Raw genomic sequence first — 57,671 nt, 5'->3', positions numbered from 1 at the left:
CCAGGTGGCGTAAACAAGGGCAATGAGGCCGATGTACCCCTGGGCGGCACCGTTTACGCCAGCACACCGATCACCTTCAACGAAGACCGCCCTGTCACCAAAGTCAAAGTGCGTAACACCGGTGACCGTCCTATCCAGATCGGTTCTCACTTTCATTTCTTCGAAGTCAACCGTGCCCTTGAGTTCGATCGTGCCGCAGCTTTTGGCAAGCGCCTGAATATTTCAGCCACCACCGCTATCCGCTTCGAGCCGGGTGACGAAATTGAGGTGCCGCTGATCCCTTACGGTGGCAAGCAAACCCTTTACGGCTTCAACAACCTGGTGGATGGCTGGGCACCGGACAAAATGACCAGCAACCATGAACGCCCGGAAAAACTCCAGGCCATTCAGCGCGCAGTCGATCACGGGTTCAAGTTCTCCAAGCCTGCCAAGCCCGTCAACGACAAGTAACCACAGCATTTTCATATTTTGCACACGCGCCGTTGAGTCATTGACGCCCGCGCGGCATTAGAAAAGGAGCCACCGATGCCAACCATTTCACGCAAAGAATATGCAGGCCTGTTCGGCCCTACCACGGGCGACAAAATCCGCCTGGGTGACACCAACCTGTTTGTCGAGATTGAAAAGGACTTACGTGGTTACGGCGAAGAATCCGTCTACGGCGGCGGCAAATCCCTGCGAGACGGCATGGGGGCCGACAACACCCTGACCCGCGACAACGGTGTGCTGGATCTGGTGATCACCAACGTCACCATCATCGACGCGATCCAGGGCGTGATCAAAGCCGACGTGGGCGTGCGTGACGGCAAGATTGTCGGTATCGGCAAAAGCGGCAACCCGGGCACCATGAGCGGAGTGACCCCCGGCCTGGTGGTGGGTGTGAGCACCGACGCCATTTCCGGTGAGCACCTGATCCTGACCGCCGCCGGGATCGACACCCACGTTCACCTGATCTCGCCACAACAGGCCTACCACGCGCTGTCCAACGGCGTGACCACCTTCTTCGGCGGCGGCATCGGCCCTACCGACGGCACCAACGGCACCACCGTGACCGCAGGCCCGTGGAACATCCGCCAGATGCTGCGCTCGCTCGAAGGGCTGCCGGTCAACGTCGGCATGCTCGGCAAGGGCAACTCCTTCGGCCGCGACCCGCTGGCCGAGCAAATCATCGCCGGTGTCGCCGGTCTGAAGGTTCACGAGGACTGGGGCGCAACCTCAAACGCCATACGCCATGCGCTGCGTACTGCCGATGAAATGGACGTCCAGGTGTCGGTGCACACCGACAGTCTCAACGAATGTGGCTACGTCGAAGACACCATTGATGCCTTCGAAGGTCGTACCATCCACACCTTCCACACTGAAGGCGCCGGTGGCGGTCACGCCCCCGACATCATCAGGGTGGCAAGCCAGAACAACGTGCTGCCGAGCTCGACCAACCCGACCCTGCCCTATGGTGTCAACAGCCAGGCCGAGTTGTTCGACATGATCATGGTCTGTCACAACCTCAACCCGAACGTGCCGGCCGACGTGTCGTTTGCCGAAAGTCGGGTACGCCCGGAAACCATCGCCGCCGAAAACGTGCTGCAGGACATGGGCGTTATCTCCATGTTCTCCAGTGACTCCCAGGCCATGGGCCGTGTCGGTGAAAACTGGTTGCGCGTGATGCAGACCGCCCATGCGATGAAGGCTTCGCGCGGCAAACTGCCGGAAGACAGTGCCGACAACGACAACTTCCGTGTACTGCGGTACGTGGCCAAGATCACCATCAACCCGGCCCTGGCCCAAGGTATCAGCCACGTGCTGGGCTCGGTCGAAGTCGGCAAGATGGCCGACCTGGTGCTCTGGGATCCGCGCTTCTTCGGTGCCAAGCCGAAGATGGTGATCAAGGGCGGCATGATCAACTGGGCCGCAATGGGTGACCCGAACGCCTCCCTGCCAACCCCGCAGCCGGTGTTCTACCGTCCGATGTTTGGCGCGTTCGGCAAAACCGTGCAGGACACCTGCGTGACCTTCGTGTCGCAAGCGGCCCTTGAAGACGGCGTGAAAGAAAAAGCCGGGCTGGAACGTCAGGTCGTGGCAGTACGGGGCTGTCGCACCGTCTCCAAGAAAGACCTGGTACGCAACGACCAGACGCCGCATATCGAAGTTGACCCTGAAACCTTCGCCGTAAAAGTCGACGGTGTGCACGCCACGTGCAAACCCATCGACGTGGCCACCATGAACCAGCGTTATTTCTTTGGCTAAAGTCTGAACGGGCAGCCGCCGGGGACGCATTCATCCCCGGCGGCAAACGCCCGGCAAATGATTCGGGGAAGGAGTTTGCGACGTGATTTTGATTGAACACATTCTGGGCAACGCCAAGAAAGACCCGCACTGGAAACAGAAACTGGAAAGCGCCAATGTCGACCTTCTGGTACTGGACCAGCGTGAAGCGCAAAAAAGCCGCTGCCGGCGCACCAGTCTCGGCGGGCTGGACCTGGGTATCTCACTGGAGCGCAACGTCGTGCTGTCCGACGGTGATGTGCTGATGTGGGATGACGCCACCAACACCGCCGTCGTGGTGCAACTGAATCTGCGCGACGTGATGGTGATTGATCTCAAGGAACTCAAACAGCAACCCCTGGACGTCCTGATCAAGACCAGCTTCGAACTGGGCCATGCCCTGGGCAACCAGCACTGGAAAGCCGTGACCAAACACAACGAGGTGTACATCCCACTCACAGTCGAAACCAAAATGATGGATTCGGTGATGCGCACCCACGGTTTTCAACACTTGCCGTATGCCTTTGTCGGCGGTGCTGAAGTCCTGCCACTGCTGACCACTTCAGAGGCACGCCTGCTGTTTGGCGGCGCCGAAGAAACCGACACCCACGTTCACGTGGCCAGCCCGCAAGACAAGCTGGACGCGGCAGCCCTCAAGATCCAGGGCCTGCACAGTCACGACTCGCACAGTCACAGCCACGACAATGGCCATACGTTTCACAGCCATAAGCACTGAATCCGGCAAGAAGGCGCTTTGATGAACGCATCAGATCTAATTCGCATCATGCAGTTTGGCGATTCCGTATTGCCAGTGGGTGCCTTTTCGTTCTCGAACGGCGTGGAATCCGCCATTCAGAAAGGCATCGTTCACGATGTCGCGACCCTCAAGGGCTTTGTCCTCACGGCGCTCAAACAAGCGGCCAGTTGTGACGGCATGGGCGTCGTCGCCGCGCACCGGGCCTGCGTCGCGGAAGACCGCGACGGGATCCTGCGCGCGGACTGGGCGGTCAATAACCGCAAGCTCAACGAAGAAAGCCGGTTGATGGCGACGCGCATGGGTAAAAAACTGGCCGAAATGTCGATCCATGTCGTCGAAAAACCCTTGGTCCGCTGGTGGCTGGAGCAGATCAAGGCCGGCAACGCGGCGGGCACCTACCCCGTCACCCAGGCCGTGGTGATGTCGACGCAGGGCATTGGCGCCAGGGAAGTGGTGGTGATGCACCAGTACGGTGTCGCCATGACCATCCTCAGCGCCGCCATGCGCCTCATGCGGGTCACGCACCTGGACACCCAGCACATTCTGTTCGAACTCAACCACGACATTGAAGCCTTCTGCGACATCGCTGAAATCGGTGATATCGAACAGATGTCGTCCTATGTACCCATCGTCGATGTGCTCGCCGCCGCTCACGTCAAAGCACACGTGCGGCTGTTCATGAACTGATACCCCAGGATTGCGTTGACGTGGTCGACGCTCAATCAGCTCCCCTATCTGGTAAGGAAATAACCGTGAAAAAGATTACTCGTATTGGTATTGGCGGCCCGGTCGGTTCAGGTAAAACCGCGATCATCGAAGTGATCACTCCGATTCTGATCAACCGTGGCTACAAGCCATTGATCATCACCAACGACATCGTCACCACCGAAGACGCCAAGCAGGTAAAGCGCACCCTCAAAGGGATCCTGGACGAAGACAAGATCCTGGGTGTCGAGACCGGTGCCTGCCCGCACACCGCAGTGCGTGAAGATCCGAGCATGAACATTGCAGCGGTCGAGGAAATGGAAGAGAAGTTCCCCGACAGCGACCTGATCATGATCGAGAGCGGCGGCGACAACCTGACCCTGACCTTCAGCCCCGCTCTGGCCGACTTTTACATCTACGTGATCGACGTGGCTGAAGGCGAAAAAATTCCGCGTAAAAATGGCCCGGGCCTGGTGCAGGCAGACATTCTGATCATCAACAAGATCGACCTTGCACCCTATGTCGGCGCCAGCCTGGATGTCATGGAGAGCGACACCAAGGTGGTGCGCGGCAACCGTCCGTACATCCTCACCAACTGCAAGACCGGCCACGGCATTGAAGAACTGGTGGACATGATCGAGCACATGTTCCTGTTCGCCCAAAAACCGGCGGTCAAGAGCGAGGTCACTGCATGACAGCGCAGAGCCAGATCGTGAACACTCCGTCACGGCTGCGCGCTCACGCACTGGGCAATGATGCGCCGGAGCTGTCGCAGTACCAGGACGAACCTCCACAAATGCAAAGCGGTGCCGTGGGAAAAAGCGGCTACCTGCGACTGGGTTTTGAAAAGCGCGGCAATCGCAGCGTGCTGGCGGACATGGAGCGGCGCGTGCCGTCGCTGGTGCAGCGGGCCCTGTATTGGGACGAGGTGATGCCCGAGCTGCCCTGTGTGACCATGATCTCGACTTCTGGCTGCGTGCTGCAGGGCGACCGTCTGGCCACTGACGTCAATGTAGGGGTGGGTGCCTGTGGGCACGTCACCACCCAGTCAGCGACCAAAGTGCATTCAATGGATGCCAACTACGCCACGCAAATCCAGCACTTGCGAATCGAGGAAGGCGGTTATCTGGAGTTTATGCCAGACCCGCTGATCCCCCATCGCAATGCGCGGTTTATCACCAGCACCCAGATCAAGATCCACCCCACGGCAACGGCGATCTACTGCGAAGTGTTGATGTCGGGGCGCAAATACCACCATGTCGATGAGCGTTTCGGTTTTGACGTTTACTCCTCGCGAGTGAGCGCTGAAAACCTTGAGGGCCGCGAACTGTTTGTCGAGAAATACATTCTTGAACCGAAAAAGGAGAGCCTGGACGCCATTGGTGTCATGCAGACCTTCGACGTGTTCGGCAACGTGGTGCTGCTCACGCCCAAGGAGCATCACGACCGGATTGTGGAGCGCATCCCGGCGCTCTTCGACATGAGCGCAGGGCTGGCCAGCGGCGTTACCCGCCTGCCGAACGACTGCGGGCTGATTTTCAAGGTACTGGGCAACGACAGCGGTGAGGTCAAGGCGCAAATTCGCGAGTTCTGGAAAGTCGCCCGCGAAGAGATCCTGGGCCTGACACTTCAGCCGCAGTTTTTGTGGAAGTAGCTGTGTAGCAGCTGTCGAAGGAACGAGGCTGCGTCCGACGGCGCAGCCATCGTAATCCCTGAGGACAGGGTTTGACTGGCACACCGCAGTGCCTGATTTTGCGACGGCTGCGCCGCCAGACGCAGCCTCGTTCCGACGGGAGCTGCTACGTAATATCCGGACATATCAGGACGGCTCTTGGCCGAATGCACAATTGGGAGAGTCAATATGGAAACTGCATCCAAGTGGTCAAAAGTGGCGGATGGTAACGTCGTCCTTGAGTTTATCGACGTCACTCTGCGCGGTTGCGCTCAAGTCATGTTCCAGAACAACCCCCTGACCGGCTTGCTGTTCTTTGCCGCGATCTTTGTCGGGGCTTTTGCCGAAGGCAATCCGGCAGTGGCCTACGGCAGTGTACTGGGTACCGTGGTGGCAACCCTCACCGGCATGCACCTCAAGGACCACACCTCCTGGAAAGCCGGCCTGTACGGCTATAACGGCTGCCTGGTGGGTGTCGCCCTGCCGACCTTTCTTGCCGTCACCCCCATCCTGTGGCTGTGCATCATCCTGGGCAGCGCGGTCTCGGTGATCGTCACGATCTGCATCGCCGACATCCTGAAAACCTGGAAAGTCGCTGCGCTGACCGCCCCCTTCGTACTGGTGACCTGGACCATGCTGCTGGCCAGCTATGCCTTTGGTGGCCTGGAAAACAGCTCCCTGCCCGTGCCCAACCTGCCCCATGATCTGGTCGCCTACAACACCAGTCTGTTCGACGGCATCGACCTGTTCAAAAGTACGTTCTACGGTGTTTCTGAAGTGTTCCTGATCAGCACGGTGATTGGCAGCGTGCTGTTTCTCGCAGGGCTGGCGGTGTCATCGTTGTGGGCCGCCGTGTTCGGCATTCTCGGATCGCTGCTGGCCGTCCTGACCGCCGTGGTCCTGCAGGCCGAACACAGCAGTATCAATAACGGCCTGTATGCATTCAGCGCCGTGCTGACGGCCATCGCCCTGGGTTCGACCTTCAACAAGCCAAGCTGGCGGGTACTGATCTACACCGTGATCGGGGTGATTTTCACTGTCTTTGTGCAGGGCGCCTTGAATACAGTATTGGGCCCGGCAGGCATCCCGACCCTGACCATGCCCTTTGTGCTGGCTTCCTGGTTGTTCCTGGTGCCCAACAAAGACGTCATGCCGGCCCACCGCCAATAATTTCCGATCCCTGCCGGAGCCTTCCCATGACCGTGATTGCCCAACCCCTGGTCAATGCCGAACCGTCGAACACCACGCGTCGTGCCATTTACCTGCTGGCCGGATTGATTCTGGCCAACCTCCTCGCCTGGGCCTGGGCCTTTATCGAGTTTGGCAACAACCCGGTACTGATGGGCACCGCATTACTGGCGTACGGCTTCGGCCTGCGCCACGCCGTGGATGCCGACCACATCGCAGCCATCGACAATGTCACCCGCAAACTGATGCAGCAGGGCAAACGACCGATTGCCGTAGGCACCTGGTTCTCCCTGGGGCATTCCACCATCGTGGTCCTGGCATCCTTTGCCATCGCCGTCACGGCGTTGGCTTTCAAGGACGACATGGAGTGGTTCCATGAAACCGGCGGATTGATCGGCACCCTGGTGTCATCGGTGTTCCTGCTGCTGTTCGGCGTGCTCAACCTGGTGATCCTGATCTCGGTGTACAAGAAGTTCAGGCTGGTCAAGGCCGGCCACAGCCTGCCACCCGAAGAGCTGGACCTGATCACCACCCACAAAGGTGGCCTGATGGCGCGCATCTTTGGCCGGGTGTTCAACCTGGTCAATAAAAGCTGGCACATGTACCCGGTGGGCTTTCTGTTCGGCCTGGGCTTTGACACCGCCACCGAAATCGGCCTGCTGGGCATCAGCGCCACCAGCGCATCCCACGGCATCAGCCTGTGGTCGATCATGGTCTTCCCGATACTGTTCGCCGTGGGCATGGCCCTGATCGATTCACTGGACAACTTCGTGATGATCGGTGCCTACGGCTGGGCGTTTTCCAAACCGGTGCGCAAGCTCTACTACAACATCACCATCACGGCCGCCTCGGTGGTGGTTGCGTTGTTCATTGGAGGCGTCGAGGCATTGGGACTGATTGCCGACAAACTTGAGCTAACCGGCGGGATATGGACGCCGATCAATGCCATCAGTGAAAACTTCGGCGAAATTGGCTACTGGATCATCGGCATGTTTGTGCTGTGCTGGTTGATCTCGGCTCTCAACTACTACCTGCGCGGTTATGACCAACTGGCAGCCAATACCTGAAAAAGCCCCAGCACCCGAGACCCCGTGTGGCAGCCAGGAAAACCTGGCCTACACTCCCTTCACCCCTTAACAGACGCGTCGTAGGTGCCATGACTTTATTACAGGACGTAAAAAATCGTATCTCCTTTGCCTATGGAGTCGCTTTGCTGGTGGCGATCAATGGCTTTCTATTATTTATGCCGGTGTTGCACCGTGGCATTGCTCACGCCAATACCGTCTCCGGCTCGTTTGACTCATGGAAGGAGGCCCTGAGCTTTTTAGCCTTGCTGGAAATCCCCGGTTTTGTAGTGGGTTTCGTACTGGTACTGATGTCACTGGGGCTGTTGATCAAGTCGCGTATCAGCTGGTTTTTTGCATTATTGCTGTTGGTAGCCACCGTCTGCGTTGATTTTTTCATCCTTAAAAAAACCGACGCAGTGACCTTTTTTTCACTCTTCACGATTGCGGTCCTGGTCTTCTACTGGCGCCGCTTTGACCACTACAGCCTGGCCACGGGCAGCTTCTTTGCAGTGGTCAGCATCGCCTCGCTGATCGTCTACAGCACCCTGGGCACACTCTACATCGGTGAAGGATTCGCTCCCCCCGTCACCGACCTGCCGTCAGCGTTCTACTTCGCCATTGTGGTGATGTCGACCGTTGGGTTTGGCGACATCGTGCCCCATACCACCGATGCGCGGTTTTTCACCCTGACGGTGATCATCCTGGGCATCACCATCTTCGCGATCTCGGTGGCGTCCATTGCCGGCCCGCTGATCAGCAACAACATCCAACGAATCGTTAAAGGCAGGATTACCCACATGGCCCGTAAAAATCACTACATCCTCGTCGGCGTCGGTTCACTGGCACAAAACGTCTACAAAGGCCTGACCGATCGCGGCGAGCACGTCACGGTCGTGTGCGCCACCGGCAGTCAGCACGACTTGCCCGAAAAGGCCGACATTATCGAAGGTGATCCATCGGCTGCTTCAACCCTGAAAATGGCCGGTGCCGAGGACGCCAAATACATCGTGACCCTGTGCGACAGCGACGCCGAAAACGTGTTCACCATTCTGGCGGCCAAGGAAGTTGCGGGGGATGACACCCAGATCATCGCGCTGGTCAACGAAACGCGGAACATGCCCAAGGTCAAACGCGTCAACCCGACCATGGTGCTGTCGCTGCCGTTGCTGGGCAGTGAGCTGCTGGTGCGCACATTGCAGGGTGATGAGATCAACAATGACCTGATCACCGAGATGTTCTTCGGCAAGTGTACATCACTGGCCTGAGCCTTTGGCCTGGATACAAAAAAAGCCCTCTGACGAGGGCTTTTTCATGGCCGTTGCAACCTTGGTTACGGGTTGTCTGATGCGGGTAGCGGCGTGACCTTTGCTCCGGCAACCAGGCCCAGCTCAACGGCGACAAAGCCGATTACCAGGCTGAGTACCAGATAGCAGAGGGAGACAAATACACCGCTTGGGTCTTTCATCATTTCGACGGCGCCGAACACGAAGCTGGAGAACGTGGACAACCCGCCCATGATCCCGGTGCCGACCATCACGTGTACGTATTGATTGATCCGGTTGCTCTTGAACAGCGACGTAGCCACTCCCAGCAGGAAGGCGGCGACGATATTGACGACAAAAATATCCATCGGAAAACCGTCGGCCAGGCGCGGCACCGACAGCATGACAAATTCGCGGCACATGGCGCCAAACGCGCCGCCGACGAAAATCAGAATAATCATGTTCAACATGGTGTTTGCTCCTGTGTCAGCGCGCCAGCCAGGCGCCGAATGCGGCGGCGGCCAGACCGACCAGTACCGAGATGATCAGATAACCTGCCGCCCATGCACGGTCCCTGGCCTTGGCCAGCTTGGAAGCATCGAGCTGCATGCTGCTGAACGTGGTGTAGCCGCCAAGAATACCGGTGAGCACGGCAGCACTCAGGAAGTCGCCATAGCGGTCACGCCAGTCCACGGTAAACAGGATGCTCAAGTAACCGATGACAAAGGCGCCGCTGACGTTGATCAAAAACGTGCCCAGGGGCAAGGAGCCCTTATACAACTGCCCCACCCGCAGTCCGATCCACCAGCGCAGCAACGACCCCAGCCCGCCCCCCAGCCCGACCCAAAAAACATCCAGCGCAGTCATGAAAGTCCCTCTCGTGTCTGTTGGTAAGTGAGGGGAACTCTAGTTCAGAAATACCAGGCGGCACGTGATTTGGAGCATGAGGGGCACCACACACTTTCTTGAACTTTGTGCCTGGCATTTACGGGAGTTGCTTGGTATTTGAATAGCCGCTTTGAAATGGAAGTCACTTGCTAAAGTCCCACCGGCAGAGTCGTTTTCAACATCAAAGGTAATGAGTATCGGCTCGTGGTCGCGGTGGCTTACCGCTTCAGCGCCCTTTACATCAAGTTCGTCGGCACCCATAAACAGTACGACGCCATTGATGCCGATACCGTTGAACTGGAGTAACCCATGAATATTCGCCCAATCCGTACTGAACAAGACTACCAGGACGCCCTGAAGGCTGTTTCCCCTCTGTTCGACAATGAGCCGGAACCAGGTACCCCGCAGGGCGACTACCTCGATGTCATTATTACCTTGATTGAAGCCTATGAAGCGAAGCACTTCCCGATGGACCTGCCCAACCCGATAGAGGCCATACGCTTCAGGATGGAGCAGTCCGGGCTGTCACCTGCCGACCTGGTGCCCGCTATCGGCAGGCAGAACCGGGTTTACGAGGTGCTCAATGGCAAGCGGGCGCTGACGCTGCCCATGATCTGGAAACTGCATGAGATGTTTGGCATCCCGGCAGAGAGTTTGATCAGGCCGGCAAAACCCTAGCCGCCAGGTATCCCGTCAGCCCGGTGGTTTAAATACAGGCGATTGCGATGAAAAGGAGTACCCTGCCCTCCGGCTTTATCCCCACGCTTATGGACCCCCTATGTTTCCCAACGCTGAACGCTACAACCACTCCACCGAATACGCCAACAAACTGGTAGACCGCATCGGCCAGACCCCGGCCTGGATTGCCCAGCGCATCGGCGTGACCGAAAAGCGCATGCGCTACATCCTCGCAGGCTCGCGCACGATCAAGGGTGATACCACAGAAATCATCATGAGCTACGCCGAGCAGTTCTGCCTGGAGTGCCTGGCCGCTGAAGCCAAGGCCGCCAAGGATCGCGCCAAATCCAAGGCCACCACACCCGCCAGCGACGCTTAAAACAACCCCATCTGCCCGCCCACCAGCGCGCTGAAGTCGTCGTCGACAAATACCAGAATCGCGTCCGCCACCGGTTGTAGCTGACGCGTCAGGTAGTGGTCGTAGTCCACCTGCGCGGTGCGGTTCTCCAACGGCTGGGGACCGGCCACGGTCATCACATAGCTGATGGTGCCGCCGTTCTGGTACTGCCGGGGCCGTCCCTGCTGGTCGTTGTACTCATCGGCCAGCCGCGCCGCCCGCACATGGGGCGGGACGTTGCGTTCGTAATCACTGAGTTGACGACGCAGGCGCTTGCGGTAAATCAGCAGCTCGTCATGCTCCCCAGCCAGGGTGCCGCGCACAAAATCCCGTACGTAGTCCTGATAGGGCTGGCGATTGAAGATACGCAGGTACAACGCCTGCTGAAACTGCTGGGCCAGCGGCGACCAGTCGCTGCGCACAGTCTCAAGCCCCTTGTAGACCATCTCCCGACGCCCGTCTGCATGGGCCACCAACCCTGCATAGCGCTTTTTACTGCCCTCTTCGGCGCCGCGGATCGTGGGCATCAGGAACCGGCTGTAATGGGTTTCGAACTGGAGTTCCAACGCACTGGTGAGCCCGTATTCGTCACGCACATGGGCCTGCCACCACTGGTTGACGTGCCGCACCAGGTCATGGCCGATACGGGCAGCGTCTTGTTCGCTGTGTTCACTGCGCAGCCAGACGAAGGTGGAGTCGGTGTCGCCATAGATCACGCTGTAACCCTTGGACTCGATCAATGCCCGGGTCTTGAGCATGATCTCGTGTCCCCGCAAGGTGATCGACGACGCCAGTCGCGTGTCGAAAAAACGGCAGCCACTGGAACCCAGTACCCCATAGAACGCATTCATGATGATCTTCAGGGCTTGGGACAAGGGTGCGTTTTTTTCCCGCTTGGCGACTTCGCGCCCATTGGCCACCCGCTCAATAATGGCAGGCAGACAATGCCGGGTTCGGGAAAAGCGCGCCCCGCGAAAGCCTGGCACCGAGGCCTCGTCACTCGGCTCGCGAAGCCCTTCCACCAGCCCCAGCGGATCGATCAGGAAGGTGCGGATAATCGACGGGTAAAGGCTTTTGTAATCGAGTACCAGCACCGACTCGTAAAGCCCCGGCTGGGACTCCATCACAAAGCCGCCGGGGCTGGCCTGGGGTGGCTTGTCGCCAAGATTGGGGGCGACAAAGCCCTGGCGGTGCATCAGTGGCATGTACAAATGGTAAAACGCTGCCACCGAACCACCGCTGCGGTCTGCCTCAAGGCCCGTGACCGAGGCCCGTTCCAGCAGAAAGGTCAGCAACTCGGTTTTCGCGAATATCCGCGTCACCAGCTCGCAGTCCTTGAGGTTGTAGCGCGCCAGCGCAGGCTTGTCATGGGCAAACATGCGGTTGATTTCGTCCATGCGCTGATACGGCGTGCTGATGTCCTTGCCTTCACCCAGCAGGGTCTGGGCGACGTTTTCCAGGCTGAAGGAGGGAAACGACCAGGTTGCCGAACGCAACGACTCAATGCCGTCGATGATCAGACGCCCCGCCGCGCTGGCGAAAAAATGGTTGTTTCGGGTGCCGTGCTCGCGCCACTGCATTTCACTACCACCACGTCCCAGCAGCAACGGGATACCCAGCCGGCGGGCATGCTCGTGCAATACCCGCAGGTCAAATTGCACAACGTTCCAGCCAATGATTGCATCGGGATCATGCAGCGCCAGCCACTGGTTCAGGCGCAGCAACAGGTCGCCCCGGGTCGCACAGAACTCAAGATCGAAATCGACCGCAGTGTCAGCCTCGGTGGCCTTGCCCAGCATATACACCTGACGCTGGCCACAGCCCTCCAGGGCAATGGAATACAGGTCACCCTGGGCGCTGGTCTCGATATCCAGCGAGACCAGTTTCAAGCGCGGCCGGTAATCGGGATGGGGCTTTAGCCGGGCATCCAGCAACGAACCATCGTCCTGGGCCCGGCCGCCGAAACTCACCGGGGCGGTGATAAAACGCTCCATCAGGAAACGCTCCGGCGGGCGCACATCAGCCTCATACACATCGACCCCGGCGCGCCGCAGACGCTGGGCAACGTCCATCAACTGGGTATGCTGGCGGCAGTAAAGGCCCGTGACCGGTCGCGATTGAAAATCGCAGAGTTGCAGCTCGCGAAACGCCACACCCCGTTCATCCTGCAACAGCGTCTGCGCCTGAGCGAGCTGCACCGTCGGGATGAACGCGGTCGAGGTCTGACAAGGCAGGCGCACGTGCTGCGGCCCGTCATCGGTCGCCAACCAGAAGTCGACTTCGATACCCGACGGCGTATCGCGCCAGTGCCGGGTCAGGACAAACCCCTGCCTCAATTCCACCGCCGCAGCCTCACGAATTTACAAGCATGTCGCCAGCATCGCCAAACGGCGCATGGCGCTAGCGTCGCCGGGTTGCTTGGCGTAATAGCTCACCGAAGTGCCCGTACCCTGGGGCACCAGATCGGCAAAGGACTCTGCGCCACGGGTATACACCGTCAGTGGGCCGGTCTTGTCGTTGTTGACATAGGCACTGGCATCCACCCCGAAGACGCTTTCGTCCTCCCAGGAAAACTTGATGCATTCGGCGACCAGCGCCGTGGCTTTATCCGAAGCCAGCACCCGGACCGGGGCTTTGCTACGGGCAGTGTCCATCGCAGGAGACACACAACCGGCCAGCAAGGCCAGGCTCAAAACGCCAATCAGCATTCGCATTGGAAATCCCCTTGATAAAGGCCAATACGATATCACGCAGCCAGCTCGAACAGGTGGCTAAATAACCAGTACTCAACCCCCAGGCCAGAGCCAGCAAAGTCTGCGGGGCAGATAACCGTTGGTCATTTAACAGTGACCCAGACCACAGAATCGGCAGTTTTAAGCAACCACGACAGCGAATCCCGGGGTTAGTGCTAGCGTCAATAAAAATAAATTCGCCGCGCATCGGACGATAGAGCGCCATGGGCTATTGAAGGAGCAATACGATGGGATCAAGCACCGCCCGCAAAGCCAGTGTCACGGCACTCACGCTGGCCCTGATGCCGCTGGCAAGCTGGGCCGACAATGCCCGCGACTGGCAAAACACGCCCACCGACCTGAACATGCTGTTCGGGTATTACAACCGCGTCGACAGCAACACCCCCATCGACACATCACTGCCCATCGACGGCCTGTCGCTCAATGCTGATGTCTACATCCTGCGCTATGCCCGATCGTTCTCCGTAGAAGGTCGCAACACCGCGATCCAGTTCCTGCAACCCTATGCCGACCTCTCGGCGTCTTTTGACAACGCCCGCTTTTTCACCGGCACCAAGCACAACGGCGGCATGGGCGACGCCCAAGTGGTGCTGGCGCATAACATCTTCGGCGGCCCGGCCCTGAGCAAGGAGGAATTTGCCACATGGACCCCGGAAACCTTTCTCACCGGCGCCCTGTGGGTAACGACGCCCACCGGTGACTACGACAAAAACCGGGTGATCAATATCGGTGCCAACCGCTGGGTCTTCAAACCGGAAATCGGCTTTGGCACGCCCATCGGCCCTACCTGGCTTGAACTCAACACCTGGGTTTCGCTGTTCGGTGACAACGACGAATACCAGGGCGACAGCAAGCTTGAGCAAAAGCCGCTGTATGCCATTGAAGGCCATTACAGCTACACCATCAATCGCGCCCTCTGGGCCTCGCTGGACGCCACTTACACCCGAGGCGGCGAGACCAAGATCGACGGCGACTGGCAGGACAACAAACAGGAGAGCACCCTGGCAGGCGCCAGTCTGGGCTTTATGCTCACGCCCCAGTTCGGCGGCCTGCTGGCTTACTCCGACACCGTGACCGAACGCAAAGGTTCGCCGGATATCACCACCTGGACCCTACGCATGCAGTACGTCTGGTAGAGCCGCCAATCTGTAGCGGGGGGTGATCCCGCACCCTGGGCCATCGTACTCAAGCAAGGAATGCTTTATGACCGCGCTCAATGATCTGAACGCCCTGCAAGCCAGCATCGCCGAAGCGGTACTGGGCCAGGACGAGGTTATCCGCCAAATCATCGTCGGCCTGTTGGCCAATGGTCACCTGCTGCTCGAAAGCCTGCCGGGGCTGGCCAAGACCCGCACCGTCAAGGCGCTGGCCAGGCACCTGGATGCAAGGATGAGCCGTATCCAGTTCACCCCTGACCTGCTGCCCTCGGACATCACCGGCGCCGAAGTACTGCATCAGGTCGATGGGCAAAATCAGATCATGTTTCAGCCAGGCCCCCTCTTCGGCAACCTGATCCTGGCCGACGAGATCAACCGTGCGCCTGCCAAAGTCCAGGCCGCCTTGCTCGAAGCCATGGAAGAACGCCAGATCACCGTTGCCGGCAACAGCCATCAATTGCCCGGGCTGTTTATTGTTCTGGCCACCCAGAACCCTATCGAACAAGAAGGCACCTACCCGCTGCCCGAGGCGCAGATGGACCGCTTTCTGATGAAAGTGCTGCTCGACTACCCCAGCCCTGCAAACGAGTCTCAAGTGCTGCGCATGCTGCGCGCCGAAGAACAGACGCAACACGCAGCGATCGACAGCGAACCGGGGTTTGCCCTGGGTCAGGAGGCGATTTTTGCGGCCCGCGCAGAAGTCAGCGCGGTCACCGTCGCCCCCGCCATTGACCGCTACCTGATCGACCTGATCAACGCCACCCGGCATCCAGCCGACTACGACCCCGACCTGGCCCGCTGGATAACCATTGGCGCCAGCCCCCGGGGCGGTATCGGCCTGGACCGTTGCGCCCGCGCCGATGCCTGGCTGCGCGGTCAGGCATTCGTTTCACCCGATAATGTGCGCGCCATGGTCCATCCGGTACTGCGCCATCGACTGCAACTCAGCTACGACGCCGTGGCCGATGGCATCAATGCCGATCAGGTGCTCGACAGACTGCTCGACAAAGTCGCTTTCCCTGCCTGAGGAACTGGCCGATGCATGCTCCACAGCAGACCCCCGATGGGCGGGTGTACGTGTCTCTGGCGCAATTGATGGCGCTGGAGTTCAAGGCGCGGGCGTTGAGTTTTGTCGCGCGCCAGCCTCAGGGCAGCATCCTCTCGGGCAACCACGCGTCGCGCTTGCGCGGCCGTGGTCTGAATTTTGACGAGTTGCGCCGCTATCAGCCCGGTGACGACCTGCGCCACCTCGACTGGCGGGCCTCGTTGCGCACCGGCAAACCGGTGGTGCGCACATTTACCGAAGAGCGCGACCGCCCGGCATTAATCGTGGTCGATCAGCGCATGTCGATGTTTTTTGGTTCTAGCCGCAGTTTCAAATCCGCCACCGCCGCCGAGCTGGGCGCACTGGCAGCGTGGATGGTGTTCAACGCCGGCGACCGGGTCGGCGCCCTGGTGTTCAACGACCAGCGCATCGACAGCATCGCCCCGCTGCGCAGCCGCAAGCGGGTCGAAGCGCTGTGCAGCAAGATCGTGGGGCAAAACCATGAACTCAATGCCACGCAACCCGACTGCGAAGAGGCCACCCAGCTGGACAAGGTCCTGAAGCACTGCCTCGCCGTAGCCGGGCACGACCACCTGATTTGCCTGATCAGCGATTTCGCCGGGGCCGGAGCGCACACCCTGCAGTTGATGCGCCAACTGGCTGTCCACAACGATGTCATCGCGATGCAGGTCTACGATCCCCTGGCGCTCAACCTGCCAAAAGCCGGACGCCTGCTGGTTACCCAAGGCCAGTTACAGGTTGAGTTGGCGGTACAGCACGCGTACGTGCGCCAACCCCTGGGCGACTTCTTCAGCGGGCGCTTCAAGGACATCGCCAGCCTGCTGCGCCGCAGCCAGGTGCCGCTGATGATGTTCAGCACCGCGCTGGATGCCCACAGCCAGCTGCGTACCGAACTGGGCAAACTGGGTGGGGGGCGTCGATGACCACCCCTATCCCCAGCATTGACCAACTGCAAACCCTGGCCCTGCCTGCGCCCGTCAGCTACATGCCGCAGACCTGGGGCTGGTGGGCCTTGCTCGGGGTTGTGCTGACCGGCCTGGCGGCCTGGGGCGTACGCGCCGTCTGGCAGTGGCAACGCAACCGCTACCGGCGCGAGGCCTTGCAACGCCTGGCGCAACTGCGCGCGGCCAACGACTCGTTGGGCACCTTGCGCGAGCTGCCCACGCTGCTTAAACGGGTGGCCCTGTCCATGCCCGGCCCGCAGGTCGCAGGCCCGTTGCAGGGTGACGCCTGGCAGGATTTTTTGCGCAGCCACAGCCCCCGGCCCGTGCCCGAGGATTTCAGTCAGCAACTGGCGTTTCTGGCCTACGCCCCGGATGAACAACTGCTCGCCCTGCCCGACACACAACGCCAGCAGTTGGTCGAGACCTGCACTCGCTGGGTGGAGCAACACCATGTGGCAGTTTGATTACCCCTGGCTGCTGCTGTTGCTGCCCTTGCCGTGGTTCGGCTACCGCTGGTTGCCCGCCTATCGCGAAGCCCGCAGTGCCGTGCGCGTACCGTTTTTCAACGCCATGAGCCGCGCCGTCGACCAGACACCCCAGGTGTCAGGCGCGCAGAACAACCGCTGGCAATTGCTGCTCAACCTGTTGGTGTGGGCATTACTGGTGGTGGCCGTGGCCAGGCCGGTCTGGATCGAAAAACCCATCGAACGCCAGCAACCGGTGCGCGACCTGATGCTCGCCATCGACATCTCGCAGTCCATGGAAACCACGGATTTCACTGATGCCAGCGGGCAGAAAATCAACCGTCTGGCGGCAGTCAAGCAGGTGGTCCAGGACTTTATCCAGCGGCGCAAGGACGACCGCATCGGCCTGATCGTGTTTGGCAGCGGTGCCTACCCGCAAGCACCACTGACCCTCGACCACGCCAGCCTGTCGCTGCTGCTGGACGACACCGCAATCGGCATGGCCGGGCCCAACACCGTCATAGGCGACGCCATTGGCTTGAGCCTCAAACTGCTCGACCAGGCCCATGAACCGGAAAAAGTGCTGATTCTGCTCACCGATGGCAACGACACCAGCAGCGCCATTCCCGTGAGCCGTGCAGCCTCGATGGCAGCGGCCAAAGGCGTGGTGATCCACACCATAGGGATTGGCGACCCGAGTGCCGAAGGCGAGGCCAAGGTCAACCTGACGGCACTGCAGGGCATCGCCAAAAGCACCGGTGGCCAGTACTTTCGCGCCGAAGATCGCGACAGCCTGAATCAGGTGTACACCACCCTCGACAGCATCACCCCCCATCAGGTGAAAACGTTCAGCCACCAGCCAAAGCGTGATCTGTTCTGGCTGCCGGTGGCGGGCGCCATCAGCCTGTTGGCGCTGTATCACCTGTTTGCGCTACTGGCCTCTCGCTTCAACCAGCGCTCAGCACGGCAGGAGGCTTGAGATGGAAATCAACCTCGACGACTTCCACTTTCTGCGCCCGGCCTGGCTGCTGCTGGCGGTTTTCGGCGCCCTGCTGCCGGCCGTGTGGCGACGCAGCCATGACCAGCAACGGCGCCTGCGGGCGATCATTGCCCCGCACCTGTTGCCGCACCTGTTGATCACCCCCCGGGACCCGCACCGCCTGCGCCCTGTGCACTTGACCGGCGCCTTGCTGATCATCGGCGCCATGGCTGCGGCAGGCCCCACCTGGGAGCAGGACCGCCCGGCGTTCCTGCAAAACCGCGCCCCGTTGATCATCGCCCTCGACCTGTCACCGTCGATGGATGCCAGCGATGTGCAGCCCACCCGGCTGCAAGCGGCCAAACACAAACTCCATGACCTGATCGCCCGACGCAGCGGTGCCCGCACGGCCCTGATTGCCTATGCGGGCAGCGCCCATCTGGTATTACCCGCCACCGACGATCCGCAACTGCTCGACAGCTTTATCCAGGCCCTGGGCACGGATCTGATCGCACGACCCGGCAAGAACGTGGCAGCCGTGATCGAACAGGCCAGGCGCCTGTTGCAGGCTGAAAACGCCCCCGGCACCTTGTTGTTGATCACCGACGGTGCCGACACGGCACAGCTGGACAGCCTCAAACCCCTGCTGCAGGGCAGCGCCTTGCAAGTGCTGGTACTGGCGGCAGGCAGCACCCATGGCGGAATAATCCGCGATGCCAGCGGCCAGCCGCGCACGGACAGCAATGGCCGACCGCAACTGGGCTCTTTCGACGGTGCCGCCCTCAAGCAATTGGCCGCAGCGACCGACGCGCCATTGGGCAGCCTGACCCTCAACGATGATGACCTGGACTGGATCGAAGGCCACGCCCGTCAGCACTTTCAGGCCGCCAGCGATGAGCAGCGCGAACTGCAGTGGAAAGACGCGGGTTACTGGCTCTGCGGGCCACTGCTGTTGATCGCGTTTTTTTCCGTGCGTCGCGGCTGGAGCCTGAACTGGAACGCCGTGCTGGTGATCGGCGCGGGCATGGCCCTGCAGCCGGCACCGGCACAAGCCAATGCCTTGACCGATGCGTTCTTCACCCGCGACCAGCAAGGACGCTGGGCCTTTGAACATCAGCACTATCCGGCTGCCGCCGACCTCTTCGTCGACCCCTACTGGAAAGGCATCGCCGCCTATAACGCTGCCGACTTCGATCTGGCACTGGCCAGCTTCGCGCAACTGAACACCCCCCAGGCGTACTTCTATCTGGGCAACATTTACGTCCGTCGCTTCAAGTTCGATCAGGCAATTGCTGCCTACCGCCAGGCGTTGATCCTGCAACCACAGTTCCCCGAAGCCAGTGCCAACCTGGCCCTGGCAATTGCACTGCAAAAAGACACTGACAGTGCCGAACAGAACACCCCCGAGGTCAAACCCGACGCCATCAAATTCGACAAGCAACCGGGCAAGGGTCAGAGCAAGCCGCTGCAAACCCGACAGGCTGCCAGCGATGAGCAATGGCTGGAAAACCTGACCACCTCCCCGGCCAATTTCTTGCGCCAAAAATTCAGCCTGCAAGACCAGAAGGTGGCGCCATGAAGCGCTATGCGTTGACGCTCATGCTGTTTACCGGCCTGGTGCTGGCCGATGAGCCTCAACTGCTGGTGCAAACCCGCCTGGTGCCGGGCGATACCGTCATGGTCGGCGAAGCGTTGCAGTTACAGGTCGATGTCCTGACCAACACCTGGTTCACCAGCGGTGCAACGCTGGCGCAATTGAGCCTTCCCGGCGCCGATATCACACAGCCCGATGGCGAAGCCGAACACCTCTCGCAAACCGTTCAAGGGCAGCCGTTCAGCGGCCTGCGCTACACCTACCGGATCACCCCGACGCTGGCCCAGAACTTCACTGTTGCGCCGCTGACCGTCCGCGCCACACCCGCCCAGGCCAGCCATGAGCTGTCGGGGCAAACCCCGGCACTGACTTTTCGCGCCAACCTGCCCGAGGGCTTCAGCCCCGGCGAACCGATACTGGTGGCCAGCGCCCTGCGCTTGAGTCAGACCTTCACTGCCCACAGCGGTCCGTTCAAGGTGGGTGACAGCCTCACCCGCACCCTGACGCTGCAGGCTGACGACACCCAGGGCCTGTCGCTGCCCGCCCCCAGCCTGATCGGCGTGGCAGGGCTCAGTGCCTACCCGCAAACCCCGCAGGTGAGCAATCGGGATGACGGTCGTGGCCGCTTCATCGGCGGACAACGCATCGATGCCGTGAGTTATCGGATTGAGCGCGAGGGCGACTTCAGCCTGCCGGCGATCAGCGTCAAATGGTGGGACAGCGTCAAACGCACGGTGCACACCAGCCAGGTCCCGGCAATCACCTTCAAGGCCACCGCCAACAGCAGCTACACCCCGGTGTTTTCCGTCGTTGAAGACCTCAGGCAACTGGGGCAACCGACCCGGCTGTACCTGCCCGGATCCGTGCTGGCTGCGGGTTCGGTCCTGCTGCTGGCGGCCCTCGTCTATCTGAACCGGCGCAGGATGCAACAGGGCATCACCACGGCACGACACTGGCTACGCTCCCGCCCCCCGCGCAAAACCTGGGGCTTGCGGCCCCTTAACCCCGTTCATGAAAAGGACTTCCCGAAATGAACACATCCACACCTGCCTCCTCAGTGGCTACACGGACGGTAGCGGCGCTGTTGTTTGCCCTGCCCCTGTTCGCCCTGGCCGCCGATCCATTGCCGTCCTGGAACGAAGGCCCCACCAAAACAGGCATCCTGGAGTTCGTGCAGACGGTCACCACACCCGACAGCAAGGGGTTTGTAGCACCCGAAGCGCGCATCGCCGTATTCGACAACGATGGCACCTTGTGGAGCGAGCAGCCGGGCTATTTTGAAGCGCTGTACGCTTTCGACGAAATCAGGCGCATGGCCGACCAGCACCCGGAGTGGAAAGACCGGCAACCGTTCAAGGCAGTCATCGAAAACGACCACAAGGCCATGGCCGAAGCAGGCATGGAGGGCCTGCTGGAAATTTTCATGGCCACCCACGCCGGGCTCACCACCGATGAGTTTCGCGACAACGTCCAGCGCTGGCTGAGCACTGCCCGCCACCCCACCAGCGGCAAGCCCTACACCGAGATGGTCTACCAGCCGATGCTGGAAGTACTTGCTTACCTGCGCAGCCAGGGCTTCAAACCCTACATCGTGTCCGGCGGTGACACCGGCTTTATGCGTGTGTTCGCCGAAGAGGTTTACGGCATCCCGCCTGAGCAGGTGATCGGCTCCTCATTCGTCACGCAGTACCAGGTCAAGGACGGCAAACCGTCCATTTTGCGCACCGCCAAAATCGCCCACAACGATGACGGCCCCGGCAAGCCGGTCAGCATCGACAGTGTGATTGGCCGTCGGCCGATCCTGGCGTTCGGCAACTCCGACGGCGACCTGCAAATGCTCCAGTGGACCGCTGCAGGCACAGGCCCGCGCTTTATGGGCCTGGTGCACCACACCGACGCCAAGCGCGAATGGGCTTATGACAGGGACTCAACAATCGGCCGCCTGGACAAGGCGCTCGATCAGGCAAAACAGCAGAACTGGACTATCGTCGATATGGCGTCGCAATGGCGGCACATCTATCCATTCGAGTCCGGCGTGAACGAGCAACAGCCATAAGAAAAACAGCCGTCTGCAGTGCACTAACCCAGTCAACAAGGAGCAAGTTGCATGACTCGAATAGCCAAGTGGTTACCTCCGCTAGCCTTGGTGGCGGCTTCAGTGATGGCGCTGTCTGCCACCGCTGTTGGCGCTGAGAAGCCCAACATTCTGGTGATTTTTGGCGATGACATTGGCCAGTCCAATATCAGTGCCTATTCCATGGGTGTGGTGGGCTACAAGACCCCCAACATCGACCGGATTGCCAAAGAAGGCATGATGTTCACCGACTATTACGCGGAGAACAGCTGCACCGCCGGACGATCATCATTTATCACCGGCCAGACTCCGTTGCGAACCGGCCTGTCCAAGGTCGGCATACCGGGGGCGCCGGTGGGCCTGCAAAAACGCGATATCACCATCGCCCAAGCACTCAAGTCCCAGGGCTACGCCACTGCACAGTTCGGTAAAAACCACTTGGGCGACCGCGACGAATACTTGCCGACCAATCATGGTTTTGACGAGTTTTTCGGCAACCTGTACCACCTCAATGCCGAGGAAGAACCCGAGCGCCCATACTGGCCCAAAGATGATCCTGCCTTCGTCAAGGCCACCTCGCCCCGGGGTGTGATCCACAGTTTCGCCGACGGCAAGATTGAAGACACCGGCGCCCTGACCGCCAAGCGCATGGAAACCATCGACGACGAAACCACCGCGGCGGCGCAAGCGTTCATCGAAAAGCAGGCCAAGGCCGACAAGCCTTTTTTTGTGTGGATGAACACCACCCGCATGCACGTCTTTACCCACGTGCGCGACTCGATGAAGGGCCAGAGTGGTATGCCCGGCAACGAGTACGCCGATGGCATGCTTGAGCATGACGGCGACGTCGGCAAACTGCTGAAAACCCTCGACGATCTCAAGCTCGCCGACAACACCATCGTGGTCTACACCACCGACAACGGGCCGAACCAGTTCTCCTGGCCCGACGCGGCTACCACGCCGTTCCGTAACGAGAAGAACTCCAACTGGGAAGGTGCATTCCGCGTCCCGGCGATCGTGCGCTGGCCGGGCAAGATCAAGGCCGGTGAAGTGAGCAACGAAATGTTCTCGGGACTGGACTGGTTCCCGACCCTGCTGGCAGTGGCGGGCGATGCCGATGTCAAAGACAAGTTGCTCAAGGGCTGGGCCCCGGTGGCAGGCGGCACCGACTTCAAGGTGCACCTGGACGGTTTCAACCAGCTGCCGTACCTGACCGGCCAGCAACCCAAGGGCAATCGCAACGAGTTCTACTACTTCAACGATGACGGCATGCTGGTCTCGATGCGTTTCGACAACTGGAAAGTGGTGTTCTGCGAACAGCGCGAACCGGGCGGCTTCAAGGTCTGGAGCGAGCCTTTCGTGTGCCTGCGGGTGCCGAAAATCTTCAACCTGCGCATGGACCCGTTCGAACGGGCTGACGTGGTCTCCGATCAGTATTACGACTGGAACACCAAAAACGTCTACTTGAACGAACTGGCAATCATGAAGGCTGCCAACTTCCTCGAAACCTTCGTCGATTACCCGCCTAGCCAGAAGCCGCCCAGCTTCAGTATCGATCAGGTACGCGCAGCGGTAGACGCCAAGATTGCGGAAAAAATGAAACATCAGCCAGCACAGTAAACCTGCCTCTGTGGGAGCGGGCTTGCCCGCTCCCACACGGGATCACGACTCATCCCCGAACTCCTTCCGCACAAGGCCCCCGCGCAATGCCGTCACCCTCCCCGACCCGCCGCACGACGCCGTTAATGCCTGCCTTGCTGCTCTTTATCTCTGGAACTGCAGCCCTGATTTACCAGGTGCTGTGGATCAAGCAACTGTCCCTGGTGATCGGTGTCGAGGTGTACGCGATCACCACCGGCATCAGTGCCTTCTTCGCAGGCCTGGCCCTGGGTGGGCTGCTGTTCGGGCGCTTTGCCGACCGGCTGGCCAAACCTTTGCTGCTCTATGCAGGGCTTGAGGTGGGCGTGGCGCTACTGGGAATTGCGACCACCCTGGGGCTGAGCCTTGCAGCAGCCCCCTTCGCCTGGCTTGAGCAAAAAGTCGGCCTGCTGGCCTGGCTGCTGCCCCTGTTGCTGGTAGGCCTGCCCGCATTGCTGATGGGCGGCACCCTGCCGGTACTGGTCCGCGCACTGGCGGCTGAGCCCCGGCATCTGGGCCAGGCCGGTGGCCGCCTGTACGCCGCCAATACCGCCGGGGCAATTGTCGGCACGCTGCTGACCGCCTTTGTGCTGATTGCCACCCTGGGCGTGCGGGGCAGTGCCTGTGCCGCTGCCTTGCTGAACGTGACAGCCGCCATTGGCGCATTGATCGTACAGCGTCGTTATCCGGCTCCCCTTGCCACCACCCCGTCGACGCAACCGTCACCGGCCCGGTTGGCGATGGTGCTGTACGCGATTGCAGGCGGTGTGGCGCTGGGCTACGAAGTGGTCTGGTCGCAATCGATCGTGCAATTCATGAGTACTCGCACCTACGCCTTTGCCGTGGTGCTGGCGACCTATCTGACCGGCTTGTTTGTCGGCAGCTGCCTGATGGCGCGCCGGGTCAATCGCCTGCGCGATCCCTGGGGCATTTTTGCCTTGCTGATCGCCGGGGCCGGGCTGGTCGCCCTGCTGGAAGTCGCCCTGCTCGGGCGCTGGCTGATCCTGCTGCAAACCCGGGTCGAAACCCTGGTGCTGGAGTTGGGCTTCACTGCGCTGGTGGGCATGAGCGCCCGTTTTGCGGTGGCGGCGCTGAGCATCGTGTTTGTCCCCACAGTGCTATTGGGCGCAGCGTTCCCGGTGGCGTTACGCCTGTGTGTGGGCCCGGACCGGGTCGGGCGAGATGTCGGCGCGGTCGTCGCCTTCAATACCCTGGGCGGGATTGTCGGCGTTGCACTCTGCGGCTTTGTACTGATCCCTTTGCTGGGGCTGGTGCGTACGCTGGGCCTGCTGGCACTCATCGCTGCAGCGGTTGGGTTTATCGCGGTACGCCAGGGTCACGGGGTCAAAAAAGGTCATCGCCAAGGGGTCATTGCGCTAAGCATGGCAGCGCTGCTGGTGGCCTGGCTGACCCCGGTCGACCGCATCGCCGACCTGTTGCCGGGGGCACGCAACGGCGAACTGGCGTTTTATGAAGAAGGCCGTGGCGGCACCGTCGCCGTGGTGACTCAAGGTAAAGGCGAGCGCCTCTTCCACCGCCTGTATATCCAGGGCGTATCCAACACCGGCGATGCCATGCCGTCCCTGCGCTACATGCGCATCCAGGCCCTGCTGCCATTACTGATCCACAACGGCGAGCCACGCTCGGCGCTGGTGATCGGTTTCGGCACAGGGATTACCGCCGGTGCCCTGCTGAGTTATCCGGCACTGGAACACCGGGTGGTGGCCGAGTTGCTGCCTTCGGTGGTCAACGCCTCTACGTTGTTCAAGGGCAACTTCGGTGCTGCTGCCAGCCCCGGCCTGCAGGTGCGTTTGCGCGACGGGCGCCAGGAACTCCTGCGCAGCAACCAGCGTTACGACCTGATCACCCTGGAGCCGCCACCACCGTCCGCTGCGGAGGTGGTCAACCTGTATTCCCGGGACTTCTATCAACTGGCCGCACAGCGCCTGGAACCTCAGGGGATCGTCGCGCAATGGCTGCCACTGCCGACCCAGAACATAGAGGACTCGCGCTCGCTGGTGCGCAGTTTTCTTGACGTGTTCCCGTACGCGACGCTCTGGAGCAGCGAGTTTCACGAAATGCTGCTGGTCGGCTCCCTGCAGCCGATTGAACTGGACGCCGCACGCATCAACGCCCGCTTCGAGCAGCCAGGGGTGCGCAGTGCCCTGCAGGATGTGGGCGTCGCTTCGTCGGCGGCCCTGCTGGCGACCTGGGTGACCGATCGTCAGGGGCTGGAACGTTTTGCTGCAGATGCGCCTGCCGTCACGGACGATCAACCACGCATCGAGTACGCTCCCTGGGTACGCTCCAAGGAAATCAGCCGGGTACTCCCGGCGTTGCTCGATCTGCGTCGCCCCGCACTTTTGCTCAACGCCGAGCCCGGATTTGTCGCGCGCATGAATGACCATCAGCAACGTCTGATGCAGTTTTACCGCTCAAGCCTGCATGCCTACGATGGCGACCGCGAGGCATGGGCCAGGGACATCCGCGAAGTGATGCGCGGTGATGGCGCCAACCCCTATTACCGCTGGTTTGTCGGTGAACGCTAAAGCCATTTGGATACGGAAGTCGCAATGCCCAAAACTAAAACTATAAAAGCTGCAAACCAACCTGATTCGCGCCCTACCTTGATGAGCCGTTACCTGTTACCCGTCAGCGCGGTCCTGTTGCTGTTGGTGCTGGGCGGGCTGTGGTTTTATCTCAACCGCCCGGCCCCGGTCGTGACGCCGGTGCTTGAGCCCAAGGCGGTGGCCACGGCCCCCGTAGTCAGGCACATGCCCCCTGCGCAGATGGTCGACGAACAACAGTGCCAGGGCTGTCACAGCGCCCAGGCCAAGGACTGGCAAGGTTCCCATCACCAGTTGGCCATGCAGGGAGCCGACCCGCAGACCGTGCTGGCCGATTTCAACAATGCCACGTTCAAGGGCGAAGGCGAAAACACCCGGTTCTTTCGCAAGGGCGATGAGTTCTGGGTCAATACGCCGGGACCTGAAGGCAAGGCTGGCGACTTCAAGGTCGCCTACACCTTCGGCATTGCGCCGTTGCAGCAATATCTGATCGAAGTCAGCGACGGCAGGTTGCAAGCCCTGGGCGTGGCCTGGGATACCGAGAAAAACCGCTGGTTTCACCTTTATCCGGGCCAGGGGGTGGACTTCAAGAATCCATTGCACTGGAGCAAGCCCAGCCAGAACGCCAATTTTATGTGTGTGGAGTGCCACACCACCGGCTACAAGCGCAATTTTGACGCCGCGACCAACCGCTTCAACAGCCAGTGGAACAGCCTCGGCGTCGGTTGCCAGGCCTGCCACGGTCCGGCCTCCAATCACCTGCTGGCAGTGACTGACAACACCGGACTGCCCCACAGCGGGTTTGACGTCGACCTTAAAAACAAGGACGCCACCAGCGAGATCGAAACCTGCGCCCGCTGCCACGCCCGACGTGCCCCGCTGGGGGATGGTTTTACCGTGGGCAAACGCCTGATGGACGACTATCTGCCCAGCGTGTTGAACCGCGAACTGTATGCACTGGACGGCAAGATCAAGGATGAAGTGTTTGAACACGGCTCCTTCGCGCAAAGCAAAATGTTCGACAAGGGTGTGCGTTGCAGCAATTGCCACAACCCTCACAGCACTCAATTGAAAGCGCCGGGCAATGGCGTGTGCCTGCAATGTCACAACAGCGCAGGCAAGGCAGCGGTTGCCGGGATTGACGACAAGGGACTGCAAGCCAAGCGCTACGACTCGATCGAACACCATCGCCATACCGAAGGCCAGCCGGGCTCGCAGTGCGTGGATTGCCATATGCCCGGCAAGCTCTACATGGGCAACGATTTCAGGCATGACCACAGCTTCAGCATCCCCAACCCGGTACGGGCCAAAACCCTCGGCACCCCGGACGCCTGCCTGACCTGCCATCAGGGCAAAGTGCAAGACACGGTGACTGAACAATTCAAGCTCTGGACTGCCCATGAAGGGCCACAGGCCGCCCGTTACGACGAAAGTTTAGGATTGATTCGCGGCGGCAAGCCCGGTGCGGCACAAGCGTTGTACGAGCAATTGCGGCGCGGCAACCTGCCGGCCATTCAACGGGCAACCCTGTTGACAGAACTGGCTAACTACCCCAGTGAGTCCGCCTTGAAACTGGCCACCAGGGACTTGAACAACCCGGCACCTCAAGTGCGTGAAAGTGCAGTGCGGGCGGTCAGCGCCTTTTTGCCTGCAACCGAACGCGTCACCTTGCTCGGCCCGCTATTGAGTGACAGCGTGCGGGCGGTGCGCATCATCGCCGCCCGTAACGTACAAGGGGCGGCGCGTAACGGCCTGGGGGCATATCAAGGGGCCTGGGACAACGCCATCGCTGAATACGAAACGGTGCAATTGAGCCTGGCCGAACGGGCCGAGTCCAACCTCAACCTGGCCATGCTGTATCAGGCCAGTGGTCGCAATGCCGAGGTTGAACCCAAACTGCGCGCCGCGCTGCTGCGTGACCCTGACTTTTTCCCTGCGGTGGTCACGCTGGCCCAGTGGCTGGAAGCCAGTGGCCGCAGTGCCGAGGCGATGGCCTTGCTCAGCGACACGATCAAGACACACCCGCAAACAGCACTGCTGCAACACAGCCAGGGGCTGGCGTTGATTCGGGCGGGCCAGCCCAAGCAAGCCATGTCAGCCTTGCAGCAGGCCGTGACACTGGAACCTGACAACGCCCAATACCGTTATGTGCTGGCAGTGGCGTTGCACCAGAACGGTCAGGTCGGGCCGGCGTGTGAGCACATGGAAGAACTGCTCAAACGCCAACCGGCATTTCGCGATGCGCGGCTGGCGTTGATCCAGTTTTACCTCGACAGCGGCCAGGAGCCCAAGGCACAGGCGGTGCTGCAGGCATGGAAAAAGATCAACCCTGAGGACGTGGCGTTGAAATGAGTCGTCGTAAACTCAGGCGTTAAACCTGGCTATGTTCCTCAGCGGCTACAGTGCGCCAATCCTGTAGATACTCTGTTGCCAGCCGACCTGTTCAGAGAAATGTGCTTCGCTAAAGAGGTCGGCCTGAAGGTCGCCTCGGCGGGCAGTTGATCTTGTTTATGCACTGTTTTTTTGATCGGCCTGCCCTTCTTGGCGTCCGCTGCAAGGAGTCAGGTCCAGTTTTAGCGCCAACATACAAGATGGTTGTGACATGTTGAATGTGTTGGGTTGGCGATTGCAGCCTGCATAGAAAAACACCCCAGTGCAGGGTTTTACGACGGCTGCGTCTACAGGATTCGTCGTCCATCCCTCTACGTAGCAGTTGACGAGTAGAACGAGGCTACGTTCGATCGCGCAGCGGTCGCAAAACAGGTACACGCGCAGTGCCTGATTAACTGTGCAAGCTGATTTCACGACTGCTGCATCGCAGTGGCGCACCAAGCCGAACGCAGCCTCGCACGGCTCGTCAGCGACTACAGGACTCGCCAACAACTCCGTGTTGTAGCCGCTGACGAGTAGAACGAGGCTGCGATCGAGCGCGCAGCGGTCGCAAAACCAGTACACACGCAGTACCTGATTAACCGTGCAAGCCGATTCCACGACTGCTACGTCGCAGTGGCGCTCCAAGCCCAGCGCAGCCTCGCACGGCTCGTCAGCGACTACAGAATTCGCCAACAACTCCGTGTTGTAGCCGCTGACGAGTAGAACGAGGCTGCGTTCGAGCGCGCAGCAGTCGCAAAACCAGTACACACGCAGTACCTGATTAACCATGCAAGCCGATTCCACGAGTGCTACGTCGCAGTGGCGCACCAAGCCGAACGCAGCCTCGCCCACCAACCAGGCCGGCCGGTCGGCCGCCTCGGCGTGCACTGCTTTTGATCTGCCCGCCCCTTCGGGAGGCCGAGAGGAGGTTCTGCGCAGTGGGTCGACCGGCATGGATGCCGGGAGAGCCGTGTTGGGCCAGGGATGGCCCGTCACGGCGGGCCCACGGAGCGGGACCGGAGCGAGGGACACCTGAGCGCAGCGAAGGCCGTACGCAGGGGCGAAAGCGCTTTGGTTACTTTGCCGCTTTTGCAAAGTGACTCGCTGTAAGAGCGAAACCATCATTTCAGTTAACTGCGGATGCCGGATATGTACCCCGTGTGCCAGTTGTTTTGCGATGCGCCCGCACCTATGCCGAGTACATATCCATTCAATACGTCACGATTTTCTACGGGTTCCGCCCTCACTCCGGCACTGTCATGGAGGGCACGCCTCGACGGGCCATCCATGGCCCATCGCGGCTCTGGACGGCTACAGCATGTATGCATGATTCACCTCCCCGCCATCCGCTCCAGGCTGTTGCTCAAGTGCAGCAGCATGGCGGCGCGGGCGGCGTCGGGGTCCTGTCGGCGAATGGCACGCAAGATCGCCTCATGCTCCAGCACCGCCATTTGACCCAATTTCATCAAATCGGTGTCGCCACGCTCCTCGGCGTCAATCCGTGTGCGGGGGATCACGGAACGCCCGAGCTGGGAAATGATGTCGGTGAAATAGGTATTGCCCGTGGCCTGGGCGATCAGGTTGTGAAATCGCTGATCGGGTTCGACGCTGCTGTCGTTATTGGCCAGTGAACTCTGGTAGTCATCCAGCGCCTGACGCATTTGCAGCAGTTGGCCCTCTGTTCGGCGCACGGCCGCCAACGCTGCAGCTTGTGTCTCCAGCCCCATGCGCAACTCGATGATGCCGCGCACGCTGTGCGCAGTATCGCGCTTGAGGTGAATGCCCTGGCGCTGATCGCGCTCCAGCACGAAGGTGCCGATCCCGTGCCGGGTTTCAACCAGTCCCGAAGCCTGCAATTTCGAGATCGCCTCGCGCACGACGGTGCGGCTGACACCATGCTCACGCACGATGATGGATTCGGAAGGCAGCTTCTCTCCGGGAGCCAGTTGGCCCAGCAGGATTCGCTGAGTGAGCTCGGCCACGATGTCGTGGGCCAGGCCAGGGGAACGCTTGCGGGTCGATGCGCCTTGCGGGTCTTGCATGGGAAACCCCCTTCAGAGATGGCAGCCTGATATTAGCATCTCACACACCTCAACATGTATGACAACCTATCTTTTGATCGGTAAATACCGCCACACAAAACCTAGCGTTTGCTTCGGTTCGCCTCAAAAAACCTCCAGCAAACAGCTCTAAAAGCGCTCTAAACAGGGAAAAAACCTGTTAAATGCATTTAAAACCTGTTTTTTATAACTTATCGGTTTGTTACGAGGCATTGCGATGACAAAAGTCAACTCGTATGATGTCCGTCAACCGAAGGCGCATCCTCCGGCACATATCACCCGCATAACAATAATCAGTGGGGCTTCGACTTGTGAACACTTCCAGCAATCCGTCTGCTGCGCACGCCAACGACCCCGTACTGGCGCGCGCGATCCAAAAGGTGAAGAGGCATGTGCTGCCGCTCTTCGTCATCATGTTTATCGTTAACTACATTGACCGCGTAAACATCGGCTTTGTGCGCACCCACATGGAGCACGACCTGGGTATTGGCGCAGCCGCCTATGGCTTCGGTGCCGGTCTGTTCTTCATCGGCTACGCGCTGTTTGAAGTGCCGTCCAACATGCTGCTGCAAAAAGTCGGCGCCCGTATCTGGCTGACCCGGATCATGTTCACCTGGGGCATCACCGCAACCCTGATGGCCTTTATCCAGAACGAAACCCACTTTTATATCCTGCGCTTTCTGCTCGGCGTGGCCGAAGCGGGATTCTTTCCAGGAGTGATCTACTACTTCACCCGCTGGCTGCCTGGCGCCGAGCGTGGCAAGGCGATTGCCATCTTCCTCAGCGGTTCGGCACTGGCGTCCCTGATCTCGGGCCCGTTGTCCGGCCTGCTATTGCAAATCACCGGCATGGGCCTGCATGGCTGGCAGTGGATGTACATCATCGAAGGCATGGCCTCGGTGTTTTTGTGCGGCTTTGTCTGGTACTGGCTGGACTCAAAGCCCCATGACGCCAAATGGCTCAGCCGTGAGGAACAAGATGCCCTGGTGAACGAGATTGACCGCGAGCAGCGCGAGCGGGATGCCGTCAACATCGTCAAACCGAGCATGCTCAAGCTGCTCAAGGACCGCCAGATCATGCTGTTCTGCGCGATCTATTTCTGCATCCAGCTGACCATTTACGCCGCGACCTTCTGGCTGCCCAGCATCATCAAGAAAATGGGTGACTTGAGCGACATGCAGGTGGGCTTTTTCAACTCGATCCCGTGGCTGATTTCCATTATTGCCATGTATGCGTTTGCGTCACTGGCCAGCCGCTTCAAATACCAGCAGGCCTGGATTGCGACGGCCCTGCTGATTGCTGCCCTGGGCATGTTCCTGTCGACCACCGGCGGCCCGATATTTGCGTTTATTGCCATCTGCTTCGCCGCCATCGGTTTCAAATCGGCATCGGCGCTGTTCTGGCCCATCCCCCAAGGTTATCTGGATGCACGCATCGCGGCAGCCGTGATCGCACTGATCAACTCCATCGGCAACCTCGGCGGATTCGTTGCGCCCACCACTTTCGGTTTCCTGGAGCAAACCACCGGTTCGATCCAGGGCGGGCTCTATGGCCTGGCCGGTACATCGATCATTGCGGCAATCATCGTGTTCTTTGCCAAGACCAAACCCACCCCCGCTGCTGCGCCCCCCGCCGCCCTGCAACCTGCCTGACAAGGAACAGACAATGAACGCCGAACATCAACACCACGCCACAAAAGCCCCGATCGTCACCAGCCTGCAGGTTATCCCGGTGGCCGGTCATGACAGCATGCTGCTCAACCTCAGCGGCGCCCACGGCCCTTTCTTTACCCGCAATATCGTTATTCTCAAGGACAGCAGCGGCAATGTCGGCGTTGGCGAAGTGCCTGGCGGTGAACGCATCCGCGAGACCCTGGAAGACGCACGCAATCTGGTCGTGGGCCAGCCCATCGGCAACTACCAGAGCATTCTCAACGCCATGCGTACCACCTTCGCCGCCCGTGACTCGGCGGGTCGTGGCCTGCAGACTTTTGACCTGCGCATCACCATCCACGCCGTCACGGCAATGGAGGCAGCCCTGCTCGACTTGCTCGGTCAGTTCCTGGAAGTGCCAGTGGCAGCCCTGCTCGGCGAAGGCCAGCAACGGGATGCGGTAAAGATGCTCGGCTACCTGTTTTACATTGGCGATCGCCAGCAGACCGATCTGGCCTACCGCGATGAAGCCGAGGCTGATGACTGGTTCCGTCTGCGCCATGAAAAAGCCCTGACCCCGCAAGCCATCGTCCGCCTGGCAGAAGCGGCTCAGGCCAAATATGGCTTTAACGACTTCAAGCTTAAAGGCGGCGTGCTGCGCGGTGCCGAAGAGATCGAAGCGGTCACCGCACTGGCCGAACGCTTCCCCACTGCCCGCATCACCCTGGACCCCAATGGCGCCTGGTCACTCAAGGAGGCCGTGGCCCTGTGCCGCGATCAACACCGCGTACTGGCCTATGCCGAAGACCCCTGCGGTGCCGAAAACGGTTACTCGGGACGCGAGGTGATGGCCGAGTTCCGTCGCGCTACCGGGTTGCCCACCGCCACCAACATGATTGCCACGGACTGGCGCGAGATGGGTCACGCCATTCAATCCCAGGCCGTGGATATTCCCCTGGCCGACCCGCACTTCTGGACCATGCAAGGTTCGGTACGCGTCGCGCAAATGTGCCACGAGTGGGGCCTGACCTGGGGCTCGCACTCCAACAACCACTTTGATATTTCCCTGGCCATGTTCACCCAGGTCGCAGCCGCCGCACCGGGAGAAATCACCGCCATTGATACTCACTGGATCTGGCAGGATGGTCAGCGCCTGACCCGCGAGCCGCTGAAAATTGTCGACGGTCACATCAAGGTTCCGGCCAGACCCGGCCTGGGCGTGGACATCGACATGGACGCCGTGGCCAAGGCCCACGAACTGTACAAAGGCATGGGCCTTGGCGCACGGGACGATAGCGTCGCCATGCAGTACATTGTTCCGGGCTGGAAATACGACAACAAAAAACCCTGTCTTGTGCGCTGAGCACCCCACAGCGCATTTAGCACTCTAGCGAGGATCGAAACGATGTCGACCGTAACTGGCCACAACTTTATCGGTGGCAGCCGCAGCGCTGCCGGAACCGTCACGGTACAAAGCCTGGATGCCAGCACCGGAGAGGCACTGCCTGTGCTCTTTTATCAGGCCACGCCAGAAGAAGTGGACCGTGCCGCCAACGCCGCCGCCGAGGCCTTTGTACCGTTTCGCCAACTGTCTCCTGAACGCCGCGCCGAATTCCTGGACGCCATTGCTGACGAAATAGATCAGCTGGGCGACGACTTTGTCGCCCTGGTGTGCAGGGAAACCGCCCTGCCCGCAGGACGCATTCAAGGTGAGCGCGGCCGTACCAGCGGGCAAATGCGCCTGTTCGCAACCGTGCTGCGCCGTGGCGACTTTTTAGGCGCACGGATCGATCTGGCCCTGCCGGATCGCAAACCGCTGCCACGGGTGGATCTGCGTCAGTACCGGATCGGCGTCGGGCCTGTGGCCGTCTTCGGTGCCAGCAACTTTCCACTGGCCTTTTCCACTGCCGGTGGCGACACCGCGGCCGCCTTTGCAGCGGGCTGCCCGGTGGTTTTCAAGGCACACAGCGGGCACATGGCAACCGCCGACCAGGTGGGCTGCGCAATTATTCGTGCGGCTGAAAAGACCGGCATGCCCAAGGGCGTGTTCAACATGATCTTCGGCGCCGGAGTCGGCGAACAGCTGGTCAAGCACCCGGCCATCCAGGCCGTGGGCTTTACCGGGTCGCTGCACGGCGGCAACGCACTGAGCAAAATGGCCGCCGAACGCGAGCAACCCATCCCGGTATTCGCCGAGATGTCGAGCATCAACCCGGTGATCCTGCTGCCTCAGGCCCTGGCCTCACGCAGCGAGGCTGTCGCCAAAGACCTGTCGGCATCGGTCACTCAGGGCGGCGGACAGTTCTGCACCAATCCCGGCCTGGTGATCGGCCTGCGTAGCGCCCAGTTCTCTGCCTTTGTCGAGCAACTGACCCGGCACATGGCCGAACAGACGCCGCACACCCTGCTCAACGCAGGCGGGCTGCGCAACTACGCCAAGGGCGTGGAGCATCTGCTCAGCCATCCGGGCATCACCCACCTGGCCGGCCACACCCAGTCGGGATCGCAAGCGCAACCACAATTGTTCAAGGCCGATGTCAGCCTGCTGCTGGACAAGGATCCGTTGTTGCAGGAGGAGGTGTTTGGTCCCACGACCATCCTTATCGAAGTCGACAGCGATGCGCAGTTAAAAGCGGCCCTGCTGGCCTTGCGCGGCCAATTGACCGCCACCCTGATCGGCGAGCCGGATGACCTTGCGCAGTATCAGTGGCTGGTGCCGATCCTTGAGCAAAAGGTCGGGCGGATTCTGGTCAATGGCTACCCTACCGGCGTCGAAGTGTGCGACGCGATGGTTCACGGCGGCCCATACCCGGCGACTTCCGACTCACGCGGTACGTCGGTTGGCTCATTGGCGATTGACCGTTTCCTGCGTCCGGTCTGCTACCAGAACTATCCCGACGCCCAACTGCCCGAAGCGTTGCAAAACAGCAACCCGTTGGGTTTGAAGCGTCTGGTGAACGGCGAGTGGAGTTCCCTGGCGATCAAATAGGGCTCGGTATTGGCCTGGAGGCGCCAGCATATGGCGCCTTTTTTATGCCTGAAAATTGGATCCAATATCAAATTTCAGGCAAAAAAAAGCCCAAGTAGCTGATGGAAACTTGGGGCTTAAAAATGCATAAACCGTGGTAGGTGAACGCAGGGCGATCTTACCCTATCGTAACAATCAGTAACAAGTGATTCTGCACAATTTATTTCAAACCAATACTGACCTAAGTCATTAAATAGCCACGTTTTTTATTTGTTTTTTGGATCCAGTCTTATTCCAAATTGCTATCACCGCGCTATTTATGGGTATTTTTTACCCATATCTCGCAGCCCTGTGCTCAACCTGGAAAATTGCTTCGCAGCGCCGTCAGCCCGCCCTGATAGATACCTGTAAACAGCTCTTGGGCCTCGTCATCGCTTACCCCGTTCGGGGTAAACCGCCCCGACCAGATCACCCGGGAACCTGCGCCGTGGGCTTCCACACGCAGAGTGGCCAGGTAATCCGTCACCGGGAACGGCGCCTGAGTAATGGAGTAGCTGTAGGTCTTGCTCCCGTTGTCGAAGCTTTCAAGCCGTTCGACAATCACCGTACCGTCCTCGGTACGCAGAGTACGCAAGCGCCCGCCTTCACTCAGTTCGCTTTTTACAACAAACGACAACCAGTCCGGCAGCGAGCCAAAGCCGCCGATCAATTGCCAGACCTGATCGGCTGGAGCGGGAATATCGATAGTTGCGGATGCGGTTGCCATGTGGGGATTCTCCATCAGTCAGTGATTTGTCGTCGGCACTTGGTTTGCGGGTTGAACCAAACCGAAACGACGTGTGCCAACAGCAACGGCCCCTGTGAGACCTGCTCGGGTCACTCAAATACCGGTTTAAAGAAGCTTCGCTCGTAACTCAGGATGCAGCGATTGTCTTCAGCCAGTTTGAAGGCGGCAATGCATTCGGCATCGGTTTTTGAGCGCTCGCGGTAGTCTTCATAGGCCGCAAGGCTGGGGAAGGTAAACATGGCCAGGGCAATGTTGTTGGCGCCTTCCGAGGGCAGGAAGTAGCCGTGGTGCTGACCGCCGAATTTCTCGACCAGGGGTATCCAGATTCGCCCGTACGCTTCAAATTCGGCCAGCTTGTAAGGGTCAATGACATAACGCAGATAGCACGTGATCATGTGTTCACTCCATGAGGCGAAAGGAGATCGAGACTAGTCTCCAGCCGCCCCACGGGTCAACAGACTCAAAGAGGATGCAGACGATCATCCTCGGCATAGATCGCCGTGTGCAAACCACCCTCGGCATCGCGCCAGGCGCGGTACATGCCGGGCGTATTGAAGCTCAACACGGTCTCGCCGGACGGTGACACTGCCACCACACCGCCGTTGCCTCCCAAGGTCTTGAGTTCGCCCTGCACAACCTGCTCACAGGCATCCGCAAGGGTTGATCCCACCAGCCGGATACGCGACGCAATATTGTGCGCCACCACGGTACGCATGAAGAATTCGCCGTGGCCGGTCGCCGAGATCGCGGCACTGCGGTCATCCGCCCAGGTGCCGGAGCCGATCAGCGGCGAGTCACCCACGCGTCCGTAGCGTTTGTTGGTAATGCCGCCGGTAGAGGTGGCCGCCGCAACATGCCCCTGTCGGTCCAGTGCCACGGCCCCCACGGTGCCAAACTTTTTCTCCACGCCTCCCGGTTCCAGCAGCACCGTCTCCGGTTGTTGCTGCTGGGCAGCCCACTGACGACGACGCAAGGGGGTGTCGTACCAGTCGTTGCTGACGTGCTCCAGGTCAGGTTGCTCGGACAGGAACAGATCCGCCCCCGCGCCTGCCAGCAGCACATGTTCGCTGTGTTCCAGGACTGCCCGGGCGCCGCAAATGGGGTTGCGCACGTGGTGTACCCCAGCCACCGCACCGGCTTCGAGGTTAGCGCCGTTCATGATCGCCGCGTCCAGTTCGTGGTCTCCGGCATGGGTAAATACCGCACCTTTACCCGCGTTGAACCACGGACACTCTTCCAGTTCGACCACGCTTGCCTGCACGGCGTCCAGGCTGCTGCCGCCCTGTTCCAGCACATCAACACCGGCCCTGAGGGCCTGCAGCAGCGCGGCGTGGATCGCCTGTTCGTCATCCTGGGTCAATACACCGGGCATCAGAACACCGGCGCCGCCATGCAGGGCCATCGCTATGGATTGAGTCATTGCGCATGCACTCCGTGATTAATTATCTGGCTCAAAAAGCGTTGGGTACGCGGTGATTCCGGGGCCGAGAAAAACCGCTCGGGGGGGGCTTCTTCGACGATTTCGCCCTGGTCCATGAATACGATCCGGTCTGCGACCTTACGGGCAAAACCCATTTCATGGGTCACGCAAATCATGGTCATGCCTTCCTGGGCGAGGCTGGTCATCACGTCCAGTACTTCGGCGATCATTTCCGGGTCCAGGGCCGAAGTCGGTTCGTCGAACAGCATAACCTTGGGTTGCATGCACAATGCCCGGGCAATGGCGATACGTTGTTGCTGGCCACCGGACAACTGCGAGGGAAACTTGTTGGCGTGGTCGCGCATCTTGACCTTGTCCAGCAAGCCCAGCGCACGCTCGATGGCTTCAGCCTCGGGTACGCCCAGATTAGACGTCTGGGGCAAGGTGCAGTTTTTCAGTACCGTGAGGTGCGGGAACAGGTTGAAGTGCTGGAAACACATGCCCACCTGCCGGCGAATACGCTCCAGGCCCTTGACGCTGCCATTGAGCTCCTCGCCCAGCACTTCGACCAGGCCCTGCTGGTGTTGCTCAAGTTGATTGATGCAGCGGATCAGGGTCGATTTGCCGGAGCCCGACGGCCCGCAGATCACCACCTTTTCTCCGGCGTGCACATTCAGCGAGATGTTTTTCAGCACGTGGGCATTGCCGAACCACTTGTTCAATTGTTCGATACGCACCATCGCGGCGGCATCTGCCTTGGGTTTCATGATCATGAGCGGCTTTGCTCCATACGAAGTTCAAGATGTCGGGCATAGCGCGACAGTGCAAAACAGATGACAAAGAAATAGATCGCCAGGAAGACGTAAATTTCATGGCCGTACTCAACCCATTCAGGTGCGACGGCGGTGCTCATGGCGATGCCGACGATGTCCAGCACGCCGACGATCATCACCAGCGTGGTTTCCTTGAACAGGCCGATAAATTGCGTGAGCAACGGCGCAATGGACTGCTTGAGCACTTGCGGCAGGATGATCTGGACCATGGTTTTCCAGTAGCCAAAACCCAGGGCCATTGCCGCTTCGTACTGCCCCTTGGGCAGGTTCTGCAGACCGCCGCGCAGGGTCTCGGCCATATAGGCGGCGGTAAACAGGATCAGCACCAGTTGCACCCGCAACAGGATGTCGAATGCCGAATCCGGCGGCAGAAACAGCTGGATCATCAGCGACGCCATAAACAGCAGCGAGATCACCGGCACCGAGCGCACCAGTTCGATGTAGAGCACGCACAGCATGCGGACAACCGGCAGCTTTGAACGTCGGCCCAAGGCCAGCAGGATCCCCAGAGGCAAGGCGAAAATCATCCCTGCCGTACCCAGAAAGACCGTCACCAGCATCCCGGCAAACTTGGTCGAAGACACCTCGGGCAAACCGGCCCCACCCTTGAGCAGCCACCACATCACGATCGGCAGCAAGGCCAGGTACGCCAGCAGCAGGCGCCGGTCCAGACGCTTGAAAAACAGCAGGACAAACGCAGCGCCCGCCAGTATCAGCGACAGGGTCACCCGCCACTGCTCGGCTTGCGGGTAGAAGCCATACACAAACAGGTTCCAGCGCTGGGTGATCGGCAGCCAGCACGCCCCGCCGGGGTTGCAGTCCTTGGCGCTGTCGCCCACGAACGTCGCGTCGAACACCAGCCAGTTGAGTGCCGCAGGAATGCACCAGCACAACAGTGCAATCACGCTGAGCGTCAGCAGGCTGTGGCCCACACTGGGGAACAGCTGACTACGGCTCCAGGCCAGCGCCCGCTGTGCCCAGGGCAATCTTGGAGGTGCCAGCGGGATAGACAGTGATTGATTCATGGCGGTCATGTTCAGTGCCCCCTCTGGCCAATGCGGTGGTTGTAGATGTTCATTCCCAGGGAGATCACCAGACTGATCGCACAGTAAGTCCCCATGACCAGCGCGATGCACTCAATGGCCTGGCCCGTCTGGTTCAGGGTGGTGCCGCCGGTAGACGACACCAGCTCCATGAAGCCGATGACCACACCCAGCGAGGAGTTCTTGACGATGTTCAGGTACGTGTTGGTGATCTGCGGGATCATCGGGTAGATCGCTTGCGGCACGATCAGTTGGCGCAGGGTTGACCCGGATTTGAAGCCGAGCGCTTTGGCCGCTTCGTACTGGCCGCGATGCACCGACTCAATGGCGCCCCTGACGATTTCTGCAATGTAGCTTGCGCTGTAGAACGACAAGGCCAGGCACAGGGCAAGCATCTCCGGAACCAGGGTAATCCCGCCCTTGAACCCGAAACCGCGCTGCACGGGCACTTCCCATTGCAAATGGGCATCGCTCAGAACGTACACCAGCAACGGCAGCAACACCGCACCGGCCAACAGCAGAGGCCAGCGCCTGGAGGCAAAACCTCGCCACGGCGTTCGGGCTTCCCTGACGCGACAAAACACATAGGCCAGCAGCGTGCCCAGCAGCATCAGGGCCAGGCCCCAACCGACCTGACTGCCTTGGGCAAGCCACGGCAGGTTCAGGCCGTTGTTGTTCAAAAACACCACGCCAAACAGCGAAGCCGAATGCTTGACCCCTGGCAACGCCAGTACCAGGCCGTACCACCAGACCAGATGCACCACCAGCGGCACGTTGCGCAGGAACTCGATGCACGTCCCGCTCAGGCGCTTGATCAGCCAGTTGTCCGACACGCGGGCCATGCCCAGTGCGCCCCCCAGCAGGGTTGCCAGCACAATGCTCAGTACCGACACCAGCAAGGTGTTGAGCAACCCCACCAGATAGGCCCGGGCATAGCTCGCGTCCGGGGTGTAATCGATCAGCGAAAAACTGATGTCGTAGCCAGCGCGCTGGGATAAAAACCCGAAGCCCGAGGCAATATTCAGATTTTTCAGGTTCAGCGCAGCGTTGCTGGAAAGCAGATAAAAGGCCGCCGCAACCAGAGCCAGGACCAGCCCTTGCTGCAACACACTCGACAGGCGCAGGTTGTGCGAACGAAAAGTCGACATGACAGTAATTCCCTTAACGAATCGGCGGCGCGTACATCAAGCCATTGTCTTTCCAGCTGCGGTTCAGCCCGCGCGGGATGTTCAGTGCCGTCTGCTGGCCGAGGTTGCGGTCATAGATCTGCGCGTAGTTGCCGACTTGCTTGAGGGCGCGGTATGCCCAGTCACTGTCCAGGCCAAAGGACTTGCCGATCGTGCCTTCAGTGCCCAGCAAACGGGCGATGTCGGTCGACGCCGTTTTGTCACTGTGCAGTTGGTCGACGTTTTCAGACGTCACTCCCAGCTCTTCACCCGTCATCAGGGCATAGGCGGTCCAGGTCACGATATTGCGCCAGGTGGTGTCACCTTGGGCGACGAAGGCGCCCAGGGGCTCCTTGGAAATCACTTCCGGCAACAGCACGTAGTCCTGAGGGTTGTTCATCAGCGCCAATCGGGCAGCCAGGCCGGAGGAGTCATTGGAGATGGCGTTGCAGCGCCCGCGCTGAAACGCGGCGTACAGCTCGGGGCTTTTCTCGATGACGACCGTCTTGTACGTCAGGCCGCGCCGACCGAAATAGTCTTCGAGGTTCTGCTCCGACGTGGTGCCCGGCGACAGGCAGAAAGTTGCACCGTCCAGATCCGTCAGCTTTTTGATGCCATCCGCGGCGTGGGTCATGAAACCCTGGCCGTCGTAAAACCAGACCGTGGTGAAGTCCACCCCCAGGTTGGCCACCCGCTCGGCGGTCCAGGATGCGGCCCGCGACAGAATGTCGATTTCCCCTGAAGCCAGGGCGGTAAAGCGGTTTTTTGCGGTGGTGGTCAGGTATTCGACCTTGTCCGCATCGCCCAGTACGGCGGCGGCAACGGCACGGCACAGATCAACGTCCATGCCGGTCCAGCGACCTTTGTCGTCGATCAGGGAAAACCCCGGTTTGTCGCCGGCCACACCGCAGCGCACGCTGCCATGGGCCTTGACCTTGTCCAGCACACCTGCCTGGGCAACTTGAGCTCCGGTCACCAGCAGCGCCAGCAGTGGTGCCCCAAGTAAAAGCTTCACCCTATTCAATTTGTGCATATCATTGCCCCTTCAAAATTCTTCTTGTTATGCCTGACAACCACAATCCAACGGCAGGTGGCGGTTGAGACGCACAATAAAGACAGAGGCATGGGCCGGATAGCGACTATTGATCCACTAAGCTGGACGCGCTATCGAATATTGGAATAACACGATGAACATCGACTGGTATGAAGACTTTCTCGCCCTGGCCGATACCGGCAAGTTCACGGCGGCGGCCAGCATGCGCGGCTCTTCGCAATCGGCGCTGAGCCGGCGAATTCAATTGCTGGAAGCGCACCTGGGAGCCACCCTGATCGACCGCGAACGCAACCCGGTACGCCTGACGGCCGCCGGTGAAGCCTTGCTGCCCAATGCCGTGGAATTGGTGCGCATGGCCCGCGACTGTGAACAGAGCGTAAAAGTGCTTAATCGGCCGTTGACCTTTGCCTCGTTGCACACCCTGGCGTGCAACTTCTTCCCGGACTGGATCAGCCAGTTGAACAGCGCGCGATCGCCGCTGTTCACCCGGATCGACACTGGCTATCGAAGCACCGACGATTACTACATGGCGCTGATGTCCGGGCGTTGCGATTTCATCCTGTTCTACCGTGATACCAAGACGGCGCCCTACTCGCGCCAGAGCGAATTCGAGGTCAAGTCCCTGGGCCATGACGAGCTGTACTGGGTGGCCACCCCGGCACTGGCGGCGCATTGCGCGCAGACCGATGAGCCGATCCCGCTGCTCAGTTACTCGCGCAGTGCCCAACTGCATGAATTGTCCCGTATCCAGATCAACCGCCACCCTCAACCCCATCGCCTGCTGCAAGTGTTTGAGGCCACCGTGTCCGAAGCCCTCAAGCCGATGGTTGCCAGCGGCCAGGGCGTGGCCTGCATGCCCCACAGCATGGTTGCGCCGCTGATTGAGCGCGGGGAACTGGTGCGTTTGTATCCGGATATGGAGTCTGACCATCTGGAAGTGATTCTGGTGCGCTGGCGGGACAACCGTAACCCCCAGGCCGATGCCTTTTGGCAACGGTTGTAGACAAAGAACGTGTAAAGATCCCGGGACCGCTGCGCACCGGCGACAGGCGTACACAGGGGCGAAAGCGCTTTGGTTACTTTGCCGTTTTTGCAAAGTGACTCGCTGTAAGAGCGAAACCCATATTCCAGTTAGACATGCATGCCGGATATCACCAAAGCCCCCCCATCGCGGCCCCGCACAACACCAGCCCCACTACGAACTTTCAGGATTTTTCGCACAGGTTTGCCAATTGCTGAGGTATCGGCACGACGCCTATAGTCAGCCCTCGCCGATAAGGCGACCGGGTTTGGCGACCTGGAACTTGAACAATGGTTACGTTGGGCTGTTGTGATAGATGGCAGAGCGTGTATTTTGCATCGCGATGCTTTATGGCAGCTGTACGTGGGAGATCTTCGGGTCTGCCGGTGTTCCTTGTTCTACCGGTTCGCCAACCCGCGTACAGCGGCCATCTGTTTTCGTTTGGCGACATTAGCGTGTGGCTCCAACCAAGCAACAAGGAGCATCACTTATGACGCAACATCCATTTATTCCGCTAACCGCCATCGACTGCACCATCCCCGCCTTATTTATCGACCGCAATACGCCCCTCGATGTACTTCACGCCAACGCCGTGGCCCGCATGCTGGCGGCAACCCAACTTATGGAAACACTCTCCAGCCGCGAATTGCAGCAGGCAGATTCGGTTGATCTCAAACATCTGGCCACGGCTGCTGCGCTGCTACTGCGAGATGGTTGTGACGTGTTGAATGTGTTGAGTTGGCGATTGCAGCCTGCATAGAAAAACACCCCAGTGCAGGGTTTTACGACGGCTGCGTCTACAGGATTCGCCAACAACTCCGTGTTGTAGCCGCTGACGAGTAGAACGAGGCTGCGATCGAGCGCGCAGCGGTCGCAAAACCAGTACACGCGGTATGCCTGATTAACCGAGGAAGCTGACTTTACGACTGCTACGTCGCAGTGGCTCACCAAACCCAACGCAGCCTCGCACGGCTCGTCAGCGACTACAGATCGTGAATGCAACCCACCAACCAGGTCGGCCGCCTCGGCGTGCACTGCTTTTGATCTGCCCGCCCCTTCGGGAGGCCGAGAGGAGGTTCTGCGCAGTGGGTCGACCGGCATGGATGCCGGGAGAACCGTGTTGGGCCATGGGGCGGGACCGGAGCGAAGGCCGTACGCAGGGGCGAAAGCGCTTTGGTTACTTTGCCGCTTTTGCAAAGTGACTCGCTGTAAGAGCGAAACCATCATTTCAGTTAACCGCGGATGCCGGATATGTACCCCGTGTGCCAGTTGTTTTGCGAAGCGCCCGCACCTATGCCGAGTCCATATCCATTCGATATGTCACGACTTTCTACGGGTTCCGCCCTCACTCCGGCACTGTCATGGGGGCACGCCGCGCTCGCAAACCCTGCACACCCGATCTGTCTGAGAATGCGAGGGCTGCGCTCCTCAGCGGCTACAGTTTGTCTGCGCCCAGCCCCGCCTGAATTTTTCCCACCACCTCCTGCATCGCCGGTAAAAAGCGCCGTGCAGCTTCCTCGACCGGCATGGCCTTGGCGATATACACCAGGTTCAGGCAACCCATCACACGCTCCTCGTGCATCACCGGGATCGCAATCGCCGCGATCTTGCGCTCTTCTCCCCAGTGCGCGTTGTTTTCGCCATAGCCCTTGCTGCGCGTGTGCTCCACCAGTCGCTCGACGAATCGGCGATCCGTCGCCAGCGCCGACTGCGAGTCGTCCCGACTGATCATCAACTCGATCAATTCTTCCCGCTCGGCCGGCGGGCAGAACGCAAAGTACGCCCGACCGGTCGCCGTCATCAGCAAGGGCAAGCGGCGCCCCACCATCGAACGGTGAAACGACAGGCGACTGAAACGGTGAGTGGTTTCGCGAATCACCATCGCGTCGCCATCCAGGGTGCACAGGTCGGTGGGCCAGGCCACTTGCTGGAGCAACTGGCCAAGCAAGGGCGCTGCAATTGAAGAAATCCACTGCTCATCGCGAAAGCCTTCGCTCAGCTCACGCACCTTCAGGGTCAACCGGTAGCTGTCATCCGATTCACTGCGGCGCACGTAGCCTTCAGCCTGCAACGTCTCCAGCAAACGACGCACGGTCGTGCGGTGCAAACCGCTCTGCTCGGCCAACTGAGCGGTACTGGCGCCCCCGTCGAAACGGTTGAGACCGTTGATCAGTAATAGCCCGCGCATCAGGCCCCGCACGGCCTTGTATTCGGTTTCGCTCATGTGTTTTCCATTATTTTTATCGGTAAATCAACGATGTGCACTGAGTGCACCCTAACAAGGGTTGTCGTTGTTCACCAGCTTCGCGATTTCCATACTGCGCCCAACAAGAAATCCAAAAAAAGCGCTGTACGGAGATACCCATGAGTTCTGCACCCACTGCTTCCCCCTTGGACCTGAGCACCGATATCGCCATTGTCGGGGCTGGTCCTGTCGGGCTGATGATCGCCAATTACCTGGGCCAATGTGGTGTAAACGTCACCTTGGTGGAAAAGCTCGACAGCCTGATCGACTACCCGCGCGCCATTGGCCTGGACGACGAAAGCCTGCGCACATTCCAGGCCGTCGGCCTTGCCGATAACGTGCTGCCGCACACCACGCCCTGGCATGCGATGCGCTTCATGACGCCCAAAGGTCGCTGCTTTGCAGACATCCAGCCCAAGACCGATGAGTTTGGCTGGTCCCGCCGTAACGCCTTTATTCAGCCGCTGGCTGACCGCGTGCTGTTCGAAGGCCTGCAACGCTTTGACAACGTCAAGGTGCTGTTCGGCCGCGAACTCGAAGGCTTCGAGCAAAGCGACAGCGGTGTTCAACTCACACTGAAAAACGCCGAGGGTCGCAGCGAACGCCTGCAGGCCAAGTACCTGATTGGCTGCGATGGCGGCAACAGCCTGGTGCGCCGCAGCCTGGACATCAGTTTTGAGGGCAAGACCGCGCCCAATCAGTGGATCGTGGTGGATATCGCCAACGACCCCCTGAGCACGCCCCATGTGTACCTGTGCTGCGACCCGGTGCGCCCGTACGTGTCCGCCGCCCTGCCCCACGGCGTGCGCCGCTTTGAGTTTATGGTGATGCCCGGCGAGACCGAAGCCGAGCTGAGCAAGCCCGAAAACATGCGCAAACTGCTGGCCAAGGTCCTGCCGGACCCGGACCGCATCGAGCTGATTCGCAGCCGCGTCTATACCCACAACGCCCGCCTCGCAGGCCGCTTCCGCCAGGGCCGGGTACTGCTGGCCGGGGATGCCGCGCATATCATGCCGGTCTGGCAAGGCCAGGGTTACAACAGCGGCATGCGCGATGCCTCCAACCTGGCCTGGAAACTGTCACTGGTGATCAAGGGCCTGGCCAGTGACCGCCTGCTCGACAGCTATGAGCTGGAGCGCCGGGATCACGCCAAGGCCATGATCGACCTCTCGGTACTGGCCGGCCACGTACTGGCCCCCCCCAAGCGCTGGCAGGGCACCCTGCGCGATGGCGTCTCGTGGCTGCTCAACTATGTGCCGCCGGTCAAACGCTACTTCGTCGAGATGCGCTTCAAGCCCATGCCGCAATACACCCGTGGCGCCCTGATCGTGCCGAGCGAAAAAGGCTCGCCGGTGGGCAAGATGTTCATTCAGCCCAAGGTGCTGACCGACGCCGGTGCGACCGTGCTCCTCGATGAAGTGATCGGCGAGAATTTCGCCATTATCGCCTGGGGCTGCGACCCGACCTGGGGCCTTACGGCGGCGCAGATTGCGCAATGGAAAACCCTGGGCACGCGGTTTATTCAAGTGCTGCCGGATGTCCAGCTCAGGGCTCCGAGCGACGCCGGCAACGACGTGATTCGGGTCGGCGACAGCACTGGCCGCCTGCGCGAGTGGTTCGCCCGCGGCTCATCGTCCATTGCCCTGCTGCGCCCTGATCGCTTCCTCGCCGGGCTGGCCACACCGCAAACCCTCGGCAAGGCCTGCAATGAACTGGCCCTGGCGCTCAACGCGCAACCACACATCCAGGTGACGCCAGCCGTCAGCAAGGTGGCTTGAGATGAGCGCCTATTTGCACTGTTTGTCACACACGCCGCTGGTGGGCTACGTCGACCCGGCCCCCGAAGTGCTGGCCGAAGTGGACAGCATGATCCGCGATGCCCGCGAGCGCATCGCCCGCTTCGACCCGCAGCTGATCGTGCTCCTGGGGCCCGATCACTACAACGGCTTTTTCTACGACGTCATGCCGCCTTTTTGCATTGGCATGGCCGCCGATGCCATTGGTGATTTCGATACCGCCGCCGGCCCTCTCGACGTACCCAAAGCCCTGGCCGAAGCCTGCGCCCAAGCCGTCATGGAGGCTGGTATCGACACCGCCGTGTCCTACCGAATGCAAGTCGATCATGCCTTTGCCCAACCGCTGGAACTGTTGCTGGGCGGGTTGCGCACCTGCCCGGTGATTCCGGTCTTCATCAATTCGGTGGCCGTGCCCCTGCCCGGTTTCAAGCGGGCACGACTGCTGGGCGAGGCCATCGGCCAGTGGGCCAGATCACTGGACCTGCGCGTGCTGTTCCTGGCCTCCGGAGGCCTGTCCCATCAGCCCCCGGTGCCAGAGCTGGCCAAGGTCGATGCCCGCATGGCCGACCGCTTGATGGGCAGCGGCCGCCAGTTGCCCGCCGATGAACGCGCCGCACGCCAGCAACGGGTCATCCAGGCCGCCCGGCACTTCGTCGAAGACCAGAACACCCTGCATCCCCTCAATCCGGTCTGGGACCAACAGTTTCTCGACACGCTGGAGCAGGGCCGCTTGAGCGACCTCGATGCACTGGGCAATGACGCGCTGTCGGCGCTCGCCGGTAAATCGACCCACGAGGTGAAAACCTGGGTCGCCGCATTCGCCGCATTGTCCGCCTTTGGCCCCTACCAAACCGAAGGCCGCTACTACCGCCCGATTCCCGAATGGATTGCAGGCTTCGGCGCCCTTGGCGCGCAGCCGCTGACCCACCCCCTTTGAATTCAAGGAACTCTGCCATGACTGCCACTGCCAGCGTATTCACTGAAGCCTCGACCAGCCGCTTTGCCCGCATCAAGGAAGGCGACCTGGACCTGCAATTGCACTACAACGACGTCGGCCAGGGTGCCGAGACCGTGGTCATGCTCCACGGCTCCGGGCCCGGCGCCAGCGGCTGGGCCAACTTCAACCGCAACATCGAACCGCTGGTGACTGCCGGTTACCGGGTGATCCTGCTCGATTGCCCGGGCTGGAGCAAAAGCGACCCGGTGGTGAGCGAAGGCTCACGCTCCAACCTCAATGCGTCGGCGCTCAAGGGTCTGCTCGATGTGCTGGACCTTGACCGGGTGCACATCATCGGCAACTCGATGGGTGCCCACAGCACCGTGGCCTTCGCTCTGGAAAACCCCGAGCGCATCGGCAAACTGATCCTCATGGGCGGCGGCACCGGCGGCCCGAGCGCGTTTGTGCCCCAGCCCACCGAAGGCATCAAGCTGATCGGTGCGCTGTACCGCGAGCCGACCATCGAGAACCTGAAGAAGATGATGAGCGTCTTCGTTTTCGACACCAGCAGCCTGACCGAAGAACTGTTCCAGACCCGCCTGGATAACCTCCTGGCGCGCCGCGACCACCTGGAAAACTTCGTCAAAAGCAGCACCCTCAATCCCAAGCAGTTCCCCGACTTCAGCCATCGCCTGCACGAAATCAGCGCCGAAACCCTGCTGGTCTGGGGGCGCGAAGACCGCTTTGTGCCGATGGACACCGGCTTGCGCCTGCTGGCAGGGCTGCCCAAGGCGCAGCTGCACGTGTTCAACCGCTGCGGCCACTGGGCGCAATGGGAACACGCCGACACCTTCAACCGCATGGTGCTGGACTTCCTGACCCACTGATGACCGAGACCGCCATGAACCCGACTCCCGAAACACTGGCCCGACTGGCCGCCGACCTGCGCCACGCCGAAACCCACGGCAGCGCCATCGCTCCCCTGCGCGAGCTGATCGGTGAAGACAACGCGACAGCCGCCTACACCATCCAGCAACTCAATGTCGCCCACGGCGTCGCCAACGGACGCCGGGTAGTGGGCCGAAAAATCGGCCTGACCAACCCCAAGGTGCAGGCGCAGCTGGGCGTGGACCAACCGGACTTCGGCACCCTGTTCGCCGACATGTGCTACGGCGACAACCAGACCGTACCCATCGATCGCGTGTTGCAACCCAAGATCGAGGCGGAAATCGCCTTGATCCTCAAACATGACCTGCCCCACTCCGACACCACCTTCGACGAAGTCATGGCCGCCACCGGCTGGGTGGTCCCGGCCCTGGAAATCGTCGGCAGCCGCGTGCAGCAGTGGAACATCCGCTTTGTCGACACGGTGGCCGATAACGCCTCCAGCGGCTGCTACGTACTCGGCGGCCCGGCCCGCAGCCTAGAGGGGCTGGACTTGCGCAATGCGGGCATGCGCATGACCCGCAATGGTGAAGAAGTTTCCAGTGGCAGCGGCGCGCAATGCCTGGGCCACCCGCTCAATGCGGCCGTGTGGCTGGCTTGCACCATGGCGCGCCTGGGCAACCCGCTGCAAGCGGGCGACATCATCCTGACCGGCGCACTGGGGCCGATGGTGGCTGTGGCCGCCGGTGATCGTTTCGACGCCCATATCGAAGGCATCGGCAGTGTCGGTGTGGACTTCTCGCAACACAGCAGCGCCGAGTAATCGGCGACTTGCGTGCAACTGAGGCAACAATAATGAACAAGAAACTCAAGGTCGCCATCATCGGCTCCGGCAATATCGGCACCGACCTGATGATCAAAATCCTGCGCAATGCCCGGCACCTGGAAATGGGCGCAATGGTCGGCATCGACCCGGCCTCCGACGGTCTGGCCCGTGCTGCCCGCATGGGTGTTGCAATCACCCACGAAGGGGTAGAAGGCCTGACGCGCATGGACGTGTTCAAGGACATCGACTTCGTGTTCGATGCCACCTCCGCCGGTGCCCATGTCAAGAACGACGCCTTTCTGCGGGCCATCAAACCCGGCATCCGCCTGATTGACCTCACCCCGGCCGCCATCGGTCCGTACTGCGTACCGGTGGTCAACCTGGAACAGAACCTCGACCAGCTCAACGTCAACATGGTGACCTGCGGCGGGCAGGCGACCATTCCGATGGTCGCCGCCGTGTCCCGTGTTGCCAAGGTGCATTACGCCGAAATCGTCGCGTCGATTGCCAGCAAATCTGCCGGGCCGGGCACCCGCGCCAATATTGACGAGTTCACCGAAACCACCTCCAGGGCCATCGAAGTGATTGGCGGAGCAACCAAGGGCAAGGCGATCATCGTGATGAACCCGGCCGAGCCGCCGCTGATGATGCGCGACACCGTGTTTGTGCTCAGCGAAGCCGCAGACCAGGCACTGGTCGAGGCGTCTGTCGTCGAAATGGCGGCAGCCGTGCAAGCCTATGTGCCGGGCTATCGCCTCAAGCAACGCGTGCAGTTTGACGTAATCCCTGAAGACAGGCCGCTGACCATTCCCGGACTGGGCAGGTTTTCCGGCCTCAAGACGTCGGTGTTTCTTGAAGTCGAAGGCGCCGCCCACTACCTGCCGGCCTACGCCGGAAATCTCGACATCATGACCTCCGCAGCCTTGGCCACCGCCGAGCGCATGGCGCTGTCGATGCTCAACGCCTGAGGGGAAAACCATGAACGGTAAAAAGATCTACATCAGCGACGTCACCCTGCGCGACGGCAGCCACGCGGTACGCCACCAGTACTCGTTGCAAAACGTGCAAGACATCGCCCGCGCCCTGGACAAGGCCCGCGTCGACGCCATCGAAGTGGCCCACGGCGACGGTCTGCAAGGTTCAAGCTTCAACTACGGCTTTGCCTCCCATACCGATCTGGAGTGGATCGAAGCGGCGGCGGACGTGATCAGCCACGCCAAAATCACCACCCTGCTGCTACCCGGCATCGGCACGGTTCACGACCTCAAGGCCGCGTACAACGCCGGGGCCCGGGTGGTGCGCATTGCCACCCACTGCACCGAAGCCGACGTATCGAAGCAGCACATCGAATACGCCCGTGAACTGGGCATGGACACCGTGGGCTTCCTGATGATGAGCCACATGATCCCGGCCGAGCAGCTGGCGGCCCAGGCCAAACTGATGGAGAGCTACGGCGCGACCTGCGTGTACATGGCCGACTCGGGCGGAGCGATGAACATGCAGGACATTCGCGATCGCTTCCGCGCGTTCAAGGCCGTGCTCAAGCCTGAAACCGAAACCGGCATGCATGCCCACCACAACCTGTCGCTGGGCGTGGCCAACTCGATTACGGCGGTGGAAGAAGGCTGCGACCGGATCGATGCCAGCCTCGCAGGCATGGGGGCCGGGGCCGGCAATGCCCCGCTGGAAGTGTTTATCGCCGCCGCCGAACGCCTGGGCTGGAACCACGGCACAGACCTTTACACGCTGATGGATGCCGCGGACGACATCGTCCGACCGTTGCAGGATCGCCCGGTGCGGGTTGACCGCGAGACCTTGGCGCTGGGTTATGCCGGGGTGTATTCGAGCTTCTTGCGCCACGCCGAAATCGCTGCGGCCAAGTACGGCCTCAAGACCCTGGACATCCTGGTTGAACTGGGCAAGCGGCGGATGGTGGGCGGTCAGGAAGACATGATCGTCGACGTGGCGCTGGACCTGCTCAAACGCTAAGGCCTTCCTTACCCCCTTGTGGGGGCGGGCTTGCTCGCGATGCAGGCAACGCGGTTTACCTGACGAACCGCATTGATCCGATCGCGAGCAAGCCCGCTCCCACAGAAACAGGGGTTATCGCTGCTTCATCCATAACAACAATAAAACGGGTACAGCCCATGACTTCACTCAATCTGCAAATGGCCCGCACCATCGGCCTGTGTTTTCTCGTTGCCCTCATGGAAGGCCTCGATCTACAGGCCGCAGGGATCGCTGCTCAAGGCATGGCTGCCGCGTTCGAACTGGATAAATTACACATGAGCTGGGTGTTCAGCGCCGGAATTTTCGGCCTGTTGCCCGGTGCGTTCGCGGGTGGATGGCTGGCTGACCGCATTGGCCGCAAACGCGTGCTGATGGCCTCGGTGGGGCTGTTCGGGGTGTTCTCCCTTGCCACCGCATTGGCCTGGGACTTTAACAGCCTGCTGGTCGCACGTTGCCTCACCGGCGTAGGCCTTGGCGCCGCCCTGCCCAACCTGATCGCCCTCACCAGCGAAGTGGCTGGCCCGCGCTTGCGCGGTACGGCGGTAAGCCTGATGTATTGCGGCGTGCCTTTGGGCGCCGCGCTGGCCGCCCTGATCGGCATCGCCGACCTGGCCGGTGGCTGGCAAGTGGTGTTCTACGTCGGTGGCGTGGTGCCGCTGTTGATCGTGCCGCTGCTGGGGCTCTACCTTCCCGAATCACAGCAGTTTCGCAACGTTCAGGGCGAGGCGCCCATCGGTGTGGTTCAGGGTTTGTTTCGCGAGGGCGCGGCGCTGCCGACTGCGCTGATCTGGATCAGCTATTTCTTTACCCTGATGGTGGTCTACATCCTGATCAACTGGCTGCCCAGCCTGGTGATCGGCCAGGGTTTCACCGGGCGCCAGGCCAGCTGGGTGATGCTTGCCCTGCAAATTGGCGCAGCGACCGGCACCCTGTTTCTGGGCTGGGTCATGGACCGCCTGCCCGCCTGGGCCCTGTCGGCACTGATCTATGTGGGCATCCTGGTGTCACTGACCGCCCTTGGGTTGGCGAGCCATCTGCCAGCCATGCTGGCGGCGGGCTTTATTGCCGGTTTTTTTGCCACTGGAGGCCAATGCGTGCTCTACGCCCTGGCACCGCATTTCTATCGCCCCTCGATACGCGCCACAGGCGTGGGCAGCGCGGTGGCCATCGGTCGCCTCGGAGCCATGAGCGGCCCCTTGGTGGCCGGCAAGATGCTCGCGCTGGGCACCGGCACCGCCGGGGTGATGCTGGCATCGGCGCCAGGCATCGTGATTGCGGCCGTGGCCATGTTTTACCTGTCGGTGCGGCGCAACGCAGCAGCACCAGACTGACAACCTGCGCGCCGAAAGGTGCGCAGTGCTCCACCCCCCCCATAACAATAAAAGTGAACCTGCCATGCTCAAGACTGTTCTTCGGGCGCTCAGCGCCTGCACCTGCGTTTTATCCATGGGGCCTGCGTTGGCCAGCGGCTTTGTCGATGACAGCCACGCTGACCTGGTGATGCGCAACTATTACTTCGATCGCAACTACGTCAATGCAACGCCCCAGGCCGCTGCCCGGGAATGGGCACAGGGGTTTATCCTCAACCTGCGCTCGGGCTACACCGAAGGTCCGGTCGGGTTTGGCCTGGACGCCCAGGGCTTGCTCGGTGTGCGCCTGGACTCCTCACGCGCACGCACCGGCACCGGCCTGCTGCCCTACAACGCCACCACCCGCGAACCTGCCGATGAGTACTCGGAACTGGGGCTGACAGCCAAGGCCCGCGTCTCGAAAAGCGAGCTGCAACTGGGCACCATCAGCACCTTTTTGCCGATCGCATTCGCCAGCCCTACCCGCCTGCTGCCGCAAACGTTTCGCGGTGCGTATCTGAAGTCCCAGGAAATTGATCAACTGACGCTGCACGTCGGCTGGCTGGACCGCATCAACCTGCGCGACTCAACCGACTACCAGAAAATGTCGGTCGGTTCCCCCAATGGCCGCTTCAATGGTGCTGCCGAGTCGAACCGCTTCATGTTTATCGGCGGTGACTACGCCTGGTCACCGCACCTGACCCTCAAGTACTACCACGCTGAACTGGCGCAGCTGTACCGCAAGGATTTTTACGGCTTTGTCGACAATCGCCCGATGGGCCCCGGCAGCCTGAAAAGTGATTTTCGTTTGTTTATCACTGGCGAAGACGGCGCAGCCAAAGCCGGGACGGTGGACAACCGCAATGCGGCACTGATGCTGACCTACAGCCTGGGCGCCCATAAATTTGGCGCCGGTTACATGCAACTGACCGGCAAGACCGGCATGCCGTATCTGTTTGGCACCGAACCGCTGGTGATCACCGAAGGCACCCTGAGTTCGGAGTTCCTCAACCCCAAGGAACGCAGCTGGCAGGTGCGCTATGACTACAACTTTGCCGGGATGGGCGCGCCGGGCCTCAACGGCATGCTGCGCTACGTGAGTGGCGACAATATCGAGCTGGCCCGGTTCGGCGGTTCGAACCTGAGCGAGAGCGAAAAGGACATCGAGGTCTCTTACGTGCTGCAGAGCGGACCGCTCAAGGACCTCTCCCTGCGGTTGCGCAACGCCTGGTACCGCAACGATTTCACGGCACAGGCCAGCCACCGGGATGACAACGAGTTGCGGGTCAATATCGATTACACCTGGAAGCTGTGGTGACGATTTACGACAACAAATGCGACATGGGCTGGCTGAGCAGGCAGGACTTTAGATAAGCTCTGCCACCCCCATCAGCAACCAGCGGTAAGCGCATGATTGAAGTCACCGAGGTTTCCATAGCCCAACTGCGCGCCGCGCTCGAATCCGGCCAAACCACGGCGGTCGAACTGGTGCAGGCCTATCTCGCACGGATCGACGCCTACGACACCCCGAACACTCCCACCGCACTCAATGCGGTGGTAGTGCGCAACCCGCAGGTGCTGACCGAGGCCCGGGCATCCGATGCCCGCCGGGCCAAAGGCCAGACCCTTGGCCCGCTGGATGGCATCCCTTACACCGCCAAGGACAGTTACCTGGTCAAGGGCCTGACGGCGGCGTCGGGCAGCCCGGCCTTCAAGGACCTGGTGGCGTACCGCGATGCGTTCACCATTGAACGCCTGCGCGGAGCCGGTGCCATCTGCCTGGGCAAGACCAACATGCCGCCCATGGCCAACGGCGGGATGCAACGCGGTGTTTATGGCCGCGCCGAAAGCCCGTACAACGCTGACTACCTCACGGCCCCCTTCGCTTCCGGCTCGTCCAACGGCGCAGGCACTGCCACGGCGGCCAGCTTCTCGGCATTCGGCCTGGCAGAAGAAACCTGGTCGAGCGGACGCGGCCCGGCTTCCAACAATGGTTTGTGTGCCTACACCCCGTCACGGGGTGTGATCTCGGTGCGCGGCAACTGGCCACTGACACCGACCATGGACGTGGTGGTGCCGTTTGCCCGAACCATGGGTGATCTTCTGGAAGTGCTCGATGTGGTGGTGGCTGAAGACCCGGACACCCGCGGCGATTTGTGGCGCCTGCAACCCTGGGTGCCCATCCCGAGTGTCGCTTCGGTGCGCCCGGCTTCATATGCCGAGCTCAATGCCAATGGCGCCGCACTGGCGGGCAAGCGCTTTGGTGTGCCGCGCATGTACATCAATGCCGACCCTGAGGCCGGCACCAGCGAGTCACCGGGTATCGGCGGCCCTACGGGGCAGCGCATCATCACCCGCGCCTCGGTCATTGATCTGTGGCAAGCCGCGCGCAAGGCCATCGAAGCCCAGGGCGGAGAAGTGATCGAAGTCGACTTCCCGCTGGTATCCAACTGCGAGGGCGACCGCCCTGGTGCCCCGACAGTGTTTACCCGTGGGCTGGTGTCCAAAGCGTTTTTGCATGATGAGTTGTGGGAGTTGTCGGCCTGGGCGTTTGACGACTTCCTGCGGGCCAACGGCGATCCAAAACTGAACCGGTTGGCCGATGTCGATGGCCCGCAGATTTTCCCTCACGACCCGGGCACCCTGCCCAATCGCGAAGACGAACTGGCGGCGGGCATGGACGAATACGTGCGCATGGCCGAGCGCGGGATTACCCCGTGGGACCAGATCAGCACCGTTCCGGACGGCCTGCGCGGTCTTGAGCAGACACGTCGAATCGACCTGGAAGACTGGATGGACCGGTTGGGTCTCGATGCCGTGCTGTTCCCGACCGTGGCCGACGTGGGTCCGGCGGATGCGGATGTCAATCCGGCCTCGGCGGACATCGCCTGGAGCAATGGCGTGTGGGTGGCCAACGGCAACCTGGCGATTCGGCATTTGGGCGTGCCTACGGTCACGGTGCCAATGGGCGTAATGGCGGATATCGGCATGCCGGTGGGGCTGACCTTTGCGGGCCGTGCGTATGACGATTCGGCGTTACTGCGTTTTGCTTCGGCGTTTGAGGCTACGGGCTCCAAGCGAGTGATCCCGCCGCGTACACCGCCGTTGTCGGGTCGTTAACTGGAGGATCTCGTCAGCGGTCGTAAATCCGGAATACGCGGTATGCCTGATTAACCGTGGATGCTGATCTTACGACTGCTGCACAGCCGATCGCAGCCTCGCACGGCTCGTCAGCGACTACAGTTCGCCATCTACCCTTGTAGTCGCTGACGAGTAGAACGAGGCTGCGATCGATCGCGAAGCGGTCGCAAAACCGGTAAACGCGGTAAGCCTGATTAACCGTGGAAGCTGATCTTACGACTGCTTCGCAGCCGATCGCAGCCTCGCACGGCTCGTCAGCGACTACAGTTCGCCATCTACCCTTGTAGTCGCTGACGAGTAGAACGAGGCTGCGATCGATCGCGAAGCGGTCGCAAATCCGGTACACGCGGTATGCCTGATTAACCGTGAACGCTGATCTTACGACTGCTTCGCAGCCATCGCCGTCACTTCTACCCGCATCCCTTCAACCGCCAACGAGGCCACTCCCACCGCCGCACGCACCGGCCACGGCTTGGCAAAAAATCGTTTGTACACTTCGTTAAACGCCGCACGATCAGCCATGTCGGTCAGGTAGATAGTCAGGTGCAACACCCGGTCCATCGAACTGCCCGCCTTCTCCAGCGCTACCTTGAGCGCCTGCAGCGTGCATTCGCTCTGCTCGACAATCCCGCCCAGCTCAAGGCTGCCGTCAGCACGGGTCGGGATCTGGGTGGACATCAGGATGCCGCCGAAGCCGGCAACATCCGATGAGATGGAGTCAGCATCAGGATCGGGAACAAACGTCAGGTCGTGATTACTCATGGGAGTCTCTTGTTTGAGTCAAACAAGGATTGTCGCGTGTGCCAGCACCGCCGACAACCCTTGCCAGGATCACACTCCCCCGACGCTACAACGGCCCGGGCTCCACACCCTTGAAGCTCAACCCCTGGCTGTCGCTCACTTGCCAGGGGTTGGTCCCGCCCGTATCGGTAAACACCACCTCTGCAAACTGCGAGTCTTTCAAGCCGTCAATCCGCGCTTTGGCCGGGCCGCTGAAACGCACTCGCTCGAAGACCAACCCTTGGTGGTAAGCGTTGTTTTTACTGTCGCCCTTGACCTCGATAGCCGCTCCCCGGGCGTTCTCGACACTCACGTCGGTGACGCGAATATCCCGGAATTGTCCCGGCACCGTCGAGCGCCGGTAGTCGAGCTTGGCGTTCGGGTCGTTGTAGTCGAGGGTGAAAATAAACGCCTGCTTGACGGTGTTGCGAATCGCAGAATCGCGGAAGGTGACGTTGCGCGCACCGCCATCCATGAAGTTGGTGCTCTTCATGCGCAGCCCCGCATCGGTGCCGTCCGAGACGTTGTCTTCTGCAAGGATGTTTTGAATCCAGGCGCCGGTATGGCTGCCCGCAACGACCATGCCGTGGCCCTTGCGGAAGAAGTTGTTGAAGATCCAGGCATCTTCCTGGGGCTTCTGATGCACCGCATCGGCCCCGGTGCCCGCGGCGAAGTTGACGCAGTCATCACCGGTGTCGAAAAAGTTGTTGAACACCATGGCGCCCTTGCTGTTCGCAAATTCGATGCCATCGCCATTGTTGGCGTCGTAGGTCTTGTGCGTGGTGTTGGCCAGCACCACGTTTTCGGTCTCCAGGTTCATGATCCCGTGGTAGGCCGGATTGAGCACGGTGAAGCCGCCATAAAACACATTCTTCACGTCACGCAAGGTGATCAATGAGGAGCGCATCTGCCCATACGCATCCTTGACGTTCATGCCGCGGGCAACGGCTTGCTCCACCTGGGCCTTGGCCAAAACGCCGTCCAGCATGTAGCGGGTGTTATCGCTGGGCAGGTAGAACGGCAGCGCCTGACCCGTCTCGTCCTGCACATCGGCCTGGCGCTTCCAGCCATTGCCGTCAATGGTGCCCGGGCCGACGATGCGAATATTTTCGAAGCGCTGGTGCTGCTTCGGATCTCTGGGCAACGCGTTGATCAAGGACGCCGGCCGCACAGTGGTGGAATACGGATACTGGATATAACCCGCCAGCGGATA

51 protein-coding genes and 2 pseudogenes (1 of these 53 running past the window's edge) are annotated in these 57,671 nt (G+C 60.6%); 37 read left to right on the top strand and 16 right to left on the bottom strand.

Going from position 1 to position 57,671, the window contains the following annotated elements:
- Positions 1–39 precede the first annotated feature (39 nt).
- From KO536_RS24495 to kch, 9 genes and pseudogenes are all read left to right on the top strand, one after another.
- Positions 40–330, top strand: a pseudogene (locus tag KO536_RS24495) (urease subunit beta); the annotation flags it as partial.
- A gap of 195 nt (positions 331–525) precedes the next feature.
- The gene (locus KO536_RS04470; RefSeq protein ID WP_219261230.1) at positions 526–2,244 is read left to right on the top strand and encodes an urease subunit alpha; all 1,719 of its coding nucleotides are present in this window, start codon (positions 526–528) and stop codon (positions 2,242–2,244) included.
- An 82-nt stretch (positions 2,245–2,326) separates the two neighbouring features.
- Positions 2,327–2,998 (top strand): urease accessory protein UreE, encoded by a 672-nt coding sequence (ureE, locus tag KO536_RS04465; RefSeq protein ID WP_133077602.1) that lies wholly within the window; start codon positions 2,327–2,329, stop codon positions 2,996–2,998.
- Between the two features lie 21 nt (positions 2,999–3,019).
- Positions 3,020–3,706, top strand: a complete 687-nt coding sequence (locus tag KO536_RS04460; protein WP_133077601.1) for an urease accessory protein UreF — start codon at positions 3,020–3,022, stop codon at positions 3,704–3,706.
- 65 nt (positions 3,707–3,771) lie between these two features.
- A complete protein-coding gene (gene ureG / locus KO536_RS04455) occupies positions 3,772–4,419 on the top strand; it encodes an urease accessory protein UreG (RefSeq protein ID WP_019828475.1) in 648 nt (215 codons plus the stop codon).
- Positions 4,416–5,378 carry an urease accessory protein UreD gene (locus KO536_RS04450; protein ID WP_133077600.1) on the top strand — a complete coding sequence of 321 codons (963 nt, stop codon included), beginning with the start codon at positions 4,416–4,418 and terminating at the stop codon, positions 5,376–5,378. The genes ureG and KO536_RS04450 overlap by 4 nt, the downstream gene beginning before the upstream one ends.
- 207 nt (positions 5,379–5,585) lie before the next feature.
- On the top strand, positions 5,586–6,566 hold the full coding sequence (gene yut / locus KO536_RS04445) for an urea transporter (RefSeq protein ID WP_219261229.1): 981 nt from the start codon (positions 5,586–5,588) through the stop codon (positions 6,564–6,566).
- A gap of 26 nt (positions 6,567–6,592) precedes the next feature.
- Positions 6,593–7,651 carry a HoxN/HupN/NixA family nickel/cobalt transporter gene (locus tag KO536_RS04440; RefSeq protein ID WP_219261228.1) on the top strand — a complete coding sequence of 353 codons (1,059 nt, stop codon included), beginning with the start codon at positions 6,593–6,595 and terminating at the stop codon, positions 7,649–7,651.
- Between the two features lie 89 nt (positions 7,652–7,740).
- On the top strand, positions 7,741–8,916 hold the full coding sequence (gene kch / locus KO536_RS04435; RefSeq protein ID WP_219261227.1) for a voltage-gated potassium channel protein: 1,176 nt from the start codon (positions 7,741–7,743) through the stop codon (positions 8,914–8,916).
- Positions 8,917–8,981: 65 nt separating this feature from the next.
- Here kch and crcB (KO536_RS04430) read toward each other — a convergent pair whose 3' ends face one another.
- Both crcB (KO536_RS04430) and crcB (KO536_RS04425) read right to left on the bottom strand, forming a co-directional pair.
- Positions 8,982–9,383, bottom strand: a complete 402-nt coding sequence (crcB, locus tag KO536_RS04430) for a fluoride efflux transporter CrcB (protein WP_133077596.1) — start codon at positions 9,381–9,383, stop codon at positions 8,982–8,984.
- A 16-nt stretch (positions 9,384–9,399) separates the two neighbouring features.
- Positions 9,400–9,780 (bottom strand): fluoride efflux transporter CrcB, encoded by a 381-nt coding sequence (gene crcB / locus KO536_RS04425; protein WP_133077595.1) that lies wholly within the window; start codon positions 9,778–9,780, stop codon positions 9,400–9,402.
- A 186-nt stretch (positions 9,781–9,966) separates the two neighbouring features.
- Between crcB (KO536_RS04425) and KO536_RS04420 the strand changes: the two are divergent.
- The 3 genes and pseudogenes from KO536_RS04420 to KO536_RS04410 all read left to right on the top strand — a co-directional run.
- Positions 9,967–10,107, top strand: a pseudogene (locus KO536_RS04420) (type II toxin-antitoxin system HigB family toxin); the annotation flags it as partial.
- A gap of 3 nt (positions 10,108–10,110) precedes the next feature.
- Positions 10,111–10,479 carry a type II toxin-antitoxin system HigA family antitoxin gene (locus KO536_RS04415; RefSeq protein ID WP_219261226.1) on the top strand — a complete coding sequence of 123 codons (369 nt, stop codon included), beginning with the start codon at positions 10,111–10,113 and terminating at the stop codon, positions 10,477–10,479.
- 100 nt (positions 10,480–10,579) lie between these two features.
- Positions 10,580–10,858, top strand: a complete 279-nt coding sequence (locus KO536_RS04410) for a hypothetical protein (protein WP_219261225.1) — start codon at positions 10,580–10,582, stop codon at positions 10,856–10,858.
- Here KO536_RS04410 and KO536_RS04405 read toward each other — a convergent pair.
- Complete coding sequence (locus KO536_RS04405) at positions 10,855–13,218, bottom strand: DNA polymerase II (protein WP_219261224.1); 2,364 nt, start codon at positions 13,216–13,218, stop codon at positions 10,855–10,857. The two genes, KO536_RS04410 and KO536_RS04405, sit on opposite strands and share 4 nt — an antisense overlap.
- Before the next feature lie 18 nt (positions 13,219–13,236).
- Positions 13,237–13,590 (bottom strand): hypothetical protein, encoded by a 354-nt coding sequence (locus KO536_RS04400; RefSeq protein ID WP_219261223.1) that lies wholly within the window; start codon positions 13,588–13,590, stop codon positions 13,237–13,239.
- Positions 13,591–13,856: 266 nt separating this feature from the next.
- Between KO536_RS04400 and KO536_RS04395 the strand changes: the two genes are divergently transcribed.
- The 11 genes from KO536_RS04395 (at position 13,857) to KO536_RS04345 (ending at position 28,464) form a co-directional block, all read left to right on the top strand.
- Entirely contained in the window at positions 13,857–14,765 is a 909-nt protein-coding gene (locus KO536_RS04395) for a transporter (RefSeq protein WP_219261222.1), read from the top strand.
- 67 nt (positions 14,766–14,832) lie between these two features.
- The gene (locus KO536_RS04390; protein WP_219261221.1) at positions 14,833–15,813 is read left to right on the top strand and encodes a MoxR family ATPase; all 981 of its coding nucleotides are present in this window, start codon (positions 14,833–14,835) and stop codon (positions 15,811–15,813) included.
- An 11-nt stretch (positions 15,814–15,824) separates the two neighbouring features.
- Positions 15,825–16,775, top strand: a complete 951-nt coding sequence (locus KO536_RS04385) for a DUF58 domain-containing protein (protein ID WP_219261220.1) — start codon at positions 15,825–15,827, stop codon at positions 16,773–16,775.
- Positions 16,772–17,260, top strand: a complete 489-nt coding sequence (locus tag KO536_RS04380; protein WP_219261219.1) for a DUF4381 domain-containing protein — start codon at positions 16,772–16,774, stop codon at positions 17,258–17,260. The genes KO536_RS04385 and KO536_RS04380 overlap by 4 nt, the downstream gene beginning before the upstream one ends.
- Positions 17,247–18,239: a VWA domain-containing protein gene (locus tag KO536_RS04375; protein ID WP_219261218.1), complete on the top strand. Its 993-nt coding sequence runs from the start codon at positions 17,247–17,249 to the stop codon at positions 18,237–18,239. The genes KO536_RS04380 and KO536_RS04375 overlap by 14 nt, the downstream gene beginning before the upstream one ends.
- A gap of 1 nt (position 18,240) precedes the next feature.
- Positions 18,241–19,818, top strand: a complete 1,578-nt coding sequence (locus KO536_RS04370) for a VWA domain-containing protein (protein ID WP_219261217.1) — start codon at positions 18,241–18,243, stop codon at positions 19,816–19,818.
- A complete protein-coding gene (locus KO536_RS04365; protein WP_219261216.1) occupies positions 19,815–20,867 on the top strand; it encodes a hypothetical protein in 1,053 nt (350 codons plus the stop codon). Before KO536_RS04370 ends, KO536_RS04365 begins: the two co-directional genes overlap by 4 nt.
- The gene (locus tag KO536_RS04360) at positions 20,864–21,889 is read left to right on the top strand and encodes an HAD family phosphatase (RefSeq protein WP_219261215.1); all 1,026 of its coding nucleotides are present in this window, start codon (positions 20,864–20,866) and stop codon (positions 21,887–21,889) included. The genes KO536_RS04365 and KO536_RS04360 overlap by 4 nt, the downstream gene beginning before the upstream one ends.
- A gap of 51 nt (positions 21,890–21,940) precedes the next feature.
- Positions 21,941–23,527, top strand: a complete 1,587-nt coding sequence (locus tag KO536_RS04355) for an arylsulfatase (RefSeq protein ID WP_219261214.1) — start codon at positions 21,941–21,943, stop codon at positions 23,525–23,527.
- 86 nt (positions 23,528–23,613) lie between these two features.
- Positions 23,614–26,094 carry a fused MFS/spermidine synthase gene (locus KO536_RS04350; RefSeq protein ID WP_219261213.1) on the top strand — a complete coding sequence of 827 codons (2,481 nt, stop codon included), beginning with the start codon at positions 23,614–23,616 and terminating at the stop codon, positions 26,092–26,094.
- A gap of 24 nt (positions 26,095–26,118) precedes the next feature.
- A complete protein-coding gene (locus tag KO536_RS04345) occupies positions 26,119–28,464 on the top strand; it encodes a tetratricopeptide repeat protein (protein ID WP_219261212.1) in 2,346 nt (781 codons plus the stop codon).
- 156 nt (positions 28,465–28,620) lie between these two features.
- On the opposite strand, the gene KO536_RS04340 is transcribed toward KO536_RS04345, so the two are convergent.
- Complete coding sequence (locus KO536_RS04340) at positions 28,621–29,274, bottom strand: hypothetical protein (protein WP_219261211.1); 654 nt, start codon at positions 29,272–29,274, stop codon at positions 28,621–28,623.
- A 542-nt stretch (positions 29,275–29,816) separates the two neighbouring features.
- Positions 29,817–30,527, bottom strand: a complete 711-nt coding sequence (locus tag KO536_RS04335) for a FadR/GntR family transcriptional regulator (protein ID WP_219261210.1) — start codon at positions 30,525–30,527, stop codon at positions 29,817–29,819.
- A gap of 329 nt (positions 30,528–30,856) precedes the next feature.
- Between KO536_RS04335 and KO536_RS04330 the strand changes: the two genes are divergently transcribed.
- The 3 genes from KO536_RS04330 to KO536_RS04320 are packed head-to-tail and all read left to right on the top strand — an operon-like array spanning position 30,857 to position 35,186.
- Positions 30,857–32,197: an MFS transporter gene (locus tag KO536_RS04330; RefSeq protein WP_219261209.1), complete on the top strand. Its 1,341-nt coding sequence runs from the start codon at positions 30,857–30,859 to the stop codon at positions 32,195–32,197.
- A 13-nt stretch (positions 32,198–32,210) separates the two neighbouring features.
- Positions 32,211–33,560 carry a glucarate dehydratase gene (gudD, locus tag KO536_RS04325; protein WP_133077588.1) on the top strand — a complete coding sequence of 450 codons (1,350 nt, stop codon included), beginning with the start codon at positions 32,211–32,213 and terminating at the stop codon, positions 33,558–33,560.
- A 42-nt stretch (positions 33,561–33,602) separates the two neighbouring features.
- A complete protein-coding gene (locus tag KO536_RS04320) occupies positions 33,603–35,186 on the top strand; it encodes an aldehyde dehydrogenase (NADP(+)) (RefSeq protein ID WP_219261208.1) in 1,584 nt (527 codons plus the stop codon).
- Between the two features lie 334 nt (positions 35,187–35,520).
- Here KO536_RS04320 and KO536_RS04315 read toward each other — a convergent pair whose 3' ends face one another.
- The 7 genes from KO536_RS04315 to KO536_RS04285 all read right to left on the bottom strand — a co-directional run bounded on the left by KO536_RS04315 (position 35,521) and on the right by KO536_RS04285 (position 41,447).
- On the bottom strand, positions 35,521–35,931 hold the full coding sequence (locus KO536_RS04315; RefSeq protein WP_219261207.1) for an SRPBCC family protein: 411 nt from the start codon (positions 35,929–35,931) through the stop codon (positions 35,521–35,523).
- Between the two features lie 110 nt (positions 35,932–36,041).
- Positions 36,042–36,347: an NIPSNAP family protein gene (locus tag KO536_RS04310; protein ID WP_048351632.1), complete on the bottom strand. Its 306-nt coding sequence runs from the start codon at positions 36,345–36,347 to the stop codon at positions 36,042–36,044.
- 65 nt (positions 36,348–36,412) lie between these two features.
- Positions 36,413–37,372 carry an isoaspartyl peptidase/L-asparaginase family protein gene (locus KO536_RS04305; protein WP_219261206.1) on the bottom strand — a complete coding sequence of 320 codons (960 nt, stop codon included), beginning with the start codon at positions 37,370–37,372 and terminating at the stop codon, positions 36,413–36,415.
- Positions 37,369–38,145, bottom strand: coding sequence for an amino acid ABC transporter ATP-binding protein (locus KO536_RS04300; RefSeq protein ID WP_133077584.1), 777 nt, complete (start codon positions 38,143–38,145; stop codon positions 37,369–37,371). The genes KO536_RS04305 and KO536_RS04300 overlap by 4 nt, the downstream gene beginning before the upstream one ends.
- Entirely contained in the window at positions 38,142–39,239 is a 1,098-nt protein-coding gene (locus KO536_RS04295) for an amino acid ABC transporter permease (RefSeq protein ID WP_219261205.1), read from the bottom strand. Before KO536_RS04295 ends, KO536_RS04300 begins: the two co-directional genes overlap by 4 nt.
- Positions 39,240–39,241: 2 nt before the next feature.
- The gene (locus KO536_RS04290; RefSeq protein WP_219261204.1) at positions 39,242–40,396 is read right to left on the bottom strand and encodes an amino acid ABC transporter permease; all 1,155 of its coding nucleotides are present in this window, start codon (positions 40,394–40,396) and stop codon (positions 39,242–39,244) included.
- A 13-nt stretch (positions 40,397–40,409) separates the two neighbouring features.
- A complete protein-coding gene (locus tag KO536_RS04285) occupies positions 40,410–41,447 on the bottom strand; it encodes an amino acid ABC transporter substrate-binding protein (RefSeq protein ID WP_133077581.1) in 1,038 nt (345 codons plus the stop codon).
- Positions 41,448–41,601: 154 nt separating this feature from the next.
- Here KO536_RS04285 and KO536_RS04280 point away from each other — a divergent pair, with 154 nt between their 5' ends.
- Together KO536_RS04280 and KO536_RS04275 are read left to right on the top strand one after the other, a co-directional pair.
- Positions 41,602–42,471 (top strand): LysR family transcriptional regulator, encoded by an 870-nt coding sequence (locus tag KO536_RS04280; protein WP_219261203.1) that lies wholly within the window; start codon positions 41,602–41,604, stop codon positions 42,469–42,471.
- 508 nt (positions 42,472–42,979) lie between these two features.
- A complete protein-coding gene (locus KO536_RS04275; protein WP_219261202.1) occupies positions 42,980–43,249 on the top strand; it encodes a short-chain dehydrogenase in 270 nt (89 codons plus the stop codon).
- A 675-nt stretch (positions 43,250–43,924) separates the two neighbouring features.
- Here the strand turns inward: KO536_RS04275 and KO536_RS04270 are convergent.
- Complete coding sequence (locus KO536_RS04270; protein ID WP_219261201.1) at positions 43,925–44,713, bottom strand: DNA-binding transcriptional regulator; 789 nt, start codon at positions 44,711–44,713, stop codon at positions 43,925–43,927.
- Positions 44,714–44,853: 140 nt separating this feature from the next.
- Between KO536_RS04270 and KO536_RS04265 the strand changes: the two genes are divergently transcribed.
- The 9 genes from KO536_RS04265 (at position 44,854) to KO536_RS04225 (ending at position 55,657) form a co-directional block, all read left to right on the top strand.
- On the top strand, positions 44,854–46,512 hold the full coding sequence (locus tag KO536_RS04265) for a bifunctional 3-(3-hydroxy-phenyl)propionate/3-hydroxycinnamic acid hydroxylase (RefSeq protein ID WP_133077578.1): 1,659 nt from the start codon (positions 44,854–44,856) through the stop codon (positions 46,510–46,512).
- Position 46,513: 1 nt separating this feature from the next.
- Positions 46,514–47,467 (top strand): 3-carboxyethylcatechol 2,3-dioxygenase, encoded by a 954-nt coding sequence (gene mhpB, locus KO536_RS04260; RefSeq protein ID WP_133077577.1) that lies wholly within the window; start codon positions 46,514–46,516, stop codon positions 47,465–47,467.
- Between the two features lie 17 nt (positions 47,468–47,484).
- Entirely contained in the window at positions 47,485–48,354 is an 870-nt protein-coding gene (locus KO536_RS04255) for an alpha/beta fold hydrolase (RefSeq protein WP_219261200.1), read from the top strand.
- Positions 48,355–48,368: 14 nt separating this feature from the next.
- Complete coding sequence (mhpD, locus tag KO536_RS04250) at positions 48,369–49,175, top strand: 2-keto-4-pentenoate hydratase (RefSeq protein WP_219261270.1); 807 nt, start codon at positions 48,369–48,371, stop codon at positions 49,173–49,175.
- 32 nt (positions 49,176–49,207) lie between these two features.
- Positions 49,208–50,146: an acetaldehyde dehydrogenase (acetylating) gene (locus KO536_RS04245; RefSeq protein WP_219261199.1), complete on the top strand. Its 939-nt coding sequence runs from the start codon at positions 49,208–49,210 to the stop codon at positions 50,144–50,146.
- 10 nt (positions 50,147–50,156) lie between these two features.
- Positions 50,157–51,167 carry a 4-hydroxy-2-oxovalerate aldolase gene (gene dmpG / locus KO536_RS04240; RefSeq protein ID WP_046808984.1) on the top strand — a complete coding sequence of 337 codons (1,011 nt, stop codon included), beginning with the start codon at positions 50,157–50,159 and terminating at the stop codon, positions 51,165–51,167.
- 158 nt (positions 51,168–51,325) lie between these two features.
- On the top strand, positions 51,326–52,519 hold the full coding sequence (mhpT, locus tag KO536_RS04235; RefSeq protein ID WP_219261198.1) for a 3-(3-hydroxy-phenyl)propionate transporter MhpT: 1,194 nt from the start codon (positions 51,326–51,328) through the stop codon (positions 52,517–52,519).
- A gap of 64 nt (positions 52,520–52,583) precedes the next feature.
- Positions 52,584–53,855 (top strand): OprD family porin, encoded by a 1,272-nt coding sequence (locus KO536_RS04230; protein WP_133077574.1) that lies wholly within the window; start codon positions 52,584–52,586, stop codon positions 53,853–53,855.
- 92 nt (positions 53,856–53,947) lie between these two features.
- Positions 53,948–55,657, top strand: a complete 1,710-nt coding sequence (locus KO536_RS04225) for an amidase (protein WP_219261197.1) — start codon at positions 53,948–53,950, stop codon at positions 55,655–55,657.
- Positions 55,658–56,056: 399 nt separating this feature from the next.
- Here KO536_RS04225 and KO536_RS04220 read toward each other — a convergent pair whose 3' ends face one another.
- Both KO536_RS04220 and KO536_RS04215 read right to left on the bottom strand, forming a co-directional pair.
- Entirely contained in the window at positions 56,057–56,440 is a 384-nt protein-coding gene (locus KO536_RS04220) for a RidA family protein (RefSeq protein ID WP_048351613.1), read from the bottom strand.
- Positions 56,441–56,525: 85 nt separating this feature from the next.
- A protein-coding gene (locus KO536_RS04215) for a glycoside hydrolase family 28 protein (RefSeq protein ID WP_219261196.1) crosses the window boundary here: on the bottom strand, positions 56,526–57,671 show its 3' portion. It continues 675 nt past the right edge of the window; 1,146 of the gene's 1,821 nt are visible here — the last part of the coding sequence; its start codon lies off the right edge, out of view; the stop codon is at positions 56,526–56,528.

The organism is Pseudomonas sp. NKUCC02_KPG (assembly GCF_019345465.1).
In the GTDB taxonomy this organism is placed as follows: domain Bacteria; phylum Pseudomonadota; class Gammaproteobacteria; order Pseudomonadales; family Pseudomonadaceae; genus Aquipseudomonas.
This window is presented reverse-complemented; position numbering and strand designations above follow the sequence as displayed.

What these genes read in the sequence shown, in the direction of transcription:
- KO536_RS04365 (WP_219261216.1), top strand. Translation starts at nt 19,815, where the DNA reads ATGAAGCGCTATGCGTTGACGCTCATGCTGTTTACCGGCCTGGTGCTG.
- mhpT (WP_219261198.1), top strand. Translation starts at nt 51,326, where the DNA reads ATGACTTCACTCAATCTGCAAATGGCCCGCACCATCGGCCTGTGTTTT.
- KO536_RS04360 (WP_219261215.1), top strand. Translation starts at nt 20,864, where the DNA reads ATGAACACATCCACACCTGCCTCCTCAGTGGCTACACGGACGGTAGCG.
- KO536_RS04315 (WP_219261207.1), bottom strand. Translation starts at nt 35,931, where the DNA reads ATGGCAACCGCATCCGCAACTATCGATATTCCCGCTCCAGCCGATCAG.
- KO536_RS04310 (WP_048351632.1), bottom strand. Translation starts at nt 36,347, where the DNA reads ATGATCACGTGCTATCTGCGTTATGTCATTGACCCTTACAAGCTGGCC.
- KO536_RS04470 (WP_219261230.1), top strand. Translation starts at nt 526, where the DNA reads ATGCCAACCATTTCACGCAAAGAATATGCAGGCCTGTTCGGCCCTACC.
- KO536_RS04280 (WP_219261203.1), top strand. Translation starts at nt 41,602, where the DNA reads ATGAACATCGACTGGTATGAAGACTTTCTCGCCCTGGCCGATACCGGC.
- KO536_RS04395 (WP_219261222.1), top strand. Translation starts at nt 13,857, where the DNA reads ATGGGATCAAGCACCGCCCGCAAAGCCAGTGTCACGGCACTCACGCTG.
- KO536_RS04410 (WP_219261225.1), top strand. Translation starts at nt 10,580, where the DNA reads ATGTTTCCCAACGCTGAACGCTACAACCACTCCACCGAATACGCCAAC.
- KO536_RS04270 (WP_219261201.1), bottom strand. Translation starts at nt 44,713, where the DNA reads ATGAGCGAAACCGAATACAAGGCCGTGCGGGGCCTGATGCGCGGGCTA.
- KO536_RS04345 (WP_219261212.1), top strand. Translation starts at nt 26,119, where the DNA reads ATGCCCAAAACTAAAACTATAAAAGCTGCAAACCAACCTGATTCGCGC.
- gudD (WP_133077588.1), top strand. Translation starts at nt 32,211, where the DNA reads ATGAACGCCGAACATCAACACCACGCCACAAAAGCCCCGATCGTCACC.
- KO536_RS04225 (WP_219261197.1), top strand. Translation starts at nt 53,948, where the DNA reads ATGATTGAAGTCACCGAGGTTTCCATAGCCCAACTGCGCGCCGCGCTC.
- KO536_RS04340 (WP_219261211.1), bottom strand. Translation starts at nt 29,274, where the DNA reads ATGGTTAATCAGGTACTGCGTGTGTACTGGTTTTGCGACTGCTGCGCG.
- crcB (WP_133077595.1), bottom strand. Translation starts at nt 9,780, where the DNA reads ATGACTGCGCTGGATGTTTTTTGGGTCGGGCTGGGGGGCGGGCTGGGG.
- KO536_RS04440 (WP_219261228.1), top strand. Translation starts at nt 6,593, where the DNA reads ATGACCGTGATTGCCCAACCCCTGGTCAATGCCGAACCGTCGAACACC.
- KO536_RS04285 (WP_133077581.1), bottom strand. Translation starts at nt 41,447, where the DNA reads ATGCACAAATTGAATAGGGTGAAGCTTTTACTTGGGGCACCACTGCTG.
- KO536_RS04375 (WP_219261218.1), top strand. Translation starts at nt 17,247, where the DNA reads ATGTGGCAGTTTGATTACCCCTGGCTGCTGCTGTTGCTGCCCTTGCCG.
- KO536_RS04390 (WP_219261221.1), top strand. Translation starts at nt 14,833, where the DNA reads ATGACCGCGCTCAATGATCTGAACGCCCTGCAAGCCAGCATCGCCGAA.
- KO536_RS04335 (WP_219261210.1), bottom strand. Translation starts at nt 30,527, where the DNA reads ATGCAAGACCCGCAAGGCGCATCGACCCGCAAGCGTTCCCCTGGCCTG.
- KO536_RS04220 (WP_048351613.1), bottom strand. Translation starts at nt 56,440, where the DNA reads ATGAGTAATCACGACCTGACGTTTGTTCCCGATCCTGATGCTGACTCC.
- KO536_RS04295 (WP_219261205.1), bottom strand. Translation starts at nt 39,239, where the DNA reads ATGACCGCCATGAATCAATCACTGTCTATCCCGCTGGCACCTCCAAGA.
- KO536_RS04275 (WP_219261202.1), top strand. Translation starts at nt 42,980, where the DNA reads ATGACGCAACATCCATTTATTCCGCTAACCGCCATCGACTGCACCATC.
- KO536_RS04450 (WP_133077600.1), top strand. Translation starts at nt 4,416, where the DNA reads ATGACAGCGCAGAGCCAGATCGTGAACACTCCGTCACGGCTGCGCGCT.
- KO536_RS04385 (WP_219261220.1), top strand. Translation starts at nt 15,825, where the DNA reads ATGCATGCTCCACAGCAGACCCCCGATGGGCGGGTGTACGTGTCTCTG.
- KO536_RS04290 (WP_219261204.1), bottom strand. Translation starts at nt 40,396, where the DNA reads ATGTCGACTTTTCGTTCGCACAACCTGCGCCTGTCGAGTGTGTTGCAG.
- KO536_RS04245 (WP_219261199.1), top strand. Translation starts at nt 49,208, where the DNA reads ATGAACAAGAAACTCAAGGTCGCCATCATCGGCTCCGGCAATATCGGC.
- kch (WP_219261227.1), top strand. Translation starts at nt 7,741, where the DNA reads ATGACTTTATTACAGGACGTAAAAAATCGTATCTCCTTTGCCTATGGA.
- mhpB (WP_133077577.1), top strand. Translation starts at nt 46,514, where the DNA reads ATGAGCGCCTATTTGCACTGTTTGTCACACACGCCGCTGGTGGGCTAC.
- KO536_RS04305 (WP_219261206.1), bottom strand. Translation starts at nt 37,372, where the DNA reads ATGACTCAATCCATAGCGATGGCCCTGCATGGCGGCGCCGGTGTTCTG.
- yut (WP_219261229.1), top strand. Translation starts at nt 5,586, where the DNA reads ATGGAAACTGCATCCAAGTGGTCAAAAGTGGCGGATGGTAACGTCGTC.
- KO536_RS04415 (WP_219261226.1), top strand. Translation starts at nt 10,111, where the DNA reads ATGAATATTCGCCCAATCCGTACTGAACAAGACTACCAGGACGCCCTG.
- KO536_RS04380 (WP_219261219.1), top strand. Translation starts at nt 16,772, where the DNA reads ATGACCACCCCTATCCCCAGCATTGACCAACTGCAAACCCTGGCCCTG.
- KO536_RS04230 (WP_133077574.1), top strand. Translation starts at nt 52,584, where the DNA reads ATGCTCAAGACTGTTCTTCGGGCGCTCAGCGCCTGCACCTGCGTTTTA.
- KO536_RS04355 (WP_219261214.1), top strand. Translation starts at nt 21,941, where the DNA reads ATGACTCGAATAGCCAAGTGGTTACCTCCGCTAGCCTTGGTGGCGGCT.
- KO536_RS04265 (WP_133077578.1), top strand. Translation starts at nt 44,854, where the DNA reads ATGAGTTCTGCACCCACTGCTTCCCCCTTGGACCTGAGCACCGATATC.
- KO536_RS04350 (WP_219261213.1), top strand. Translation starts at nt 23,614, where the DNA reads ATGCCGTCACCCTCCCCGACCCGCCGCACGACGCCGTTAATGCCTGCC.
- KO536_RS04300 (WP_133077584.1), bottom strand. Translation starts at nt 38,145, where the DNA reads ATGATCATGAAACCCAAGGCAGATGCCGCCGCGATGGTGCGTATCGAA.
- crcB (WP_133077596.1), bottom strand. Translation starts at nt 9,383, where the DNA reads ATGTTGAACATGATTATTCTGATTTTCGTCGGCGGCGCGTTTGGCGCC.
- KO536_RS04460 (WP_133077601.1), top strand. Translation starts at nt 3,020, where the DNA reads ATGAACGCATCAGATCTAATTCGCATCATGCAGTTTGGCGATTCCGTA.
- KO536_RS04320 (WP_219261208.1), top strand. Translation starts at nt 33,603, where the DNA reads ATGTCGACCGTAACTGGCCACAACTTTATCGGTGGCAGCCGCAGCGCT.
- KO536_RS04400 (WP_219261223.1), bottom strand. Translation starts at nt 13,590, where the DNA reads ATGCGAATGCTGATTGGCGTTTTGAGCCTGGCCTTGCTGGCCGGTTGT.
- KO536_RS04255 (WP_219261200.1), top strand. Translation starts at nt 47,485, where the DNA reads ATGACTGCCACTGCCAGCGTATTCACTGAAGCCTCGACCAGCCGCTTT.
- dmpG (WP_046808984.1), top strand. Translation starts at nt 50,157, where the DNA reads ATGAACGGTAAAAAGATCTACATCAGCGACGTCACCCTGCGCGACGGC.
- KO536_RS04370 (WP_219261217.1), top strand. Translation starts at nt 18,241, where the DNA reads ATGGAAATCAACCTCGACGACTTCCACTTTCTGCGCCCGGCCTGGCTG.
- mhpD (WP_219261270.1), top strand. Translation starts at nt 48,369, where the DNA reads ATGAACCCGACTCCCGAAACACTGGCCCGACTGGCCGCCGACCTGCGC.